The sequence below is a fragment of the Rhodovulum steppense genome (assembly GCF_004339675.1).
GTDB lineage: Bacteria > Pseudomonadota > Alphaproteobacteria > Rhodobacterales > Rhodobacteraceae > Rhodovulum > Rhodovulum steppense.
In genome coordinates, this window is record NZ_SLVM01000002.1 from 55400 (window position 1) to 112164 (window position 56765).

Consider the following 56765-nt stretch of genomic DNA (forward strand, 5'->3'; position numbering starts at 1 on the left):
CCAGGTGCTTTATGCCGTGGTCGAACTGGACCTGCTGGAGGCCACGTTCGACGCGCCGCAAACCGTTGCCGCGCTGGCCGCCCGCAGCCGCATCCCCGAGGACCGGATGGAGGCGCTGTGTCAGGCCGCAACCGCGCTGGGCCTGTTCGACAGGGTGGGGGGCGGCTATCAGCTTTCCGCGCTGGGCGCGGCGCTGGTCGGGGCGCCCGGCGTGATCGGCATGATCCGCCACCACGATGTCTTCTATCGTGACCTCGAGGATCCGGTCGCGCTGCTGCGTGGTGCGCGCGAGACCGAGCTTGCCCGCTTCTGGCCCTATGTCTTCGGCGCGGGTGCGGCCGAAAACCCGGAGGTGGCGCAACGCTACTCGCAACTGATGGCCGACAGCCAGGCGCTGGTGGCCGAGGAGACGCTGCGCACGATCCCGTTCGAGGGCATCACGCATCTTCTGGACGTGGGCGGCGGCACCGGCGCGTTTCTGGCGGCCATCGGTGCGGCCAATCCGGGCCTGAAGATGACGCTGTTCGATCTGCCCGCAGTGGTGCCCGCCGCCGAGGCGCGGTTTCGCGCGGCGGGCATGGCGGATCGCGTCACCGTCACTGGGGGCAGCTTCCGCGACGATCCGCTGCCCGCGGGGGCCGATGCGATTTCGCTGATCCGGGTCTGTTACGACCATTCCGACGACACGGTGCGCGCCCTGATGGCCAAGGTCTTTGCGGCCCTGCCGCCGGGCGGGCGGTTCATCGTCTCCGAGCCGATGGCGGGTGGCGCGCGTCCTGACCGGCCGGGGGACGTTTATTTTGCATTCTATTGCATGGCCATGCAGACCGGCAAGGCGCGGTCCCAGGCGCGGCTGGCCAAGATGATGAAAGAGGCGGGATTTCAAGACATTGAGACCCCCCGCACCCGCCGTCCCTTTGTCACGTCGGTCGTGACCGGGTGTAAACCCGGGGCGACATGATGCCCTGTCGGGGCTGTCTAAAAAAGTTGACACTTGGGGCTGTCTAAATAAACTGACAAGAACCGATCACCGCGATGTGAGTCCCGAGTCTCTCGGGGGATAAAACGGAAGGGAGTTGCCCATGGAAACCACAGCCGTCATCCTTCGGGGTCCCAAGGAGCTTGGGCTCGGCAGGCTGGCGCTGGCGGAGCCGGGGCCGCGCGACCTGGTCGTGCAGATCTCGCATTCCGGAATCTCCACCGGCACCGAAAAGCTGTTCTATACCGGCGAGATGCCGCCCTTCCCCGGCATGGGCTATCCGCTGGTGCCCGGCTACGAGGCCGCGGGCGAGGTGGTCGAGGCTGGGTCCGACACGAATTTCAAGGTGGGCGAGCGGGTCTTCGTGCCCGGTGCCAACTGCTATGACGGCGCGTTCGGCCTGTTCGGCGGCTCGGCCCGGCGGCTGGTGACTGATGCCAGCCGCGTCACCCGCATCGACCCGGGCCTTGGTGCCGAGGGGGCGTTGCTGGCGCTGGCCGCGACGGCGCGGCACGCGCTGGCGGGTGTCGACAAGAAGATGCCGGAACTCATCGTGGGCCACGGCGTTCTGGGCCGCCTTCTGGCGCGGCTGACCATCGCCGCCGGTGCCCCCGCCCCGACCGTGTGGGAGATCAACCCCGCCCGGGCCGGTGGCGCCGAAGGCTACGAAGTGCTGCATCCCGACGAGGACCCGCGCCGCGACTACCGCACGATCTACGACGCCTCGGGCGTCGGCAGCCTGCTTGACAGCCTCATCACCCGCATCGCCAAGGGCGGCGAGGTGGTGCTGGCCGGGTTCTATACCCAACCTCTGTCCTTCGCCTTCCCGCCCGCCTTCATGAAGGAGGCCCGCCTGCGCATCGCTGCCGAGTGGGACCGCGAAGACCTGCTTGCAACGCGCCAGCTTGTGGAAGCTGGCGCGCTGTCGCTGGGGGGGCTGATTACCCACAGCGTTCCCGCGGAAAAGGCCGCAGAAGCCTATGAAACCGCATTCAACGATCCTGCCTGTCTGAAAATGATCCTGAACTGGGGAGCCGAACATGACGCTTGATGTCCCGAATATCAAAGACATCGACCAGCGGTTGAGGGACGAGGCGAACGAGCCTCTGGACGACATCCCCCTGACCGAGCCGACCAAGAAGACCCAGATCATCGCGATCTACGGCAAGGGCGGCATCGGCAAGTCGTTCACGCTGGCCAACCTGTCCAACATGATGGCCGAACAGGGCAAGCGCGTGCTGCTGATCGGCTGCGACCCGAAATCGGACACCACGTCGCTGCTGTTCGGCGGCAAGGCGTGCCCAACGATCATCGAGACATCGACCAAGAAGAAGCTCGCTGGCGAGGAAGTGCAGATCGGCGATGTCTGCTTCAAGCGCAACGGCGTCTTCGCGATGGAACTGGGCGGGCCTGAGGTGGGGCGCGGCTGCGGCGGCCGGGGCATCATCCACGGCTTCGAGCTGTTGGAAAAGCTGGGCTTCCACGACTGGGATTTCGACTACGTGCTGCTCGACTTCCTGGGCGACGTGGTCTGCGGCGGCTTCGGCCTGCCGATCGCCCGCGACATGGCGCAGAAGGTGATCCTGGTCGGTTCGAACGACCTGCAATCGCTGTATGTGGCCAACAATGTCTGCTCGGCGGTGGAATATTTCCGAAAGCTTGGCGGCAATGTCGGCGTCGCGGGGCTGGTCATCAACAAGGATGACGGCACCGGCGAGGCGCAGGCCTTTGCCAAGGCGGTGAACATCCCCGTGCTGGCCGCGATCCCGCAGGACGAGGAACTGCGCCGGAAATCGGCCAATTACCAGATCGTCGGCACCAATGCCGGACCTTGGGGTGCGCTGTTCGGCGCGCTGGCCGAAGCCGTGGCCGAGGCCCCGCCGATCCGGCCCGCGCCGCTGGATCAGGACGGCCTGCTGGGCCTGTTCAGCCCCGAGGAAACCGGCGCCGGGTTCGAACTGATGCCCGCGACCGATGCGGACATGCGCGGCAAGAACGCCAAGCCCAAGAAATCCCTCGAAGTGGTCTACGACGATGTTTGACCTCGACGAACTCTCCCGCTGGGACGCGGCGCTCAAGGCGCTCTCCCATCACGAGAAACCGGAACCTGACGCGCATCGCAAGGCGGCCGACCGCGAACCGGCCCCCATGCGCGAGATGGAGGACGCATGACCGAAGAGGTCACATATGACACCGCCCACAGGGCGCAGGTGATCGAGGGCACGCCAAGGGGGCAGGGAAACGCCCCCATGACGGCCGATCCGGCGCTGGGCGACGGCATGGGCTGCCATGCCGGAGCGGCCGAGATGGAAACGGCGGCCCGCAGCGCTGGCAAGTCCGAGATTCTCGACCAGTATGCCAAGGATTATCCGCAAGGCCCGCATGACAAGCCGCAAAGCATGTGCCCGGCCTTCGGCTCGCTCCGCGTGGGCCTTCGGATGCGCCGCGTGGCGACGGTGCTGTCGGGTTCGGCCTGCTGTGTCTATGGCCTGACCTTCGTCAGCCATTTCTACGGCGCGCGGCGGTCGGTGGGCTATGTTCCGTTCAGTTCCGAAACGCTGGTCACCGGCAAGCTGTTCGAGGATATCCGCGAGGCGGTGCACGAACTGGCCGATCCCGACCGCTATGACGCCATCGTGGTGACGAACCTGTGCGTTCCCACCGCCTCGGGCGTGCCGCTGCGGCTGCTGCCGGACGAGATCAACGGTGTGCGGATCGTCGGTATCGACGTGCCGGGTTTCGGCGTGCCGACCCATGCCGAGGCCAAGGACGTGCTGGCGGGCGCGATGCTGAACTATGCCCGCAAGGAGATCATGGCAGGCCCCGTCGCCGCGCCCGAGGGTGGGCTGTCCGACCGGCCGACCGTGACGCTTCTGGGCGAGATGTTCCCGGCCGATCCCATCGTGATCGGCAAGCTGCTCGACCCGCTCGGGCTGGCCTGCGGACCCGTGGTGCCCTGCCGCGAGTGGCGCGAGCTTTACGCCGCGCTGGACTGCGGCGCCGTGGCGGCGATCCATCCGTTCTACACTGCCGCCATGCGTGAATTCGACGCGGCCGGTCGGCCCATCGTCGGCTCGGCCCCGGTGGGACATGATGGCACAGCCGCCTGGCTTGCCAATATCGGCGATGCCTTCGGTCTGCCTGCCGACAAGGTCGCGGCGGCGCAGAACATGTTCCTGCCCGCCATCAAGGGCGCGCTGGCCGGGGCGCCGATCAACGGCACGATCACGCTGTCGGGCTATGAGGGATCGGAACTGCTGGTGGCCCGTCTGCTGATCGAGTCCGGTGCAAATATTCCTTATGTCGGAACGGCTTGCGCGAAGACGAAGCAATCCGAGGCCGATCGCGACTGGCTGGAATCCAAGGGCGTCAAGGTCAAGTTCCGCGCCTCGCTCGAGGATGATTGCGCCGCGATGGAGGCGATCCGGCCCGATCTTGCCATCGGCACCACGCCGGTCGTGCAGAAGGCCAAGGAACTGGCCATCCCGGGCCTCTACTTCACCAACCTGATTTCGGCCCGTCCGCTGATGGGACCGGCCGGGGCGGGGTCGCTCGCGCAGGTGGTGAACTCGGCGATTGCGAACAAGGGCCGCATGGCGTCGATGCGCGAATTCTTCGAAGGTGTCGGGGAGGGCGATACCGCGGGCGTGTGGGAGGGGGAGCCGAATCTCCACCCCGAGTTCCGGGAGGCCCACCAGAAGAAACTCGACAAGAAGCGTCGCGCCGAAAAGGCGGAGGAAATGATCTGATGCTGGTTCAGGATCACGACAGGGCCGGAGGGTACTGGGGGGCGGTTTATGCCTTCTGTGCCGTCAAGGGCCTGCAGGTGGTCATCGACGGCCCCGTGGGCTGCGAGAACCTGCCGGTCACCTCTGTGCTGCACTACACCGACGCGCTGCCCCCGCACGAGTTGCCCATCGTCGTCACCGGCCTGGGCGAGGAAGAACTGGGCCGCGATGGCACAGAGGGCGCGATGAAGCGCGCCTGGAAGACGCTGGACCCGGCGCTGCCCGCGGTCGTCGTCACCGGCTCGATCGCCGAGATGATCGGCGGCGGCGTGACGCCCATGGGCACCAACATCCAGCGATTCCTGCCGCGCACCATCGACGAGGATCAATGGGAAGCCGCCGACCGGGCGATGAGCTGGATCTTCACCGAATTCGGCATGACCAAGGGCCGGATGCCCCCCGAGAAGAAGCGCGAAGAAGGCGCGAAGCCGCGGGTCAACATCCTTGGGCCGATGTATGGCGTGTTCAACATGCCCTCCGACCTGGCCGAGATCCGGCGCCTGGTCGAAGGCATCGGCGCCGAGGTCAACATGGTGATGCCGCTGGGCGCCCATCTGGCCGAGATGCGCAACCTGGTGAATGCCGACGTGAACATCGTGATGTATCGCGAGTTCGGGCGCGGCCTGGCCGAGGTTCTGGGCAAGCCTTATCTTCAGGCGCCCATCGGCGTCGACTCGACGACGAAATTCCTGCGCAAGCTGGGCGAGATGCTGGGCCTGGACCCCGAGCCGTTCATCCAGCGCGAGAAGCATTCGACGATCAAGCCGGTCTGGGATCTGTGGCGATCGGTGACGCAGGACTTCTTTGCCACGGCCAGCTTTGCCATCGTCGCGAACGAGACCTATGCCCGCGGCGTGCGCCACTTCATGGAAAGCGATCTGGGCTTTCCCTGCGCCTTTGCGGTGGCCCGCCAGCGCGGCGCCAAGACCGACAACGAACAGGTCCGTGCGCTGATGGCGCAGAAGCGGCCGCTGGTCGTGATGGGCTCGATCAACGAGAAGATCTATCTGGCCGAGCTGTCGGCCGGGCATGGGCCGAAGCCGGCCTTCATCCCGGCGGGCTTCCCGGGTGCGGCGATCCGGCGCGCGACGGGGACGCCCTTCATGGGTTATGCCGGTGCGACCTATCTGCTTCAGGAAGTGTGCAACGCTCTGTTCGACGCACTCTTCCACATTCTGCCGCTGGGCGCCGAGATGGACTCGGCCGCAGCGACACCTACCCGGCTTCGCCGCGACTTTCCCTGGGACGAGGACGCTCAGGCGCTTCTCGACAGGATCGTGGCGGAACACCCGGTTCTCACTCGCATCTCCGCAGCGAAATCCCTGCGTGACGCGGCCGAGAAGGCTGCGCTCGAACAGGGTGCCGAGCGGGTGGTGCGGGAAACGGTCGAGGCGCTTGCGCCTGCCGGTTTCGAACGACTTGAAAAGGGAGACAGCAGATGACCGACCAGACTTCCGACGTCCATGTCGCACGCGCGCACAGGCCGCCGAAAGCGGAATTCGCCGTCTACTTCACGATCATCTTCCTTGCAGCCCTGCCGCTGGCCTTCATCGCCACGCTGCTGTCGGTGCTGCGCAACGGTGATCTGAACACAAAGGGCCCGATCGCCCGCGCCTGGAGCCAGGCGCGGATCATCACGCCCATGATCTTTTCCGCCTGAGCGATCAGGCGCAAACCCGAATTCGTCCATCCCCCCCGGGTGGGCGAGTAGCTGGCAGGGCATGACGCTCTGCTGGAACCCGGCCGCCGGGACGCGCGGCATCAGTCTGACGATCCGGAGGAAAGTTTATGGCTGAATCTGACCTGTCGTTCTCGGGTCTGACCGATGAGCAGGCGCAGGAAGTGCATGCTGTCTACATGAGCGGGCTTTGGCTGTTCTCGGCTGTTGCCGTTTTCGCTCACCTGGCAGTGTACATCTGGCGTCCGTGGCTCTGAGAGAGGGACCTGAAAAATGGCCAAGTTCTATAAAGTCTGGATGATTTTCGACCCCCGTCGCGTGCTTGTCGCGCAGGGCGTCTTCCTCTTCCTGGTTGCGGTGATGATTCACCTCTTCGTTCTCAGCAACCCCTACTTCAACTGGCTGAACGTCGCCGCCGAGAAGGCCGCTGGCGCGTAAGCCGCCCGGCCTTCCGGTGGACAGCACTGGAAGTGACATCAGCGCCGCGGGCGGGAGCCCCGATCTCCCGCCCGCGGCGACCTCGAAGAACAAGGACGGCTGAGGCCCCTTACGGACACGGCCGCCATTTGCGGAGACAGACGATGGCACTGCTCAGTTTTGAGAGAAAGTATCGCGTCCGTGGAGGGACGCTCATCGGTGGCGATCTGTTCGACTTTTGGGTGGGGCCTTTCTACGTAGGCTTCTTCGGAGTGACGACCGCCTTTTTCGCCACCCTCGGGACCGCGCTGATCTTCTACAGTGCGTCCCTGCAAGGAACCTTCAACCCGTTCACGATCCACGTTGCGCCGCCTGACCTTTCGCATGGCCTGGGCATCGCGCCGCTGGCCGAGGGCGGGCTTTGGCAATTCATCACCGTATGCGCCATCGGCGCATTCGTCAGCTGGGCGCTCAGGGAAGTCGAAATCTGCCGCAAACTCGGAATGGGCTACCACGTTCCGATCGCGTTCAGCGTTGCGATCCTGGCCTATGTTACCCTCGTTGTGTTCCGCCCGCTGCTTCTGGGCGCTTGGGGCCATGGCTTCCCCTACGGTATCTTCAGCCACCTCGACTGGGTGTCGAATACCGGCTACGCCTACCTGCACTTCCACTACAACCCGTTCCACATGCTCGGTGTGTCGCTGTTCTTCGCCACCTGTCTGGCGCTGGCTTTGCATGGCGGTCTGATCCTGTCGGCCTGCAACCCGGAAAAGGGCGAGGAAGCCAAGACCCCCGACCACGAAGACACCTTCTTCCGTGACCTCATCGGTTACTCGGTCGGGACGCTGGGGATTCACCGGCTTGGCTGGCTGCTGGCCATGAACGCGGTCTTCTTCTCGGCCGTCTGCATCATCATCTCCGGTCCGCTCTGGACCGAGGGCTGGCCCGAGTGGTGGACCTGGTGGAGCAACATGCCGATCTGGCCCGATATCGAGGCCGCCGGCGCAGGCCAAGGAGTTATGTAACCATGGCTGAGTATCAGAACATCTTTACCCAGGTCCAGGTTGCCGGCTCCGGTGACTGGGGCATGGACAACGAGAACAACATGATGGAGGAGCGGGTCGGCGGCGTCGGCAACTTCCCGATCCTCGGCTGGTTCGGCAACGCACAGCTCGGCCCGATCTATCTGGGCTATGCGGGTGTGATCTCGATCTTCGCAGGCTTCACCGCCTTCTTCATCATCGGGTTCAACATGCTGGCGCAGGTCGATTACTCGATCGTCCAGTTCCTGCGCCAGGGCTTCTGGCTGGCGCTGGAACCGCCCAGTCCGGAATATGGCCTGCGCATTCCGCCGCTCAGCGATGGCGGCTGGTACATGATCGCCAGCTTCTTCCTGCTGATCTCGGTCTGGGCCTGGTGGTGGCGCACCTATGCGCTGGCTGCCGAGCACAAGATGGGCAAGCATATTGCTTGGGCTTTCCTGGCCGCGATCTGGCTGTTCATGGTGCTGGGCTTCTTCCGCCCGATCCTGATGGGCAGCTGGTCGGAAATGGTGCCCTATGGCATCTTCCCGCACCTTGACTGGACCACGGCCTTCTCGATCCGCTACGGCAACCTCTACTACAACCCCTTCCACGCGCTTTCGATCGCGTTCCTCTATGGCTCTGCCCTGCTCTTCGCGATGCATGGCGGAACCATTCTCGCCGTGACCCGCTTCGGCGGCGATCGCGAGTTGGAGCAGATCTATGACCGCGGCACCGCCTCCGAGCGTGCGGCGCTGTTCTGGCGCTGGACCATGGGCTTCAACGCCACGATGGAAGGTATCCACCGCTGGGCCTGGTGGTTTGCGGTTCTCACCCCGATCACGGGCGGGATCGGCATCCTGCTGACCGGCACGGTTGTCGACAACTGGTTCATCTGGGCTCAGGAGCACAACTTCGCTCCGGAATACATGGAGCCCTATGGCTACGAAGCCTATACCGGGCGGACAGGAGGCTGACATGTTGAAACTCCCGAAATGGTTCTTCAAGTGGAGTGAAGACAACCCCACCGATCTGATCGGGCCCGGTATCCTTGCAGGGGTCGTGGGCGGGGCGGCGGCGATCACTGCGATCATCGTGGCCTTCGACAACCCCTACAAGACAGTCGACTACCAGACCGGCCCGCGCGGCATCGGCATGGACGTGTCCAAGTTCGTGAAGGACAACCCGCAATACGATCCCTACGAGGAAACGTATGAGGCGTTCGCACGGCCCGAGGCTCAGGAAGGTGAGCCGACGGCAGCCGAGGCGTATGGCGAAACCGTCATCGCCTTTGGCGACCTGCCGCAAAGCAGCTTTGACCGGCTGCAGGAGGCGATGAGCGCTTGGGTGGGCGCGCCTGTGGTTCTGTATGACAATGGCGAGGTCGACGAGACCACGCTGGCGATCACGCAAAGCTGCGTCGAGGCCACCCAGTATCTCAACACCGACTGGGATACCCACAACCTGGCGTCCGACGGCAAGGGGGTGAACTGCTACACCTGCCACCGCGGCCAGCCGACGCCTCCGGGATCGTGGCTCAAGGCCGGCGTGGTCAACTCGGCCGCGTCGGGCTGGGCGGGGATCCAGAACCGGCTGCTGACCTATGAGCGTGCCGGAACGACCGCCTTCGTTCACAAATACACCCAGAGCGAGTTCACCTCGCTTCCGGTGGATGCGGTCGAGAAGTTCCTGCTGGACGGCGAGAACATCAAGGTCCACGACCTTGAAAGCCGCGTCGCCCAGCAGCCGGGCGATCCGACCTGGCAGGACGCCGAGCGCACCTTCACGCTGATGAACCATCAGTCGAACGCGCTCGACGTGAACTGCGTCTTCTGTCACAACACGCGCGCCTTCTACGACGCGACCCAGGTCACCCCGGCCTGGTCGATCACGACGCTGGCGCAACAGATGACGATCGACATCAACCAGAACATCTACGAGCCCCGCTCGGAGATTCTGGGTCGCGAATCCGCCAAGGTGAACTGCATGACCTGCCATATGGAGGTGATCAGCCCGCTGAACGGCCGCGACATGGTTGCCGAGTGGCCGGAACTGGCCAGCCCGGTGCAGTGACGTGAATTCCGGCCGGGCGGCGCGCATCGCATGCCGCCCGGCCGAACGCGATCGGGTCCCTTGCGGGGCCCGGTATTCGGGGCCTCCACACCCCGGTTCCCTTCCTGTCAGACACAGGACACTGGCGCCGTGTGGAGACGTGTCCACACGGCGCTTTTTTATGAAGAGAAACGCGCGGGAGAAGACCAATGACCAAGCCCCCGACCCCGATGCTGGACCGCGTTGCCGGTCCGGCCGACCTGAAGGGCATGAGCCAGGCCGACCTGACCCAATTGGCGCGGGACGTCCGGCAAGAGGTGATTTCCGTGGTCGCGCAGACCGGCGGCCATCTGGGCTCGTCGCTGGGCGTCGTGGAACTGACCGTGGCGCTGCATGCGGTCTTCAACACGCCGTTCGACAAGCTGGTCTGGGATGTCAGCCACCAGTGCTATCCCCACAAGATTCTCACTGGCCGCCGCGACCGGATGCACACGTTGCGTCAGGGCGGCGGGCTGGCAGGGTTCTGCAAGCGGTCGGAAAGCGAATATGACGCCTTCGGTGCGGGGCACAGCTCGACCTCGATCTCGGCCGCGCTTGGCTTTGCGGTGGGTCGCGAGATGGGCCAGCCGACCGGCGACGCCATTGCGGTCATCGGCGACGGCTCGATCTCGGCGGGGATGGCCTATGAGGCGCTGAACCATTCGGGCCATCTGAAAAGCCGACTTTTCGTGATCCTGAACGACAACGAGATGTCCATTGCGCCGCCCGTCGGTGCGATGTCGAAATATCTTTCGGGGCTTTATTCCGACACGCCCCTGGGTAAGCTCAAGGACATGGCCGAGGATTTCGAGGCCGTCCTGCCCGGCCCGATCCGCGAAGGCGCGCGCCGCGCCCGGCAACTGGTCACCGGCTTCCCCGGTGGCGGCACGCTGTTCGAGGAACTGGGCTTCGACTATATCGGCCCGATCGACGGGCATGACATGGGCCAGTTGCTGACCGTCTTGCGCGCCGCGCGGGCGCGGGCCTCGGGGCCGACGCTGATCCATGTGTGCACCGTCAAGGGCAAGGGCTATCATCCGGCCGAAAGCTCGGCCGACCGCGGTCATGGCGTGTCGAAATTCGACGTGGCATCGGGCGCGCAGGCGAAAAGCCAGCCGAACGCGCCAAGCTATACCTCGGTCTTCGGCAAGACCCTGACCGACGAGGCCGCGCGCGATCCCAAGGTGGTCGCGATCACCGCGGCGATGCCCTCGGGCACCGGGCTCGACATCATGCAGGGCCGGTTTCCACAGCGGGTCTTTGACGTGGGCATCGCCGAACAGCATGCGGTGACCTTCGCGGGCGGGATGGCGGCGTCGGGTCTGAAACCCTTCTGCGCGATCTACTCGACCTTCCTGCAACGCGGATACGACCAGATCGTGCATGACGTGGTGCTGCAAAAGTTGCCCGTGCGGTTCTGCATCGACCGGGCCGGGCTTGTTGGCGCGGACGGCTCGACCCATGCGGGGGCGTTCGATGTGGCGTTCCTGTCGAACCTGCCGGGCATGACCGTGATGGCCGCGGGCGACGAGGCGGAACTGGTCCATATGGTCGCGACGGCCGCGGCCTATGACGACGGCCCCATCGCCTTCCGCTATCCGCGGGGCGAGGGGATCGGCGTCGAGATGCCGGAACGCGGCCGGATCCTGGAAATCGGCAAGGGCCGGATCGTCAGGGAAGGCACGAAACTCGCGCTGCTGTCGCTGGGCGCGCCGCTGATCGACTGCCTGAAGGCCGCCGAAGAGTTGGAGGCGCGCGGTATCTCGGTCACCGTGGCCGATGCCCGCTTTGCCAAGCCGTTCGACACCGATCTGGTGGCGCGTCTGGTCAGGGAACACGAGGCGCTGGTGACCGTCGAGCACGGCGCCGAGGGCGGTTTCGGCGCGATGGTGCTGCACTGGCTGGCGCGGACCGGGCGGCTGGACCGCGGTCTGCCGGTGCGGACGATGACCCTGCCCGACGCCTTCATCGAACAGGACAGCCCCGCGCGGATGTATGCCGAGGCCGGGCTGACCGCGCAGGACATCGCCAATACCGGGCTCGAGGTTCTGGGCATCGCGGCGGCGCGGTTCGGCAGCGCGGCGGGCTGAGGTTCAATCGAACGACAGCGGACGGCCCCGTCAAAGGCGGGGCCGTTCTGCGTTTCAGACATGCCGCTCGATGATCGCGCGCAGGTCGACGCGGGCCTTCAGGCGGCTGGCCAGCAGGTAGATGCCGCCGAACTTGCGCTGGATGAACAGCGTGTCCATCGGCGGGATGTGCCAGAAATCGCGGTCGGCCCCCAGTTCCATCCCCGCATCCCGCATCCGCAGCGCCAGATCGGTACTGGCGAAGTCGAACGCGCCGGGACGACGCAGGGGTTCCATCGACATCTCGAACATGGCCAGCATCGTTTCCTGGTGATGCGCCGCCGTATCCTCGGCGAAGAAGCCGATATCGAGAATCGCGCGCCGCATCGCCGCCCGCTCGCCCGAGAGCCCCGCCGCCATCAGCGCGCGGAATTGTTCGGCCATTTCGGGGCCAAAGTCGCGCGAGGCGCCGAAATCCAGAAGCACGATCCGCCCCGTGTCAGGCTGGTAGCGGTAATTGGCGAAATTGGGGTCGGTCTGCATCAGCCGGAACTCGAACAGTTCTCGGAACAACAGCCCGATCAGCAGGCCCATCACCCGGTCGCGTTCCGCCTGCGGGGCCTCGGCCAGCGTCTCGATCGGCATGCCCTCGACGAAATCCATCGCCAGGATGTCGGGCGTGGTCAGGTCCGGCAGAAGCCCGGGCACCACGAAATCGGGGGCTTCCGCCAGCAAGTCGCCGAACCGGCGCATGTAGCGGCCTTCGCGCTCGTAATCGGCTTCTTCGTGAAGCTGGCGCTTGGCCTCGTCCAGCATCGGCGCGATGTCGAGTTCCCGGGGCATCACGCCGGACAGCCGCATCAGCGCGGCCACGTTGTTCACGTCGCTGTCGATCGACCGGCGCACGCCGGGATATTGCACCTTGATCGCCAGATCGCGCCCGTCCTTCGTCTGTGCCCGATGGACCTGCCCGATCGAGGCCGCGGCGATGGGCCGGACCTGGAACTTGTCGAACCGTTTCAGCCAGTCCGCGCCCCAGGCGTCGGTCAGCACCTTCTTCAGCTGCCCGCCCGGCATGTGATGCGCATCCGCCCTGAGCCGGGCCATGATCTCGGCGAGTTCGGGGGGCAGCATGTCGCCCGCATCCATCGAGATCAGTTGCCCCACCTTCATCGCCGCGCCGCGCATCTGCGCAAGCTGGTCGGCCACGCGCCGTGCATTGGCGGGCGTCATCAGCAGATCCGCTGCCCTCGGCCGCTTGCCCTGCGCCACCTGCCGTGCGCCCGCCAGCGCCATGTTGCCCGCGACGGAAGAGGTCAGCGCGCCGAACCGGGCAAGCCGGGTCAGCCGCCCGGAGGGAACGGCAAGGGCGCGTGCATCGGGTTTCGGCAGGGTCATGGTGCGATCCTTCGGGGATGGGCAATTCGGGGGGTGAGGCGCGACCATAGGCAAACCGGTCCACTCCCGCAGTGACATAGGCACAAAACCCGCGCCCGCAACGCGGCGGGCGTGATCCCAGCCCCGACCGCCCTAGGTTGGCGGGAACAGACAGGCAGGACGGGTCAGGCCATGAGTGTGAATGCGATGATCGTTTCGGCCGGCGAGGCGCTTGATGTGCTGCGCGCGGGCTGGCAGGCGCAGGCGGGGGGGCACATGCTGGCCTCCTACATGATGCATGGGCGGCCGGGGGTCGGAAAGACGCAAGTGGTCGAGCAACTGGCGGACGAGATCGGCGCGCGGCTGTTCGATCTGCGCCTGACCACGATCGAGCCGCAGGACCTGCGCGGGCTGCCCTATTACGATCACGAGGCGCAGAAGACCAAGTGGTATCGCCCCGAGGATCTGCCCGACGATCCCGAGCATCCCTCGATCCTGTTTCTGGACGAATTGACCGCCGCCTCGCCCATGCTGCAACCGACGGTCTACGGGCTGTTGCAGGAACGCCGGGTGGGCCGCCACAAGCTGCCGGGCAATGTCTTCATCGTGGCGGCGGGCAACACGGTCGAGGATGGCGCGATTGCCTATCAGATGAACACCGCGCTGTCGGACCGGCTGATCCACCTGCATGTGCAGGCCGCCGCCGCCGACTGGCTGGACAATTACGCCGTGCCGCGCGGGCTGCACCCCACGGTCGTCGCCTTCATCAAGACCCGGCCCGACCTGCTGGACACGACGGAACGCACGGTTGCCGAGGGTCAGTTGATCGCCACGACGCCGCGCAGTTGGGAACGTGTCAGCCAGATCCTGCGCGCCGTGCCCGACCGGCGGATGCGCAACGTGCTGGTCGCGGGCACGGTGGGCGAGGCCGTCGCCGCCGAATTCGCGATGATCGCCGACGACATTTCCGCCACCGTGCAGGTGCAGGAAATGCTGGAGGCCGACCGCAAGGAGCGGATCAGGCTTTATCCCGTCTCGATGCACGGGCTGAACGCGCTGATCTATGGGCTGATCGGGATTCTGGACGGGCGCAACGTCAATGGGGTGATCGACATCATGGCCGATATCCGCCAGCTTGCCCGGCTTCGCGAGGAGGAGGAGTTCAAGCGCATGCCGCTGTCCGAGCTGTGCACCTACGGGTTCGAGGGGCTGATCCGCAAGGGGCTGGATCTGGGGCTGGGCGAACGTTTCCTTGGCCATGACGCCTATCGCGCCTATGCGGCCGAGCGCAAGGAGGCCGGGCTCGCGTGACGCCGCTGCGTCATTCCACCCGGGCGCGGCGGGCGCTGACCAAGCTGGCCGAGCAGGACCCGGCCTTTGCCGCGCTGGCGCTGTGGTGCACGCATGTCGACAGCGATCGGCGCGCGGGGGCGGCCTGGACCGATGGCCGGGCAATCCATTACGGCGCCGATTTCGAGGCGCTGAGCCTGCCCGAGCAGATCGGCCTTGCCGCCCACCACATCCTGCACATCGCCTTTCGCCACGCGCCGCGGTCGCGCGCGATGTATCTGCGCTTCGGCGACCGGTTCGACGAGGACCTGTTCAACCTCGCCACCGATGCCATCGTGAACGAGACGCTGATGCTGACCGGTTTCATCCTGCCGCGGCCCGCGGTGCGGTTGACGGGGCTGTTGCTGGCCACCACGCGGGAAAAGATCTCGGGCCAGGATGCGGTCACGAAATACGATGCCGAACGGCTTTACATCGCGCTGATGCAGGACAATGCGCCGACCCGGACCACAAGGCCCGGCGACAAGGGGGTGGCCAGCGGCGGCGGCGGGCGGACAGGCGGGCAGGGCGGCACCGGCGGCGAGAAGCCGCGCCCCGGCGGTGCGCTGGCGGACGCGGCGCGGGCCTATGCCGACCAGATGGCCTTTGCCCCCGATCTGGACAGCGCGCGGGACGAGCGTGACGACGGCGCGGGCCGCGAGGAGGATGCCGAGTGGCGTCAGCGTGTCGCCCGCGCGATGGAGGCGGGCCGGCTGGCCGGGCACGGCATCGGTGCGCTGGGTCACCGGCTGGCCGATCTGCCCGAGGTCCACACCCCATGGGAGGTGCTGCTGCGCGGGCTGGTCAGCCGCGCGGTCCTGTCCAGCCCCCGGCCGCTGGCCACACGGCCCGCGCGGCGCTGGCTGGCCCGCGATGCCGATGCCCGCGCCCATGGCGGCCCCGATCCGGCCTTCGAGCCGGGCATCCTGCGCGACCGCGACATTCCCCGGATCGTCGTCGGCATCGACAGTTCGGGCTCGGTCGATGGCACGCTTCTGGCGAAATTCGCGGCCGAACTGGGCGCCATCGCCAAGCGCACGGGGGCCGAAACCCATGTGCTGGTCTTCGATACCGAGGTGCGCAGCCGCGCGGTGATGGGGGGGGCGGCCTGGGAAAAGCGGATCACCGACATCCTGTTCAGCCGCGACGGCGGCACCTCCTTCATCCAGGTGATGGACGAGGCGCTGGCGCTTGACCCCTCGGCGGTGGTGATCCTGACCGACCTTGAGGGGCCTTTTGGCCCTGTCCCCCGCCGGCGGCTGCCGATCCTCTGGGCCGTGCCGGGCGATCCGCCGTCCACGGGTGCGCCTTTCGGTCGCGTCCTGAGCCTTGCGCGCTGATGCGGCCGCTCAGGCGGTCGCCAGCGCCTCCAGCCGTGCATGGGCCGACACGCCCTTCGTCTCCAGCGTCACGTCATGCAGGAAGCGGCCCAGCGCAAGGCTGGTGATGTGCATGCGCTGCTCGGTGAACTCGGCATCGAACAGCGTTGTCTCGATCAGCCCGCGCTCTTCCTCGTCCAGATCCAGCACCTGGGGTTCGGGGATGTCGGTCTGAACCGATACGAAGGTCAGCGGCGAAATCCGGGCCAGTGCGGATTGTTCGATCACCAGATGCAACTCGCCCGCCTTCAGCCCCCGTTTCGCGGCGATCCGGGTCAGGATCTCGCGGCCCCGGGCGCGTGCGATGTCGGCGCCGCGCTCGGCCTCTTCCTCGGGCATCAGGCGGCGGCGGCGTTCGGGGTTGTCGACCGAAAGCACGCGGGATTCGACCAGATAGACCACCAGGAACATCAGCGCGGGCGCCTGACCGATCGCCAGCGCATGTTCGGGCAGCATCAGGATCAGGACCGGGAACGGACTGAGCGCCAGCAGATAGCGCAGGAACGAGACCTCGACCACCATCCTTCGGTAAAGCGGACTGCCGAACGAGCCCCGCGGCAGGACCGAGAATCCATGCGCGAAAAGCCCCCGCGGCACCTTGCGGATCTTCATGGTCGAGGGGCTGGACACGGTCGAAGGCGTGATGACGTGAAGCATGGCGCAGCCTCTGCTATGTCGAAGACGAATAACTCTAGCCCCGCCCGGCCCGCCGTCCAGCCCGGTGCCCGGCAGGGATTCGACGCGCCGCCCGGCCCCTGCTAACCTGACGGTCGAGTCCGGGCCCGGCGGCCCGCCCCGCCGGGTGCGGCAAGAGCGGGGCATTGACCAAAGGGGGGCGCCCCCTTAACCCCGAAGACCGACAGCGACCGGAGGACGGCCCATGCGACCCGCCAACGAAGCCCTGATCGTGATCGACGTGCAGAACGATTTCTGCACCGGGGGCGCGCTTGCCGTTCCCGGTGGCGAAGACGTGGTGCCGCGGATCAACACGCTGATGGACGAGTTCCAGACCCGCGTGCTGACCCAGGACTGGCACCCGGCCGACCACGCGTCCTTTGCGGCCAGCCACCCGGGCAAGCAGCCCTACGAGGTGGTCGAGATGCCCTATGGTCCGCAGATCCTGTGGCCTGTCCATTGCGTGCAGGACACGCCGGGCGCGGCCTTCCATGCCGATCTCGACCTCACGCTGGCCGACCATGTCGTGCGCAAGGGCTTTCGCCCCGGGATCGACAGCTATTCGGCCTTCTTCGAGAACGATCACGAGACGCCCACCGGGCTTGACGATTTCCTGACCGCGCGCGGGATCGACCAGTTGACGCTGGTGGGACTTGCCACCGATTTCTGCGTGCTCTACTCGGCGCTCGATGCCGCGCGTCTGGGCTATCGCGTGACGGTGATCGAGGGGGCGTGCCGCGGCATCGACCTGAACGGCTCGCTGGAAGACGCGCGCCAGGCGATGCTGGATGCGCATATCGTGCTGGAGCCCTGAGAATGCTGGACATCGCCAAGCGGGTCTACAACCACCACTGGAAGATCGACCCGATTGTCCGCTCGCTGCTCGATACGGATTTCTACAAGCTGCTGATGTGTCAGTCGGTCTTTCGGAACCGGCCCGACACGCAGGTGACTTTCAGCCTGATCAACCGCACAACCGATATCCGGCTGGCCGAGCTGATCGACGAGGGCGAGTTGCGCGAGCAGCTTGACCATATCCGCACCCTGCGGCTGGCCCGCGGCGAAAGCACTTGGCTGCGCGGCAACACCTTCTACGGCAAGCGGCAGATGTTCCGCCCCGATTTCATGGAATGGTACGAGGGGCTGCAACTGCCGCCCTATCACCTGGAAAAGCGCGATGGGCAGTATGAACTGACCTTCGAGGGGCGCTGGCCCGAGGTGATGATGTGGGAAATCCCTGCGCTGGCCGTGCTGATGGAACTGCGCTCGCGCGCGGTGTTGCAGGCGATGGGCAAGTTCGAGCTTCAGGTGCTTTACGCCCGGGCCATGACCAAGCTTTGGGAAAAGATCGAGCGACTGCGCCCCGTCGAGGGGCTGAAACTGGCCGATTTCGGCACGCGGCGGCGGCATTCCTTCCTGTGGCAGGACTGGTGCGTTCAGGCGATGATCGAGGGGCTGGGACCGAAATTCGTCGGCACCTCAAACTGCCTGATCGCGATGCGACGCGATATCGAGGCGATCGGCACCAATGCCCACGAACTGCCCATGGTCTATGCTGCGCTGGCCGAGACCGACGAGGATCTGCGCCAGGCGCCCTACAGGGTGCTGGCCGACTGGCACGAGGAGCATGACGGCAACCTGCGCATCATCCTGCCCGACACGTTCGGCACCAGGGGCTTTCTGCAGCACGCGCCCGACTGGCTGGCGGGCTGGACCGGGATCCGCGTCGATTCCGGCGATCCCGTCGAAGGTGCCGAGACTGCCATCGCTTGGTGGACCGAACGCGGCGAGGACCCGCGCAAGAAGCTGATCATCTTCTCGGACGGGCTGGATGTGGACGTTATCACCGACCTGCACGCCCGGTTCGCGGGGCGCGCCCGGATCAGCTTTGGCTGGGGTACGTTGCTGACCAATGATTTCCGCGGGCTGGTGCCGGGTGACACGCTGGCGCCCTTCTCGCTGGTCTGCAAGGCCGTCAGCGCGAATGGTCGGCCGACGGTCAAGCTGTCGGACAACCCCAACAAGGCGATGGGGCCAGCAGACGAGGTCGCGCGTTACAAGCGTGTCTTCGATGTGGGAGCGCAGCGCCCGCTCGACGTCGTGGTCTGACCGCCGCCCCGTCCCGGCCGGGCGAGATCGCCTTTTTCGCGTCCGATTGGCCCAGAAATCGCGTCAAGAGGTTTTCAACAATGCCCTGCAACAGTATCTCACACTAGGGTGGCGGTCTGTGCGCCATCACCCGACGCGCCGCGACTCCGGTCCGGGGGAAACCGAAGCAAGAGGCACATGATCTGATGGATATCATTCTCAACTCGGCCTTCGGAGAAGTCGCCTCGCTTCTGGTCATGGCGGCGGTGATCGGCTTTCTGGGGATCATCCTGCGCCAGCCGCTGATCGTCAGCTTCATCGCGGTAGGGTTGATCGCCGGGCCTTCGGCGCTGGACCTCGTGCGTTCGGACGAACAGATCAACCTGTTGTCGCAACTCGGTATCGCGCTGCTGCTGTTCCTTGTCGGCATCAAGCTCGACGTCAAGCTGATCCGCTCGCTTGGGGGGGTGGCGATGCTGACCGGGCTGGGGCAGGTCGCCTTCACCTCGATCTTCGGTTACCTGATCGGGCTGGCGCTGGGGCTGGGCCATATCACCAGCCTTTACGTCGCCGTCGCGCTGACCTTCTCCTCGACCATCATCATCGTCAAGCTGCTCTCGGACAAGCGCGAGATCGACAGCCTTCATGGCCAGATCGCGCTGGGCTTCTTGATCGTGCAGGATCTGGTCGTGGTTCTGGCCATGATCGTGCTGTCGGCCATCGGTATCGGCGCTGCGGCCGACGGCCATGGCGGCGGCTCGGTCGTGGTGGTGCTCTCCTCGGGTGTGGCGATGGTGGCGCTGGTGATCCTGTTCGTGCGCTATGTCGCCAATCCGCTGACCGAGCGGCTGGCGCGCGCGCCCGAATTGCTGGTGATCTTCGCCATCGCTCAGGCCGCGATCTTTGCCGCGATCGGCGATTTCGTGGGTTTGGGCAAGGAGGTGGGCGGGCTTCTGGCGGGTGTGTCGCTGGCCTCGACGCCCTATCGCGAAACCATCGCGGCACGCCTCTCGCCGCTGCGGGATTTCCTGTTGCTTTTCTTCTTCATTGCGCTGGGCTCGTCGCTCGATCTGTCACTTCTGGGCGCGCATGTCGGCGGCGCAATCATCTTTTCGCTGTTCGTGCTGATCGGCAATCCGCTGATCGTGCTCGTCATCATGGGCGCGATGGGGTACCGCAAGCGCACCGGTTTCCTGGCCGGTCTGACCGTCGCGCAGATCAGCGAATTCTCGTTGATCTTCATCGCTATGGGGGTGACGCTTGGTCATCTGGAACAGAATGCGCTGGGTCTTGTGACCATGGTCGGCCTCGTGACCATCGCGGCCTCGACCTACATGATAACCTATTCGCATCAGCTTTACCGTCTGTTCGAGCCGGTGCTCGGCATCTTCGAACGCCGCGAGACCCCGCGCGAGCCGAATGGGGGAAGCGTCCCCGGCCAGGACGGCTATCCGGTGCTGGTGTTCGGACTGGGTCGGTTCGGTGCGGCCATCGCGGTGCGGCTTCAGAAACGCGGCATCAAGGTGCTGGGAGTCGATTTCAATCCTCAAGCGGTGCGCCGTGCCCGCGCGCTGGGGATACGGGCCAAATACGGTGATGCATCGGACCCGGAATTCGTGAGCGAACTGCCGCTGGAGCGGGCCGACTGGATCGTCTCGACCGTTCCGATCCATGTCGGCGGCCTCAGCCACGAGGATACCCGCCGGACCCTGATCCAGCTTGCGCGCACCGCGGGTTTTCGCGGGCGCATCGCGGTCACCTCGCACACGGCCAGGGACACCGAAGAACTGACCGTCGCGGGCGCCGATATCGTGCTGGAACCCTTCCAGGACGCCGCCGACCGGGCCGTGGAACTGCTGACGGGTGCTCCCGAAACGGAGCGCACCGAAATCCCCGAGATCGACGGCGAGGAACTGCAGACCGCCTGATCCGAACGCATTCACCATGTCCGCGCCAAAGGAGACAGGATGCCCGAAATGTCGCAATCCCTCCACGCGCTGTCCGCCCGGCAGGCGCTGTCGGCGGTCGAGTCCAGCCCCGACGGGCTGAGTTCCGGCGAGGCCCGCCGCCGCCTTGACTCCCATGGCGAGAACCGTCTGCCCGAGCCGCCCCGGCGCAGCGCGATCATGCGTTTCCTGTTGCAGTTCAACAACGTGCTGATCTACGTCCTGCTGGTCGCGGCGGTGGTTACGGCCGCCTTGAACCATTGGATCGACACCGGCGTCATCATCGCGGTCGTCGTCGTCAACGCGATCATCGGCTTCATCCAGGAGGGCCGCGCCGAACAGGCGATGGAGGCGATCCGCGGCATGCTCGCGCCGCGCTCGGCGGTGCTGCGCGACGGCAGGCGCATCGGCGTCGATGCCGCGGAGCTGGTCCCCGGTGACATCGTGCTGATCGAGGCGGGCGACCGGGTGCCTGCGGATATCCGGCTGATCGAGGCACGCGGGCTGAAGGCCGAAGAGGCGATCCTGACCGGCGAATCCATGCCGGTCGACAAGGGCCCCGAGCCCGTAGCCGCCGGGGCCGCGCTGGGCGACCGCACGCCGATGCTGTTCTCGGGCACGCTGATCGCTACCGGCGCGGGCCGCGGGGTCGTCGTCGAGACCGGCGCGCGCACCGAGATCGGCCAGATCAGCGGCATGCTGGCCGATGTCCAGACGCTGACCACCCCGTTGGTGCACCAGATGGACATCTTCGCGAAATGGCTGACGGTGTTCATCCTGCTCGTGGCGGCGAGCCTGCTGGGCTATGGCTATTTTGTCAGCCACATGGAGTTTTCCGAACTGTTCATGGCGGTTGTCGGCCTGTCCGTCGCGGCAATCCCCGAGGGGCTGCCTGCGGTACTGACGATCACGCTGGCGGTGGGGGTGCAGGCCATGGCGCGGCGCAACGCCATCGTCCGGCGGCTTCCGGCGATCGAGACGCTGGGCTCGGTCTCGGTGATCTGTTCGGACAAGACCGGCACGCTGACCCGCAACGAGATGATGGCCGCAAGCCTTGCCACCGCCGCCCATGTCCTTGCGGTCGAGGGCGAGGGCTATGCCCCCGAGGGGCGGGTGCGTCTTGACGGCGACGATCCCGATGCCGAGGCGCAGGCAATCCTGTCGGAATTCGCCCATGCCGCGGGGCTGTGCAACGATGCGGTGCTGCATGACACCGAAGCGGGCTGGCGGGTCGAGGGCGATCCGATGGAAGGGGCGCTGATGGCGCTGGCCGGCAAGATCACGGGCTATGGTCCCGACCCCTTCCGCAGCTGGACCCGTACCGACGCGATCCCCTTCGATGCGGCGCATCGCTACATGGCCACGCTGCATCACGACCACGAGGGCCACGCCGCGATCCATGTCAAGGGCGCCCCCGAGGCGGTGCTGGCCATGTGCGCCGACCAGCGGGCCGAGGACGGCGGCACCGCGCCGCTGGCCCCCGGGCACTGGCATCACATGGTCGAGCAACTGGCCGCGCAGGGTCAGCGCGTGATCGCCATTGCCGCGCGCAGCGTGCCGCAGGAGCACACGATCCTGAACACCGCCGATCTGGACGGGCATCTGACGCTGATCGGGCTGATCGGGCTGATCGACCCGCCCCGGCCCGAGGCGATTGCCGCAGTGGCCGAGTGTCACGAGGCCGGGATAAGGGTCAAGATGATCACCGGCGACCATGCCGCCACCGCGCAGGCCATCGCCGCGCAGATCGGGCTGAAGAACACCGCCACCGTCCTGACCGGCGCCGATATAGAGGCGATGGACGATGCCGAACTGGCCGAGATCGCGGTCGGGACCGACATCTTCGCCCGCACCTCGCCCGCCCACAAGCTGCGGCTGGTGACGGCGCTGCAATCGCGCGGGCTGACCGTGGCGATGACGGGCGACGGGGTGAACGACGCGCCTGCGCTGAAACGGGCCGATGCCGGCATCGCGATGGGCAGGAAGGGCAGCGAGGCGGCCAAGGAAGCCTCGGAACTGGTGCTGGCCGACGACAATTTCGCCTCGATCGCGGCGGCGGTGCGCGAGGGGCGCACCGTCTATGACAACATCAAGAAGGTCATAAGCTGGACGCTGCCCACCAATGGCGGCGAGTCGATGACCATCGTTCTGGCGCTGGCGCTGGGCATGGCGCTGCCGATCACCCCGGTCCAGATCCTGTGGACCAACATGATCACCGCGGTCACGCTGGGCATCGCGCTGGCCTTCGAGCCGACCGAGGCGAATACCATGCGCCGCCCGCCCCGGCCGCGCGACGAACCGTTGCTGACCGGCGAACTGGTCTGGCATATCGTGCTGGTCTCGGTGCTGTTCCTGGCGGGGATCTACGGCGTCTACGCCTATGCGCTGGACCGCGGCTACGATCAGGACGTGGCCCGCAGCATGGCGCTGAACACGCTGGTCGTGCTCAAGATCTTCCACCTGTTCTTCATCCGCAACATCCACGGCACCTCGCTGACCTGGGCTGCCGCCAGGGGGACGCGGGTGGTGTGGATCTGCGTCCTCACCGTGACGGCGGCGCAGTTCGCGATCACCTATCTGCCGCCCTTGCAGATGCTGTTCGGCACCGCGGCGATCCCGTTCTGGGACGGTGTGCTGATCGTCGCGGTGGGGGTGCTGTTCTTTGCGCTGATCGAGACCGAAAAGCAGATGCGGCTGGCCTTCCGCCGCCCGGCCAGACCCTCGGCCAGCGGCAGAGCGGGCCGCGTCTAGCTGCGGCCGCGCCAGTAGGAATAGACGACGCCGGACGAAATCAGCATGATCAGCACGCCCAGCATGCTGAACACCTTGCCCAGCCAGGACAGCAAGGGCCAGTCCGGCAGGGCAAGGCCGGTCAGCAGCAGCGCCGCGCCCGCAAGGCCGATCAGCAGGAAATCCCGCGCCATGGCGGCCGGGCTGCGCCAGCCGCGGCCCAGAAGCGCCCGCAGCAAGGGCGAGCCCGAGGTCAGCCCGCGCCGGTCGGCCATGTCCGGGCTGCGCGCGGGCGCCGTCGCGATCAGGCCCTGGCGCAGCGGCGCGCTGCGCGGGGCAGGCGCCGGGCGGGGCGGGGCGGGCTGGCGCCGGGGACGCGCCTGCCACGCGGCCCGAAGGCGGGCCAGCAAGCGGTGGAAACGGTCGGGATTTTTCAGATAGGCTAGGATCAGCACGACCGTCGCCGCTGCCAGCAGAACCAGAAGCGGCACCGCCGTACCAAGCAGCACGCCCGACAGCGCCAGCAGATAGACCACCAGCACCACAAGCGCGGCCAGCCCCCCGCGTCCGAAGAAATCCCGTCCCGAAGTCATCCTGCCCGCGCCTCTCTGGTTGTTTCGATGCCCGCCGCATATGGGTCACCGCTGCGGTCGATGCACGAGCGACGTTGTGTCGCATCCGCAGCTTCGGCCCTGCCCGAACCCCAAGTCGATTCGCAGCACCCCGGGGCCCGGTCGCCCCGTTTCCGCCCTGTTCCCGCATTGACGGCCGTCAAGATCACTCTCCCGCACGCATGCTAGCTTGACCGGGCGCAGGAACGGCCTGACACTTCCCCCGGAGGGGGAAGACGGGCTGTGCGCCGCATGCGGCCCGCGCGGTCGCGTCTAGCAGAGGAGGAATACCCATGTTCCGTTACAAGACGGTTACCCCGCTCGTGGCAGCGGCGGGTCTGGCGTTTTCCGGCGCCGCCCAGGCCGGGGGCACGGTCGAGGTGTTGCACTGGTGGACTTCGGGCGGCGAGGCCCGCGCGGTGGGCGAACTCAAGAACAGCTTCGAGGCCGAGGGCGGCACCTGGATCGATTCGCCCATCGCGGGCGGCGGCGGCGATGCCGCGATGACCGCGCTGCGCGCCCGCGTGGTGGCCGGAAACCCGCCGGCCGCGGTACAACTGAAAGGCCCCGGCATCCAGGAATGGGCCGAGCAGGGCGCATTGGCCGATGTCGAGGATGTCGCCACGGCCGAGGGCTGGGATGCAGTCCTGCCCTCCGTTCTGGCGGGCATCATGAAATATCAGGGCGAGTATGTCGCCGCGCCGGTCAATATCCACCGCGTCGACTGGATGTGGGCCAATCCCGAGGTTCTGGCCAGGGCAGGCATCGAGACCATGCCCGCCACCTGGGAGGAGTTCAACGCCGCGGCCGATGCGCTCTTGGCCGCGGGCATCACGCCCTTGGCCCATGGCGGCCAGCCCTGGCAGGATGCTACGATCTTCGAGAACGTGGTTCTGGGGGTGGGCGGGGCCGATTTCTTCCGCGCAGCGCTGGTCGAGCTCGATCAGGACGCGCTGAACTCGCCCACCATGGTCGCGGCCTTCGACCAGTTGCGCAGGATGCGCGGCTATGTCGATCCGAACTTCTCGGGCCGGGACTGGAACCTTGCCACCGCCATGGTGATGAATGGCGAGGCCGCGTTCCAGATCATGGGCGACTGGGCCAAGGGCGAGTTTCTTGCCGCGGGCAAGGTGCCGGGCGAGGATTTCCTGTGCGCACCGACGCCGGGCAACGGTTTCGTGCTGAACTCGGACAGCTTCACCTTCTTCAAGGTGTCGGGCGAGGACAACATCGCCGGGCAGAAACTGCTGGCGAGCCTGATCATGTCGCCCGGGTTCCAGGCGACCTTCAACCTGGCCAAGGGGTCCATCCCGGCGCGGACCGATGTGCCGCTGGACGCCTTCGACGCCTGTGCGCAACGCTCGCATGACGATCTGCTCAAGGCGACCGAGGCGAACGCGCTGGTGCCCTCGATGGCGCATGAAATGGCGATCTCGCGCTCGGTCCGGGGCGAGTTCCTGGATCTGGTGACCGAGTTCTTCAACTCGAACATGAGTTCCGAGGATGCCGCAGAGCGGCTGGCCGCCGCCGTCAAGCGCGCGATGTAGGGGACAATCCCGGCCGGGGGCAATCCCCGGCCGGTGCCGGGGGCAGGGGGCTGACATGCTGAGGGCCATGTCACGGGCGATCGAGCGGCGCCTGCCGCTCATCGTGGTCTCGCCGCTTTTCGCGGTCAGCCTGTTTTTCGTCTATGGCTTCATCGCTTGGACGATCTGGATTTCCTTTACCAAGTCCGGCGTGATGCCGGTCTACGACTTTCACGGTCTGGCCCAGTATGAACGGCTCTGGGCCACGCCGCGCTGGTATGTGGCGCTGAAGAACCTGTTCGTCTTTTCGGGCCTGTTCATTGCGATCAGCATGGGCCTTGGCATCCTTCTGGCGATCCTGCTGGACCAGCGCATCCGGATCGAGGGGGCGATCCGCACGATCTACCTTTACCCCATGGCGCTGTCCTTCATCGTTACCGGCACCGTCTGGAAATGGATCCTGAATCCCGGGCTGGGCATCGAGAAGGTGATGCGCGACTGGGGGTTCGAGGGCTTTACCTTCGACTGGCTGGTGAATCCCGATTTCGCGATCTACACGATTGTCATCGCGGGCGTCTGGCAAAGCTCTGGCTATGCCATGGCGCTGTTCCTGGCCGGGCTGAGATCCGTCGATGACGAGGTGCTCAAGGCCGCCGCCATCGACGGCGCGGGGCCGTGGCGGGTCTATACCGGGATCGTGCTGCCGTCGCTGCGCCCGGTCTTCCTGTCGGTGGTCATCATCCTGGCGCATCTGGCGATCAAGAGTTTCGATCTGGTCGTGGCGCTGACCGGCGGCGGTCCCGGCTTTGCCACCGACATGCCCGCGACCTTCATGTATGCCTTTGCCTTCCAGCGGTCCGAACTGGGGGTGGCCGCGGCCAGCGCGGTGATGATGCTGGCGACCGTCTGCGCGATCATCGTGCCCTATCTTTATTCCGAGCTTCGGGGGGCGCGGCGATGAGGGCGCGCAGGACCGACGGCATCGTGCGCGCCTCGGGGCCGGGGGCCAGGCTCTTGCGCGTGCTGCTGTTCGTCGTGCTGGGGCTGTTCTGCCTTTACTACCTGTTCCCGCTTTTCGTGATGGTCTCGACCTCGGTCAAGTCGCTGGCCGAGATCCGCGAGGGCAGCTTTCTGGCCTTGCCCCGGGCGATCAGCTTCGAGGCATGGGCCAAGGCCTGGGGGTCGGCCTGCGTGGGCGTGCGCTGCGACGGGTTGCAGCCCTATTTCATGAACTCGGTGATGATGGCGGTGCCCGCGGTGCTGCTGTCGACCCTGCTGGGCGCGCTGAACGGCTATGCGCTGACCAAGTGGCGTTTCCCCGGGGCCGACATCATCTTTGCGCTGATGCTGTTCGGCGCCTTCATCCCGTTTCAGGTGGTGCTGCTGCCGATGGCGCGCACGCTGGGGCAATTGGGGCTGGCGGGCACCGTGCCGGGGCTGATCCTTGTGCATACGGTCTATGGGCTGGCCTTCACCACGCTGTTCTTCCGCAACTTCTTCATCGGCGTGTCCGATGGCATCGTGAATGCGGCCAAGGTGGACGGGGCGGGTTTCTTCGGTATCTTCTTTCGGATCGTTCTGCCGATGTCGCTGCCCGCCATCGTGGTGACCGTGATCTGGCAGTTCACCCAGATCTGGAACGACTTCCTGTTCGGCGTGTCCTTCACGGTGGGCGATTCAAACCCGGTGACGGTGGCCTTGAACAATGTCGTGAACACCTCGACAGGGGTCAAGGAATACAACGTGGACATGGCCGCGGCGATCATCGCGGGGCTGCCGACGCTGTTGGTCTATGTCGTGGCGGGGGCGTATTTCGTGCGCGGGCTGTCGGCCGGTGCGGTCAAGGGGTAGGGCATGGCATCGGGCATCCGGCTGGAAAACCTGCGCAAGAGTTTCGGTGGAACAGAGGTCATCAAGGGCGTCGACCTGGAAATCGAGCCGGGCGAGTTCGTGGTTCTTGTCGGCCCTTCGGGATGCGGGAAATCCACGCTGCTGAACCTGATCGCGGGGCTGGAAACCGTCAGTTCGGGCGACATCCTGATCGGCGGGCAGAACGTCAACCGCGTACCGCCGCGCGATCGCGACATCGCCATGGTGTTCCAGTCCTACGCGCTTTACCCCACAAGGACGGTGCGGGCGAACATCACCTTCGGCATGGAAACCCGCCGCGTGCCCAAGGACGCGCAAGAGGCCGCGCTGGAAGAATTCTCGCGGCTCTTGCAGATCGACCACCTGCTGGACCGCAAGCCCGGCCAGTTGTCGGGGGGCCAGCGCCAGCGCGTCGCGATGGGGCGCGCGCTGGTCCGGCAACCGGCGGTGTTCCTGTTCGACGAGCCGCTTTCCAACCTCGACGCCAAGCTTCGGATCGAGATGCGCACCGAGATCAAGAAGCTGCACCAGCGGCTGGGCAAGACCGTGGTCTATGTCACCCATGACCAGATCGAGGCGATGACGCTGGCCACCCGCATCGCGGTGATGGATAACGGCCATATCCGGCAATTCGCCGATCCGGCCACGATCTATGAAAGCCCCGTTGATCTGTTCGTCGCGGGCTTCATGGGCTCGCCGCCGATGAACATGATCCCCGGGCGGCTGTTCCACGAGAACGGGCAGGTCTTTGTCCTGCCCCGCGGCGCGCGTGAACGTATCCGCTTTCCCCTCGACGGGCCGGCCGGGCAGGGCGAGGGGCTGACCGATGGCCGCGAGGTGGTGCTGGGCCTGCGCCCGGAAACGATCTTTGCGGCCGGGGCCAAGCTGCCGGGGCCGAACCGCTACCTGTTCGAGGCGCCGGTCGAGGTTGTCGAACCCACCGGCCCCGACACGATGCTGGTCTTCCAGATCGGCGATCAGGATATGGTCGCCCGCGTCCGCCCCGAGGATGTCGCCACCCCCGGCGCGGCCTTTCGGTTCGAGGTGGACATGGGCAAGGCCAAGCTGTTCGACGCCGGGACGGGCAAGGCGCTGTGACCGGGGCCGCGCCCTTGCCCGAGTGAAAGACTCGGATTGACAAAGCCGACAGGATCGCTCAGGAATAGGGGGTGCCGCCGCCGGAGCCATCCGCGATGATCGTCTGTCACTGCCGCGCCATCACCGACCGGGATATCCATGCAGCGATAGACTGGATGCGCGCATCCGATCCGCAAACGCTCATCACGCCGGGTAAAATTTTCCACGCTTTGGGGAAAACCTCCGATTGCGGCGGCTGTTTGTCACTGTTCCTCGACACAATGCGCCTGAATGATAACCTTGAGGTGCCGTTGGAATTCGGCGCCCTCAAGGAACTTCCGCGCAGAAAGGAACATGCGACATGCAAGGCGACCCAAAGGTCATCGACTACCTCAACCGCGCCCTCCGCAGCGAGTTGACCGCAATCAACCAGTACTGGCTGCATTACCGGCTTCAGGATGACTGGGGGCTTGGTGCCATGGCCCGGAAAAGCCGCGAGGAAAGCATCGAGGAGATGAACCACGCCGACAAGCTGGTCGCGCGCATCCTGTTCCTCGAAGGCCACCCGAACCTGCAGAAGCTCGACTCCTTGAGGATCGGCCAGACCCCGAAGGAAACGCTGGAATGCGATCTTGCCGCTGAGCACGAGGCGCATGCGCTGTACAAGGAGGCGCGTGAGTACTGTGCCGGCGTCGGCGATCATGTCACCAAGGAACTGTTCGACGAACTGCTGGCCGACGAGGAGGGGCATATCGACTTCCTCGAAACCCAGCTTGACCTGCTCGCGCGGATCGGCCCCGAGAACTACGCGCATCTGAACGCGACCCGGATGGACGAGGCCGAGTAAGGCCCGTCCAACCGCCCGGACCGGTGGCCATCCCGGCCGCCGGGCCTTGGCATGGACGGCGTCCCCTAGAGGCAACGAAAGGGCAGTCGACCCCTGGCCGTCACGAAATGCCCCTCGCTTGACAGTCGCCCAGCGTCACGAAGGAGCCTTGCAGGAAGACAATCCCCAAGGCCCTTGGCCATTGGTGCGAAAATACCAGAGTTCCTGCCCCATTCATGGTTTTTTTACGGGTTTCTCTGGGCACCGAGTCGTGCTGGTGCCATATTCGCGCCGTGAAGATAGGGGTAGATCGGCATGTCTGAACGAGTGGTCTTGGTAACCGGAGGCGCGGGGTTTCTGGGGTCTCATCTGTGTGATCGCCTGATGGCCCTGGGGGCCCGCGTGATCTGTCTCGACAACCTGATGACGGGCTCGATCGCGAACATCTCGCACCTGATCGGCAGGTCCGGCTTTCGCTTCGTCCAGCATGACGTGATCGCGCCCTTCGATCCGAATGAGCCTGTCGACGAGATCTTCAACCTCGCCTGCCCGGCCTCGCCGCCGCAATACGCGCGCGACCCCATCCACACCTTCCAGACATGCGTTCTGGGGGCGATGAACATGCTTGAACTGGCGCGTGCAAACGGCGCGAGGATCGTCCAGGCCTCGACCTCCGAGGTCTATGGCGATCCTACCGTCAGCCCGCAGCCCGAAACCTATCGCGGCAGCGTCAACCCGGTTGGTCCGCGCGCCTGCTACGATGAGGGCAAGCGCGGTGCCGAGACGCTGTTCTACCATTACCGTCAAAGCCACGCGCTGGATGCGAGGATCGCGCGGATCTTCAACACCTACGGCCCGAGGATGAGCCCCGATGACGGCCGCGTGGTGTCGAACTTCATCGTCCAGGCGCTGACCGGTGCGCCGCTGACGGTGTATGGCACCGGCCAGCAGACCCGGTCCTTCTGCTATGTCGACGATATGGTCGAGGGGCTGATGCGGCTCATGGCCGCGCCGGGGCGTGGATTGGGTCCGGTCAATCTGGGCAATCCGGGCGAGTTCACGATGCTGGAACTGGCCGAACTGGTGCTTTCCAAGACGGGCTCGGGCTCGTCCCTGACCTTTGCGCCGCTGCCCCAGGACGATCCGCGCCAGCGCCGCCCCGATATCGCACTGGCCGACCAGCTGTTGGACTGGGCGCCCGGCGTGCCGTTGAGCGAGGGGCTGGACCGCACCATCGCCTATTTTGCCGAGAGCATCCACCAGGGCAAGACCGGCGAATAGGAGCGGACCGTGACCCAGGCGAAAGCGGTTCTGGTCACCGGCGGCGCCGGTTACATTGGCTCTCATACCTGCAAGCGGCTGGCCGAGGCGGGCTATCTGCCGGTGACCTATGATAACCTGTCGACCGGCCATGCCGATGCGGTGCGCTGGGGGCCGCTGGTGCGGGGTGATACCCGCGACGCTGCGGCCATTGCGGATGCGATCCGCGCCCATGCGCCGCTGGCCGTGATCCATTTCGCCGCCGCAGCCTATGTCGGGGACTCGGTGCGCGATCCGGCCTTCTACTACGACAACAACGTGAACGGCATGCAGGGGCTGCTGACCGCGTGCCGCGAGACCGGGCTTTCGCGGGTGATCTTCAGTTCATCCTGCGCCACCTATGGCGTGCCCGAGCGGCTGCCGATCACCGAGGACACCCCCCAGAACCCGATCAACCCCTATGGCCGGACCAAGCTGATCGGGGAATGGATGCTGGCCGATTTCGCCCGCGCCCATGGCATCCGCTACGCCGCGCTGCGCTATTTCAATGCCTGCGGCGCGGATCCGGACGGCACGCTTTGCGAACGCCACGACCCCGAGACGCATCTGCTGCCGCTGGCGCTGTTCGCGGCAGACGGGCGGCGTCCGGCACTCGATCTTTACGGCACCGATTACCCCACGCCCGACGGCACCTGCATCCGCGACTACATCCATGTCGGCGATCTGGCCGAGGGGCATCTGGCCGCGCTGCGCCATCTGGAAGCGGGGGGCGACAGCGTTGCAGTGAACTTGGGCACTGGCACCGGCCATTCCAACCGCGAGGTGCTGGCCGCGGTCGGTCGCGTGCTGGGCCGCCCGGTGCCCGTGAACGAGGTCGCGCGCCGCGAGGGCGATCCGCCCGCGCTGGTCGCCGACCCGACCCGTGCCCGTGATCTGTTGGGCTTTGCGGCCCGCCACTGCGACCTTGACGCGACCGTTGCCGATGCGGCGCGGGCCTTCGGCATGAAGCCCGGCGATGACGCCACGCCCTGACGCAAGGACCGCGCGCCCGCGTCCGCGCCATCTTGTTTCGGTCTACACGCCGCGCATGAAGCTGCGTTACTGGCTGTCGGTCCTGCTATGGGCTGCGACGGCCCTGTGGTTCTGGGCCTGGTGGTTCCAGCCGCACCACAATATCGGCACCTTCCGCTATGTGGTCATCACGCTGGCCGTGGCCTGGGTGATGTTCCTGCAGGTCTATTTCCTGACCGTGATGCTGCGCGCGGTGCGTCCCTCGGGCGATCTGGCGGCGCTGAACGGCGCGCGGGTGGCCATGGTCGTGACCAAGAGCCCCTCCGAGCCCTTCGAGGTGGTGCGCCGCACGCTGGAGGGGATGCTGGCGCAGGACTGGCCGCATGACACTTGGCTGGCCGACGAAGACCCCGCGCCCGAGACGCTGGCCTGGTGCGCGGCCCATGGCGTCAAGGTCTCGACCCGCAAGGACAGGCCCGACTATCACCGCGCCGAATGGCCGCGCCGGACCCGCTGCAAGGAAGGCAACCTTGCCTTCTTCTACGACAGCTATGGCTACGAGAACTACGACTTCGTCTCGCAGCTCGACGCCGATCACGTCCCCCAGCCCGGTTATCTGCGCGAGTTATTGCGCGGTTTCGTCGATCCGGAGGTGGGCTATGTCAGCGCGCCCTCGATCTGCGCCAGCAATGCGCGCGAAAGCTGGGCGGCGCGGATGCGGCTGGATCACGAGGGGATGTTCCACGGCATCCTTCAGGCGGGCTATTCCAATGGCTGGGCGCCCATGTGCATCGGCTCGCATTACGCGGTGCGCACCGTCGCGCTGCGCGAGATCGGCGGGCTGGGCCCGGAACTGGCCGAGGACCATTCGACCACGATGATGATGAACGCCTTCGGCTGGCGCGGTGTGCATGCCTTCGACGCGATCGCGGTGGGCGACGGGCCGGTGACCTTTGCCGACATGCTGACGCAGGAATTCCAGTGGTCGCGCAGCCTGGTGACGCTGTTCCTGCGCTATACGCCGGGCTATTTCTCGGGGCTCCGGCCGATCCTCAAGTTCCAGTTCCTGTTCTCGCAGCTCTGGTATCCGGGCTTCGCCTTCTTCATGGCGGCCACGCTGCTTGTGCCGATAACGGCGGTCCTATTCGACATGCGCTTCGCCAATGTCACTTACCCGGCCTTTGTCGGCCATAGCGCGCCGGTGGTGCTGGCCTTCATCCTGATCGCCTATCAGCTCAAGGCCGACGGGCTGTTCCGCCCGACCGATGCCAAGGTCATCAGCTGGGAAAAGGGGCTGTTCCAATGCGCGCAATGGCCCTGGGTCCTGTGGGGCTGCCTGATGGCGGTGCGCGACAGCGTCACGGGCCGCTTCGTCGATTTCCGGATCACGCCCAAGGGAACCTCGGCGGCCACGCGGATGCCGTTCCGGGTGCTTTTGCCCTACATGGTGATCGCGGCGGCGGCGATCCTGCCGGTCCTGGCCGTCGATCACCTCGAGAATTCGGCCGGTTTCTACCTGCTGTGTCTATTGAACGCAGCCCTCTATATCGCCGTTCTCGTCGTGGCGCTCACCCATCATATCCGCCAGACTGGCCTCGGCTGGATGGGCAATGCGCTGCGGCTGGGTCCGCAGGTGGCGATCACCCTGGCGCTGGCGGCCACGTTGTTGTTTTCGGGCTGGCTAAGGGGCATGCAAAGCCTGCATTATCTGTCCACCGGACTGGGGCCCTACCAGTTCACCAAGGTGGAATTCCTGGTCTCCGGGGCCGGGCAAGGGGGCAAGAGGTCGATGCGCTATTCGTTCGACATTCCCTTTGCGCGGCAGGACCGCAGACCGTTCATCGAGTGAGGAACGCATCATGGCCTACGCTCTGAAACCCGCGATGACCGCATTGGCCGCCAGCCTGGCGCTGTCCGGCGCCGCGCTTGCGGAATCCGCGCCTCCGGGTGAGTTGCCCTTTGGCGTCTACGATCCCGACGGGCTGTTCGCGGACGATCCCGGGGTCACCATCGAACATCTGTTCCTGCCCTGGGAGGACGTGTTCCTGCCCAGCCTGATCGAGGCGGATGCCTATGCGCTGGCGCGCGGACGGTCGATCCTGGCCACGATCGAGCCCTGGACCTGGAACCGCAGCGAGCGCAATACCCCCGAGATCCTGCAACAGGGCATCGCCTCGGGCGAGTATGATCGCTACATGGCCTCGATCTGCGCGGTGCTGAACCTGTTCGAAAGCCCCGTCACCGTGCGCTGGGCGCAGGAGATGGAGGACGAAAGCGGCCAGTTCATCTGGGCCGACTGGGAGCCGGAGACCTATATCGCCGCCTATCGCCGCATGGTCGATGTCTGCCGCGTCCAGGCGCCCGACGTGAACTACATGTGGTCGCCGCTCGGCTTCGAGGAGCTTGCCGAATATTATCCCGGCGATGACTATGTCGACATCGTCGGGCTGTCGGTCTTCGGCCTGCAACCCTGGGAGCGCGAGATCCTCGGCGAGGGGCAGTCCTTCGAGTCGATCCTCGCGCCGCGCTACGCCCGCGCCGAGCCTTTCGGCAAGCCAGTGGTGGTGGCCGAACTGGGCTATTCGGGCAGCGCTGACTATGTCGCGAAATGGGACAGCGAGATCCGGCTGATCTATCCTGAGTTCCCCAGCCTGGTCGCCGTGGTCTATTTCAACCAGAAAGAGGTCTATCCTTGGCCCGACGGCTATGGTCTGCCGAACTGGCGCTTTGACTCGCGCGTGATCGACGAATAAGCGCAGTATTACATCCTTGACGCGAAGACCGGCCGAGGGCCGCCCGGAAATCGGGCGGCCCTCGGCAGTTTCTTGCCTGTGACGGCTGGTATGCCCTGTGATGTCTCGCCTTTGCCATCGTGATGCCACAAAAAGGCCCCACCACTCGACGACGCTCAATTTGATCTGGGGGCCTTCGGCCTGTTTCGGCAACGCCGTGCGCATGCCGGGAAGCGGATCTTGTGTCGGGCACCCGTGGACAGTCAACGCAGGAACCACTCGTCATGCGACTGAAAAGACGCCCATTCCGCGCCGCATTTCCGCTGCTCGCCGCGCTGGCGGCGGCTGGAACGATGGTCAGTGCTGCCCCGGCTGCGGCCGAGGGAAAGATCGTCCAGCGCCCGGCCATCGTCGGCGCCTCGGTCATGCGCTGGTTGAACCCTGCGCCCCGGACGGACAGGTCGCTGTCCACGCGCGAACGCAAGGCCATGGCCAGCCGGTTCGATTCCCGGCATGGCAGCGGCACTTATATCTGCACCGCCTCGGGCTTCGGCAAGCGGCCCAGCTGCTTCACCCGCTAAGGCCCCACGCCCCTTTCCCCACGCCCCCGTTCCGGGCTATGCCCGGCATGCAGGCGGCCGTGTCCGGGTTCCGGCCGGGCCTGCGGCAGCGGCAGGGACCAGAGGCATGAGACCCCCAGACCCCCGAGACACCAGCGCGCCACCGGCGATCGTCTGGCTGGCCGAATGGACCCGCCGCAAGGACGCGATCTTCGCCGCGATTGCCAGCCAATCGGGCGGCGGGCGGCGCCTGCCGCTGATCGGGCTGTCGTTCCGCAACTTTCCCGAAACGCAAGAACGCGCCGCCGCCGCGCTGGCCGTGGCCAAGCGCCAGCCCAGGGGGCGGCTTGGCCGGGCGCTGAAACGCGCGCTGATCGCTGCGCAATACAATTGGTCGCGCCGCTTCTTCACCCGCCAGCCCGGCGCGGTTGCCGTCTGCTGGAACGGGCTGACCGGCTCGCGCCGCGCCTTCATGGAAGGGGCGCGGGATGCGGGTGCAGGGCGGCTATATGCGGAACTCGCCCCCTTTCCGGGGCGGATCACCCTCGACCCGCTGGGCGTGAACGCGCAGAACGCCCTGCCGCGCGACCCCGGTTTCTACCGCGACTGGGCCGCCGCCGACCCGGCCCGGCAGGGCGAGGGCTGGCGCGCGCTGGGCGCGAACCTCACCGCGCGCGCCTCGCGCCGGGCCGATGTGGGGCAGGGGGATGGGGATGCGCTGGCGGGGGCGGGGCCGTTCCTGTTCTGCCCGCTCCAGGTGCCGAATGACAGCCAGATCACCCTGTTCGCGGGCTGGGTCGGCAGCGTCGAGGGGATGATCGCGGCCCTTGCCCGCACCGCCCGCACCCTGCCCGAAGGCTGGCATGTCCGACTCAAGGAACACCCCTCGGCGCGCAGTTCGCTGGCCGATCCGCTGGCCCGTGCCGTGGCCGAGGCGGGCGGGCGGCTGGTGATCGACAACGCCACCGACAGCTTTGCCCAGCTTGCCGCCTCGCGGGGCGTTCTGACCATCAACTCCTCGATGGGGTTGCAGGCGTTCTTTCACGACAAGCCGGTGATCGTGCTGGGGCAGGCCTTCTTTGCCATCCCCGGCCTTGTGACCCCGGTCCATTCCGAGGCCGCACTGGCCGAGACGCTGGCCCATCCGCAGGCGCTGAGCTTCGATCCCGCGCTGCGCGCGGCCTTCATGTCCTGTCTCGACCTTGTCTATTACCCGCGCGTGACCGAAGCCCCCGATGGCCGCGTCACCATCGACCCTGCCGCGCTGGCCCGGATGCTGGACGCCGCGCGGTCCGGAACGGCCCTTTCGCCCGGCGGCGCTTTCCTGTAAGGCTCCGCCCCGGGAATCCACCCGACGCTGAAGGAAAAACCCGATGGGCTACAAGGTCGCCGTCGTCGGCGCCACGGGCAACGTGGGCCGCGAAATGCTGAACATCCTCGCCGAGCGCGAGTTTCCGGTGGACGAGATCGCCGCGCTTGCCTCGCGCCGCTCGCTCGGCACCGAATGCAGCTTTGGCGACCGGACCCTCAAGACCCAGGACCTGGAACAGTTCGACTTCACCGGCTGGGATATCGCGCTGTTCGCCATCGGCTCGGATGCGACCAAGGAATACGCCCCCAGGGCCGCCCGCGCGGGCTGCGTGGTGATCGACAACTCGTCGCTCTACCGCTACGACCCCGACGTGCCGCTGATCGTTCCGGAAGTGAATGCCGACGCGGTCATGGGCTATGCGAAGAAGAACATCATCGCCAATCCCAACTGTTCCACCGCGCAGATGGTGGTGGCGCTCAAGCCGCTGCATGACCGTGCGCGGATCAAGCGGGTGGTGGTCTCGACCTATCAATCCGTCTCCGGCTCGGGCAAGGAGGCGATGGACGAGCTGTGGGACCAGACCAAGGGGATGTATGTGCCCGGGCAAGAGGTCGCGCCCAGCGTCTATCCCAAGCAGATCGCCTTCAACGTGATCCCGCAGATCGACGTCTTCCTCGATTCCGGCGAGACCAAGGAAGAATGGAAGATGGTCGCCGAGACCAAGAAGATCATGGACCCCGCGATCAAGGTCACGGCGACCTGCGTGCGTGTGCCGGTCTTTGTCGGCCATTCCGAGGCGATCAATATCGAGTTCGAGGATTTCCTGGACGAGGACGAGGCGCGCGACATCCTGCGCGAGGCGCCCGGGGTCATGGTGATCGACAAGCGCGAGCCCGGCGGCTACATCACGCCGGTCGAATGCGTGGGCGATTATGCCACCTTCGTCAGCCGCATCCGTCAGGATTCCACCATCGAGAACGGCCTGAACCTGTGGTGCGTGTCCGACAACCTGCGCAAGGGCGCGGCGCTGAACGCGGTGCAGATCGCCGAGGTTCTGGGCCAGCGCGCGTTGAAGAAGGGGTGAGAGGCGGTCCGGGGCGCACGCCCCGGCAAACGCTCCGGTGGCGAGTTTGAGCCTCGAACGGGCGGAGCCCCGGCCAGCCCTTGACGGCAGAACACGGCGCGGCGGCCCGGCCCCGCGCCGTTTGTCGTTCCGGCGCCTTTGTCCTTGCCAAGCCCCGGCCCCCTGCCGCACCCTGCAGGCCGCAGCCCCCCGCCGGAGCGATCCCCATGCGCCGCCTTGCCCTTGCCTTGCCCTTCGTCCTGATCCCTGCCCCGCTTGTGGCCGAGGATTTTCCCCTGACCAGCGCGGTCAGCGCCGTCACGCTCTATCCGCAGGGCGCGACCGTCACCCGCGCGGTTCCCTATGACATCCCCGCCGGGCGTCACCGGTTGATCCTGACCGATCTGCCCGCCTCGACGCCGCTGCATGCGGTGCGCGTGGGCGTGACCGGCGCCACGCTGGGCGGCGTCACCACGCGCGCCGATTTCGTGCCGCCCCGCAGCGCCGAGAAGGGCGCCGCGCTTGCCGCCGCCGAGGCCGAGGTCACGCGGCTGGAGGATGCGCTGCGCAGCGCCGAGGCCGACATCGCGGCGATCCGGCTTGAGGCCGAGGCGGCGCATGCCCGCATCGCCTTTTTCGAGCGGCTGGGGGCCACCGAATTGCCCCCCGGCACCGACATCGCCGCCCTTGCTGGCACTATCGGCGCGGGGACGCTGGAGGCGCTGCGCGCGGCCCATGCGGCCGAGCAACGCGCCGATACGGCCGACCGGGGGTTGAAGGACCTGCGCGAGGCGCTGACCCGGGCGCGGCAGGCGTTGGCGGCGCTTGTTCCCGAGGATGAGGTTCGGGCGTTTCTGGCGGTGGACTTGTGGTCCGATGTGCCGGCCAGCGGCGATCTGAGCGTCAGCTATACCATCGCCGAGGCGGGCTGGATGCCGGTCTATGACCTGCGGCTGGACCGCGCCGCCGGGCGGCTGGAGATCGAGCGCGGGGCCTTCGTGACGCAGGACACGGGCGAGAACTGGGCCGGTGTGGCGGTGACGCTGTCGAGCGTGCGCCCCTCGGAACGGACCGCGCCGGGCGAGGTCTGGCCGGACCTGCGCAGGATCGTCGATCCGGGCCAGGTGATGCCGCGATCTGGTGCTGCGCCGATGGCCGAGGCCGACATGGCGCGGGGGGGATTCGAACTGGCCGCGGCGCCCGCGCCGAAGGTCGAGGCGGTGGCGCAGGCCGATGCGCTGGCGGTCAATTATGCCTATCCGGACCCGGTCGATATCGCCGCGGGCGCGGACCGGGTGCGGCTGGCGCTGGGCGCGCTGACGGCCCCGGCCGAGATCTTTGTCCGCGCCGTTCCCTTGTGGGATTCCAATGGCTTCGTGGCTGCCAGCTTTACCAATGAAAGCGGCGAGGTGATCCTGCCGACGGGCGAGGCGATGTTCCATCTGGACGGGCGTTTCGTGGGTCGGCAGGACCTGGCGCTGATCCCGGCAGGGGGCGAGGCGGAGCTGGCCTTTGGTCCTGTCGAGGGGCTGCGCCTGAGCCGTGTCGTGACGCGCAGCGAGGGCGATCGGGGCGTGATCCGCAAGGCGAACGAATGGGCCGAGACCGTGCGGATCAGGGCCGAGAACCTGACCGCCGAGCCGTGGTCCGTGCGGCTGACGGACCGGGTGCCCTATTCCGAACAGGAGGATCTGAAGATCACCTGGACCGCCGATCCGCCGCCCGCCGGGACCGATCTGGACGACCGGCGGGGCGTGCTGGAATGGCACTTCGATCTGGCCCCCGGTGCGGTGCAGGAGGTCGGGGTGACCCAGCGGATGACCTGGCCCGAGGGCAAGGTCCTGCAGTAGGATTCCCGTATCTGAATTCCATATGAATTCCATATGAAACCCATCGGACCTTTTTCGAACCCGTGCCGCGCCCGGTTCCCGCCCGGAGGGGGGGCGCGGGTCAGAACCGTTCGGCGCGCAGCACCTGGCAATCGGTGACCGAGACGACGCCGATATGTCGCTCGACCACGGCGAAGGCGGCGTCCAGCAGCGCGTCCAGCCGTTCGGGCCGGATCAGGCAGACGACGGCGACCATGCCGCCCGCGCGCCCCACCTGGCCTTCGCGGCTCCACTCGCCCGACCGGCCGGTGCCGCCGAGGACCGGCAGCACCGTGTAGCCGGTGACGCCCGCCTCGCGCAGCGCGGCGGTCAGGCGGCGCTCCATCGGCGCCTCGATGATGATTTCCACCCGTTTTGCGGCATGGGTCTGCATGCGGTTATCCTCCGGTCACAAGCCGGGCCGCGGCAAGGTAAAGCGGGATGCCCAGCGTCAGGTTGAACGGGAAGGTGATCCCCAGCGACAGCGTCAGGTAGATCGAGGGCTTCGCCTCTGGCAGCGCCACCCGCATCGCCGCCGGCACCGCGATATAGGAGGCCGAGGCCGCCAGCGTCATCATCAGCACCACGCCGCCCAGGCTGAGCCCCAGCGCGAGCCCCGCGGCCAGCCCGAAGGCGGCGCCGATGGGCGGCATGACCACCCCGAAGGCCAGGAGCCCCGGCGTGATGACCCCCCGGCTTTCGCGCAGGTTCCGCCCCGCCACCAGACCCATGTCCAGCAGGAACAGGCAGAGCACGCCCTTGAAGGGTGCGATGATGAAGCTTTCGATCTCGGCCAGCCCGGCGGGTCCGGTGATCCAGCCGATGGCGAAGGCGCCGATCAGCAGCACGATCGAGCCGTTGAGCAGGATCTCGCGCCAGAGGCCCGACTCCATGTCGGTCTGGCCGCCCTTGCGCATCACCAGCCACAGCGCGGCGAGGATCGCGGGCGCCTCCATGATCGCGGCGACGGCGACCATGAAGCCCTCGGACGCGATGCCCTGGCTGGTCAGCACCGATGTCGCGGCCACGAAGGTCACGATCGAGATCGAGCCGTAATGCGCCGCGACCGCGCCCGCATCCACCGTGCCCAGCCGCGTCATTGTCCGCAGCAGCGCAAAGGCCACAAAGGGGATGCCCGCCGACAGCACCAGCCCGGCGATCAGCGCCAGAAGAAGCGTGCCGTCCAGCCCGTGCGCGGCAACGCCCGCGCCGCCCTTGAAGCCGATGGCGAACAGAAGGTAGATCGACAGCGCCTTGGCTGCGGCCTCGGGCACGGAAAGATCGGATCGCGCCAGCGACGCCGCGACTCCGAGCGCGAAGCTGAGGATGATCGGCGACAGCAGGTTGCCTGCCGCGAGTTCGACGATGCCGGTCAGGTGCGGCCCCCGTTCATGCTGTTGGACCCCGATGGATCATGCGCCAAGGACAGGCTCAGATCGCCACGAACCGCCCGGCCTCGGAATCGTAGCATTCCACCACGCCCTCGGCGATATCCTTCCAAAGCCCGTGCAGGGCCAGTTCCTCGGCCTCGACCGCGGCGCGCACATAGGGAAAGGTCATCAGGTTTTCCAGCGAGACCAGCACCGCGTCCTTTTCCATCGCCTCCAGCCGGTCCGCCTCGGTCGCGGCCCCTTCGGTCCGGTCGTAGCTGGGGCGCAGGATGTCCATCCAGCGGCCGATGAAGCTGGTCTTTTCCTCAAGCTCCGGCGCGAGGCCCGCGCACATGTCATGGCAGCCCTTGATGCCGCCGCAGCGGGAATGGCCCACCACCAGCAGGTTCGCCACCTTCAGCACGGTGACCGCATACTCGATTGCCGCGGAGGTGCCGTGATTGCCGCCATCGGGCGCATAGGGCGGCACCAGCGCCGCAATGTTGCGATGGATGAAGAACTCGCCCCCGTCCGCGCGGAACATCGCGCTGACATGCACGCGCGAGTCGCAGCAGGAGATGACCATCGTGCGCGGGCGCTGTCCTTCCTCGGCGAGGCGGCGAAACCAGGCCTTGTTCTCGGCATGGGCGGTGGCCTTCCAGCCCTGGTAACGCTGGACGAGGTATTGCGGCAGAGGGCGGGCGTCTTTCATCACGTTCTCCGTTTTCTCTGCCGCTGCATAAAGCGCATTTGCCGGTAATTCGAGAGATTTCGGCGTCGCGGTGAAACGCTTTCTTGACGCTGAGGGGGCAGTTTCCCCGCAGGTGTGGTGCGATAAATCGGAGGGGTTCCGTGTCCCGAGTTGTGGTCTTGCGTCAGGATGAACCGTTGAGTGTGGATTCGGATCGTCTGGCGGACATGTTCGTCGATCTGGGCGAGGCGAGGGCCGCGCATCTGATCTCGGTCTCGGTCGAGCGGCTGGAGGAGCTGATGGTCTGCCTCGATCTGGCGGTGGTGCAGGTGCGCCCGGGAGATTGCGTCGATCTGGTGGGCCAGATCCGTGCTCTGGGCGATTCGCTGGGGCTGATCGGCCTGTCGATCGCCGCGCGGGGCGTGTCGCGTGCGGTGCAGACCGGCGATGCGGTGGCGGTGGCCGCCACGATGGAGCGGCTGCGGCGGATCGCGCAGCGGTCGTTCCGGATCGCGGCGGAGTTGCAGCACCGCTCGGGCTGAACCCGCTTGCGGGCGCGGGCGAAGCGGCTAGGCTCGGGGTCCATCCCGATCCACGACCGAAGGACGCCCCGCCCATGCCGCCTCGTTTCGCCGCGCCCGATGCGCCCTCGCTGCCGCTTCATGTCGTCGAGGAGGCAGCCCTTGCCGCATGGCGCGCCGCCCGTCCCCCGGCCGAGGCCGAATGGCTGAATGCCACGGGCTTTGCCGCCGGTCTGGGCGAGGTCGCGCTGTTGCCCGGGCCCGATGGCCGGGTCGCGGGGGCGGTTGCGGGCTACGGAACGGCGGACAAGCGCGCGCGCGGGCGGTTTCACCTTGCGGGCGCGGCGGCGCGCCTGCCCGAAGGCCCGTGGCATCTGGAGACCGCGCTTGCGGGGGCAGAACTGGCCGCCGAGGCGCTGGGCCTGCTGCTGGCCGCCTACCGCTTTGACCGCTACCGCGCGCAGCCGCCGCTGAAGGCGCAGGTCAAGGCGCCGCCCGGCATCGACGCGCCCCGGATCGGGGCGCTGGCCGCGGCCGAATGGCTGACCCGCGATCTGATCAACACGCCCGCCTGCGACATGGGCCCCGAGGCGCTGGAGGATGCGCTGGTCGCGCTGGCCGCGCGCCACGGCGCAAGCGTCACCGCGATCCGGGGCGACGATCTGATCGCCCAGAATTTCCCCCTGATCCATGCCGTCGGCCGCGCCGGGCCGCAGGCGCCGCGGCTGCTGGACCTGCGCTGGGGCGATGCGGGGCCGCGTCTGACGCTGGTCGGCAAGGGGGTCTGTTTCGACACCGGCGGGCTGAACCTGAAACCGGGCGAGTCGATGGGCCTGATGAAGAAGGACATGGGCGGGGCCGCGACCGCGATGGGGCTGGCGCAGGCGATCATGGCGCTGGGCCTGCCCGTGCGACTGCGGCTGCTGGTCCCGGCGGTGGAAAACAGCGTCTCGGCCAACGCCTTTCGCCCGCAGGATATCCTGAGGGCGCGCAACGGGTTGAGCGTCGAGATCAACAATACCGATGCCGAGGGGCGGCTGGTGCTGGCCGACGCGCTGGCGCTGGCCTGCGAGGACCAGACCGACCTGCTGATCTCGATGGCCACGCTGACCGGGGCGGCGCGCGTTGCCGTCGGCCCCGATATCGCGCCCTTCTATACCGGCGACGAGGCGCTGGCCGCAGCGCTGGCCGCCGCGGGGGCAGAGGGCGCCGATCCAGTCTGGCGCATGCCCTTCCACGCGCCTTACGAGGCGATGATCGAGCCCGGCATCGCCGATCTCGACAATGCGCCCCGGGGCGGTTTTGCCGGGTCGATCACCGCCGCGCTGTTCCTGCGCCGCTTTGCCGGGGACGCGCGCTATGCCCATTTCGACATCTATGGCTGGCAACCCGCCGATGCGCCCGCCCGGCCCAAGGGCGGGCTGGGACAGGGCGCGCGCGCGATCCTGGGCGCGCTGCCGCAGGTGCTGGGGCTGTGAGCGACCGGCGCGAGACACCGGCGAATGCCCGCGTCGCGGCGCTGCATCTGCGGGGCAAGGTCGCGGCCGAGCGGTTCGTTGCGCCCATCCGCCACCGGGTCATCCCGCCGCTGACGGACCTGCTGCGCGCCCCCGGCGGCCCGCGCGAGCGCCAGCTTGTCCATGGCGAGGCGTTCGAGGTGCTGGACACGCATGAGGGCCATGCCTTCGGCTGGGCCGCGCGCGACGGTTATGTGGGCTACATCGGCGCTGCGGCGCTGTCGGACGGGCTGCCCGAACCCAGCCATGCCGTCGCCGCGCCTGCCACCCATGCCTATCCCGCGCCCGACCTGAAATGCCCCGAGATCTGCGCCCTGTCCTTCGGCACGCAGATCCGCGTCACCGCCGAGAGCGGCGATTTCTGCGAGACCGCCGAAGGCTGGTTCCTGCCCAGGCCGCATCTGCGCGCGCTGGATGCGCCCTTTGCCGATCCGGTCGCGGTGGCAGAGCTGTTCCTCGGGGTGCCCTATCTGTGGGGCGGCAACTCGATCCGGGGGATCGACTGTTCGGGGCTGGTCCAGGCGGCCTTTCTGGCCTGCGGCCGGGCCTGTCCCGGCGACAGCGACCAGCAGGCCCGCGCGCTGGGCGCGCCGCTTCCCCCGGACAGCCCGCCCCGGCGCGGCGACCTGATCTTCTGGACCGGCCATGTCGCGCTGGTCGCCGACCCCCTTACGCTGATCCATGCCACGGCGCATGCGATGTCGGTGGTCCGCGAACCCATCATAGGTGCGCTTTCCCGGATCGCGGCCATGGGCGGCGGCGCGCCCAGCGCGCATCGCCGCCCCTAGCCGACCGCCCCTAGCCGACCGGGCGGATCAGCGCCTTGTCCAGCACGCGCAGCACCTGTTTCAGGTCAGGACCGCGCTTCAGGATGCGCCCGTCCATCCCGATCACCGCATAGATCCCCTGGCGGGCGCGCAGGCGCGGGCGCTTCTCGATGCGGTAAAGCGGGTGCTCGGCGGTGCGGCGAAAGACGGAAAAGACCGCCGCCTCGCGCAGCGACGAGATGGCATAATCGCGCCACTCCCCCGCGGCGACCATCCGTCCGTAAAGCGCAAGGATCACCCCAAGCTCAGCGCGGTCGAAGCTGATCTGCTCGGGCGGGCCGGCGTGGACGAACGGGGGCGGTGTCACGACGTTCATCCGCCCAGCGTGCCGCCGCCGCGTCGTCAAATCAAGTCCTGCCCGGATCGCGCCCCGAAATTACCTTGCGATGGTCGCGCGCGGTCCGCGATGCCGCCCGGATTCGCGGGAATATTGCCTTCATAGCGAAGACGCTACCCCGGTGCTGCGGATTAACAGCCCCCACCCAGCCTGCGGCATCGGGGACTTTCGCTTCCTGTCCCCTCAGAATGCTGGACGGTTGTCGCGATGCGGGCAGTTCAGTTGGCCTGTCGTGGGATGGTCAGGCGAGTCATCCTATCTGTGGCGGTCGGCCGGGCCGATATAGGGCCTGGCGCAGCGATACGCTGGCGCTGGCTGTTCGGACGATTCTGCTGATGCCCTTCTGTTCTGCCAAATTCGGTCGGGGGCTCGACGGCAGTTCTCCGATCAGGATACGGGGGCGTTCATCCGTGATGTGAATGCGCTTATGCAGGCGTCGACCGAGGCGGTTTGCTCGATCCGGCCCGGCGCCATGATGGCCAGGCGGTCGGCGTGTTCCATCGCCTCGTCTTGGTCATGGGTGACGAAGAGGATGGTCAGGCCGGTGCGCGCGCGCAATTCGTGCAGCAACTGCCAGAGTTTGGCGCGCACCGGGGCATCGAGCGCGCTGAAGGCTTCGTCGCAAAGCAGCAAATCCGGCGCGACCGCCAGCGCACGGGCCAGCGCCACCCGCTGACGCATGCCGCCCGAAAGCTGGCGGGGGTATTTCCCTGCATCGCCGGGGCCCAGCCCGACCGCATCCAGCATCGCCCGGGCACGCGCGCGCCGCTCTGCCCGGCCAAGGCCCAAGCCGCGCAGCGCGAAGCCGACATTGCCCAGCGCCGTCTTCCAGGGCAGCAGCGCGGGGTCCTGGAACACGATCCCCAGCCGGGCACAGCGCCGCGCGACCCGGCCCGCATCGGGGGTCAGCAGCCCCGCGGCCAGCGCGATCAGCGTGCTCTTGCCGCAGCCCGACGGCCCCATCAGCGCGGTGATCGTGCCCGCGGGCAGCGACAGGTCAAGCCCGCGCAGCACCGGCCTGCCGTCATGGGCGAAATCGACGCCGTCAAGGCGCAGCGGTTCGGTCATGTCCCGACGCCCCGCCCGTCATCGCGCCAATGGACCATGCGGCGCTGAAGCGGCTGCAACAGCGCCAGATCGACCGCGACCAGCACCGCCACCACGACCAGCACCCAGGCCATCATCGCGGCCGTATCGACATGGGCGCGCGCGGTGGCCAGTCCGTCGCCGATACCGCCCGCACCGGCCAGCAACTCGGCCATGACCGACACCTTCCACGACATCGCCAGCGTGGTGGCCAGCGCGGGAAACACATGGCCCAGCATATGCGGCAGGTGCATGTGGGCAAGCCGTGCACCAAGCGGCACGCGGAACGCCCGCGCCATGCGGACCAGCCCGCCATCGAGGCTGTGAACCCCGGCCACGGCCGCGGCAAAGACCAGCGGGCCGGTTGCCACGGCCACGGTGAACACGACCGCCCAGCGCCCGCCGAACCACAGAAGCGCCAGCACCACCCAGGCAATCGCGGGGATCCCCAGCAGCACCACCGCGACCGGCTGCAACGCCCGCTGTGCCTCGGGGCGCAGGCCGGCCAGTGTTCCGGCGATCATGGCCGTCGCCGCGCCCAGCACCCAGCCCATCCCGGCATTTCCAGCGGTCTGGGCCAGCGCCGGGGCAACGCGGCCCTCGGCGATCATGTGCCAGAGCGTGACGCCCGTCTCGGCCAGACCGGGCAGCACCAGCGGCCCCCAGATGCGATGCCCGGCCTCCCAAAGGACCAGCAACAGGGCAAGGCCCGCAAGGCTCCAGAGCCGGGAGGGAGGGCGTTTTCGCGCCATGGCCCTAGCCCCAGTAGAAATCGGCATCGGGCAGGCGGTGCGCGACGATGCCCGGGGCCAGCGTCATGAGGTGCTGGAAATAGGTCTCGATATCCTGCTGCGCCTGCCGCGCGCTGGCCACGCCCAGCCGCACGAAGGGCAGCGAGCGGGCCACGATCTCGGGCGCAAGACCGAGATGCGGCGCGGCCAGCGCGCCCGCCGCCATGGGGTCGGCCTGCGCCCAATCGGCGGCCTCGATACAGGCGGCATGGGCGGCGGCGACGACTTCGGGCGCGCGGTCCAGAAATTCGGCGCTGACCGCCAGCCCCACCTGCGGAATCCGCGGGCCGCGCCCGGTGTGCTGGCCATAGATCTCGGCGATGTCGAGCGCGCGGATCATGGGCAATCCTTCGCGTTCGGCGCGGATCTGCGCGGCCGTGGCGGCGGGTTCATGCAGCAGCGCCACATCGCCCCGCCCGGACAGGAACAGCGGCACCGCCTCGCCGGGCGAGCCGACATAGTCGAGCCGCAGATCGCGGTCGGGGTCCAGCCCGGCCCAGCCCAGCACCATGCGAAACAACAGATCCGGCGCCTCGTTCTTGTTCGACAGCAGCACCCGGCGGCCCGCCAGATCCGCGATCGAGCGGATGCGGTCATCGCGCGCCATGACGTAGAGCACGCCCCAGGTCACGACATTCACCATGCGCGTGCCCGCGCCGCGATTGAAGAAATTGGCCGCGGCATAGGTGGAACTGGCAAACAGCCGGAACGCGCCCGAGGCGATGCCTGCGCGCAACTGGTCGGTGCTTTTCCAGATCTCGAACCGCGCGCCGGGGGCTGCGGCCTGAAATCGGTCAGAGGCCACCGCCCCGGCAAAGACCGCCGAAGGCGTGCCCGGAATACCCCAGAGAGTCAGCGGCTCCGCCCCTCGCGCCGGGGCCGCAAGGGGCAGCGCGGCCAGCCCGGCCAGCACCGCGCGGCGGTCGAGGGACGGCATCGGGGTCAATAGACCATCGTGCTCATGGTGATGTCGTCCCAGATTTCCTTGACGGTGTGCTTCAGCTCGCGTCGGCGATCCTCGTAGCTCGTGTGCAGCAATTGGTGCGCAAGTTCCGAGTTCGGCGCGCCCAGGAAATCGCGGTACAACGCCTGCACCTGCGGGTTGTTGTGCGACTGGCGCACGCGGGCCGCGCGGTCGACCGCATAGATCGTTTCGCGCCGTTTCTGGGCCAGCGGCAGATACGCCTTTTTCGAACGCAGCGACCCGCCCCCATCGACGCAGCCGCCGGGGCAGGCCATCACCTCGATGAAATCGTAATCGGCCCTGCCTGCCAGCACCGAGTCCACCAGCGCGCGCGTGTCGCCAAGCCCGTGGACCATGGCCACCCTGACCTCGCCCACCTGCCCGCCCAGATCGACGCGGGCCTCGCGGATGCCTTCGAAACCGCGCAACTGGGTCAGTTCGATCTGCTCCAGTTCGCGGCCGTTGACGATGGCGTAGACGGTGCGCAGCGCGGCCTCCATCACGCCGCCGGTGGTGCCGAAGATGGCACCCGCGCCGGAATATTCGCGCAAGAAGGGGCTGTCGAAGCCCGAGGGTTCCAGCGTCTTCAGGTCGATCCCCTCGCGGCGCAGCAGGCGGGCGAATTCGCGGGTGGTCAGCACCAGATCGGTATCGGGCCGCCCGTCCCGCGCCAGTTGCGGGCGCGTCGCCTCCTCTTTCTTGGCGACGCAGGGCATGACCGAGATCACGCGGATCCGATCCGGCGCGACGCCCAGTTTTCCGGGCAGCCAGGTCTTGGCAATGGCCGACAGCACCTGTTGCGGCGACCGGGTCGAGGACAGAAGCGGCAGGATCTCGGGATAATGGATCTCGGCAAAGTCGATCCAGGCCGGGCAGCACGAGGTAAAGGTGGGCCGCCGCCCCGCCTTGAGCCGGCCCAGCAACTCGGCGCCTTCCTCCATGATGACGACGTCGGCGGCGAAATTGGTGTCCAGCACCACGTCGAAGCCGAGCTTGCGGCAGGCGGTGGCGATATGGCCCTCGACATTGGTGCCGGGGGGCATGCCGAATTCCTCGCCAAAGGCGACGCGCACGGCGGGGGCGAATTGCACCACCGTCACAAGGTCGGGGTCGCAGATATAGTCGATGGCCCGGTCGGTCTCGTCGCGTTCGCCCAAGGCGCCGGTGGGGCAGACCAGCACGCATTGCCCGCAGGACACGCAGGCCGACGAGGGGTAATCCTCGGCGCCCCGCAGCGCCACCAGCCGGTCAAGCCCGGTGCCCTCCATCGCCAGCGCGTCGACCTGCTGGTGATGGCGGCAGATCGCGACGCAGCGCTGGCAGCGCACGCAGCGGCGCATGTCGCGCACCATCGCGGGCGAGGTCAGGTCGATGGGCCGCGCCTCGGTCCGGGCACGGTCGAAGAAACGGTTTTCCTTGAGACCCACGAACTGCGCCAGATCCTGCAATTCGCAATCGCCATGCCGGATGCAGGTCGCGCAATCCTGCAAATGGTCGGCCATCAGCAGTTCCACCTGCAAGCGCTGCATGTCGCGCGCGCGCTTGCTGCGGGTCCGCACCTCCATCCCGTCGCGGATGGGCGTGTTGCAGGCGGTCACGATCTGCGGCGCGTCATGGCCGGCCTGCACGATCTCGACCACGCAGACGCGGCAGGTGCCGGGGGTGTGGTCGATGTCGTCCAGTTCGCACAGCGTCGGGATATAGATGTCATGCCGCCGCGCACAGGACAGGATGGTTTCGTTCGCCCGGCCGGTGCAGGGCGTCCCGTTGAGGATCAGCGCCACGGTCTCGGGCGCGTCGGGGCCGGGTGTGTCGGGGCCGGAGGTGCACATGGCTCAGACCGCTCCTTCGGGGATGGGATGGCCGGTAAGGACCGTGTAGACGCGATAGCAGCGCATGCAGCGCTGCGCCTCGGCATAGGCGGCCCTGGCGCTGATCGTCTGCTCGACCTCCTCGAACATGCGCTTGCGCAATTCGGGGTCGAGTTCGGGATTGTGCACGCGATAGGCGTTGCGCACCGGCGTCTCGACCACGTCATTGGCCAGGAAATCGTTGTCGGCGATCAGCTTGCGCATCCGCGCACGCTTGTAGAACCTGACCGAACCGCGCTGGATCCAGTCGTCGATATTGCGCGCGGCCTTCAGCCCGTCGGCCATCGCCCAGATCAGCGTCGAGGGGCCGGTGACGCAATCGCCCCCCGCAAAGACACCCGGCCGCGAGGTGGTGAGCGCATCATCCGCGGCCACGCAGCGCCAGCGGTCCAGCGCGATGCCGTCCGCCTCGATCCGGCTGCCATCCTCGACCTGCTGGCCGATGGCCGCGATCAGCGTGTCGCAGGGCAATGTCACCTCGCTGCCGGGGATCGGGCGGACCTTGCGCCGGCCGCTGTCGTCGGGCTCGCTCTGTTCCATCTGCGCGACCACCACGCCGGTGACGCGGCCCGCCTGGGTCAGCACGCGGACCGGGTTGCAAAGCGTGTGAAAGGTCACGCCCTCGGCCTCGGCATCCGCGATCTCGCCGGGATCGGCGGGCATGTCCGCGCGGGTGCGACGGTAAAGGACATGCACGCGCCCCGCCCCCAGCCGGATCGCCGAGCGCACGCAATCCATCGCGACATTGCCCCCGCCGACCACCAGCACCTCGCCCGACAAGGACAGCGGCACCTTGCCCGCGACATGGTCATGGACCCGCAGAAGGAAGTCGATGCCGCTGAAATAGCCGGCGCGCGCCTCGTCCTCGCCCGCGACCCCCAACCGCGAGCCCGCCTGGCAACCGAGCCCCAGGAACACCGCCCGGTAGCCGCGCGCGAACAGATCGTTGATGCTGAAATCGCGGCCGAGCTGCTGGCCGAACAGGAAGCGCCCGCCCAGATCGGCGATGATTTCGGTTTCCAGCGCCAGCGTGTCCTTGGGCAGCCGGTAGGCGGGAATGCCGATCTGCGCCATGCCGCCCGCCTGGCTTGCCTTGTCGAACACATCGACGTGATAGCCGCGCAGCAGCAGATGATAGGCGCAGGAAATCCCCGCCGGACCCGCACCGACCACCGCCACCCGCATGGCCGGATCCAGCGGTTTGCGGATCATGTCGCGGGTGAATTCCAGCGCGTTCGGGCCGCTTTGCTGGTCGGCGACAAAGCGTTTCAGGGTCTTGATCCCCACCGCCTCGTCCACGAACTTGCGTCGGCAGGCCTGTTCGCAATAGCGCACGCAGACCCGCCCGCAGGTCGCCGCCATCGGGTATTTCTGCAACAGAACCCCCAGCGAGTTCTCGGGCTTGCCGTCGCGGATATAGTCGATATAGCGCGGCACGTTGACCTTGGAGGGGCAGGCCTCGATGCAGGGGGCGGTCATGTAGGCCATGCCATGCTGGGCGCGGATCGGGCGTTTCGGGGCCAGTTCGGCCTCGATCCGGCCGCGGAAATGGCCCAGCGCATCCAACAGCGCCACCGCACAGGTCTGGCCCAGACCGCAAAGCGAGGTTTCGCGCATCTGCTCGCCCAGCATCGCGATCTGATCCAGATCCAGCGGTGCATCCAGCCCGCGCCGCATCGCGTCCAGCGCGTCGCGCACCAGCACCGTGCCCATCCGGCAGGGCGTGCAGACGCCACAGGATTGTTCGGCCGCCTTGCGCATGTAGTGGTAAAGCGCGTCCACAAGGCTGACGCTTTCATCGAACACGAAGAATCCGCGGTCGCCGAAAAAGGCGCGGATCGGGTTGCCCTCGTCGAACTCGTCGAAATTGCGGGGCTCAAGGGTGGCTTGCCCTGCCTGCCGGTCATGGACGACCCCGTCCCAGACCCCATAGGCCACCTGTGTCATGGCGCACTCCTTTCCGGGGACGGCCAGCGCCACCGCCCCTGTCGCCCCGAACCTCGCGCGGCGGGACCGGCCCCACCATGATCCAGCGCAAGGACAGGGGTCAGAGCGGCCAGGCCACCAGCAGAAGCGGCAGGCTGACCACGACCACCAGAATCTCCAGCGGCAGGCCAAGCCGCCAGTAATCGCCAAAGCGAAAGCCGCCGGGGCCCAGGATCAGCGTGTTGTTCTGATGCCCGATGGGGGTCAGGAACGCGCAGGAGGCCCCGATCGCCACCGCCATCAGAAAGCTGTCGGGATTGACACCGAGCGCCGCGGCGATGCCCAGCGCGACCGGGCACAGCACGGCGGCGGTGGCGGCGTTGTTCATCACGTCCGACAGGAACATCGTCGTCACCAGCACCACCGCCAGCGCCGCGACGGCATTGCCCTGCGCGATGGTCTCGACCAGCACGCGCGCCAGCAGATCGGCCGCACCCGTTGCCTGCATCGCACCCGCCACCGGGATCAGCGCGCCCAGCAGCACGATCACCGGCCAGTCGATCGCGGAATAGACCTGCCGGGGCGGCACCGTGCGCAGCAGCATCGAGGCCAGGACCCCGAGCGCAAAGGCCGGGGCCGCGGGCAGAAGACCCAGCGTGACAAGGGCAACGGCGCCCAGCATGATCGCGCCCGCGATGATCGCCATGCGCTTGTCGGGGATGCGCAGTTCCCGCTCGCGCAGGGGCACGCAGCCGGTATCGTTGACGAAATCGGCCATCACCTCGGCCGGCCCCTGCATCAGCAACAGATCGCCCGAGCGGATCCGCAGCGACCGCAGCCGGGTCGGCGGCGGCCGCCCCTCGCGCGAGACGGCCAGCAGGTTCAGCCCGAACCGCGTGCGCAGCCGAAGATCGGTAGCCGATCGTCCCACGATGCTGGACCCCGGCAGAACGGCCAGTTCCCGCAGCACGATATCCTCGTCTCGGTCCGGCTTGTCCTCGGCGCTCTTCTCGTCATGCTTGCCTGCGCCATCTTCCGCGACGTCCTGCGGTCGCGACCCGGGCGCCGTGTCGCCTGCCTCTTCCGAGGATGGACCCTGCTCCTCCAGTTCGATGCCGAACAGCGCCAGCGCCTCGGCCAGTCCCTCGACATCGGCATCCAGAACCAGGATGTCGCCCGCGCGGATGCGTCGGCCGCCATGGGGCGCGGTGATGCGGACCTCGTTGCGCACGAGACCGACCACCTGCGCGCCGCTCTCCTCGATCTCGCGTTCGAAGCCGCGCAGGGTCAGGTGAACGGCCTTGCTCTTTTCGGGCACGCGCACCTCGGTCAGATAGGTGCCGGTGTCGAACGCCTTTCCTGTGGCCGATTTGCGCGCGGGCACCAGCCGCCAGCCGACCAGCACCACGAACAGCACGCCCGCCAAAGCCACCGCGACGCCCACGGGCGCGAAATCGAACATGCCGAAATGCCCCGGCCCCGCCTCGGCGCGAAAGCCCGAGACGATCAGGTTCGGCGGCGTGCCCACCAGCGTCGTCATCCCGCCCAGGATCGTCCCGAAAGCCAGCGGCATCAGCACCTGTCCCGGCATCAGGTCCAGCCGCCCGGCAAGCTGCACCGCGACCGGCATCAACAGCGCCATGGCGCCGACATTGTTCATGAACCCCGACAGCGCCGCACCCAGCCCCATCAGCGCGGCCATGCTGGCCAGTCGCCCGGCCTCGCGCGGCAGAACGCTGCGCGCCAGCCAGTCCACCGCGCCGGTGGTCTGCAGCCCGTGGCTCAGCACCAGCACGCAGGCCACCGTGATCACCGCCGGGTGGCCGAATCCCGCAAAGGCGTCCGCGGCCGGAACGACGCCCGCGACGACGCAGGCCAGAAGTGCCGCCAGCGCCACCACGTCATGGCGATAGCGCCCCCACAGGAACGCCGCCAGCGTGGCGCCAAGGATTGCGAAGATCAGGAACTGGTCCGCGCTCACGGCCCCCTCCGTCCGGTCCTTGCCCGAGGGGACCAGATCGGCGGTCCGGCTGCAATCGTCCTTTCGCCGCGCGCCTCAGATGATCGCGTGCCGCACCCGGGCCGAGACCCATTCGCTGACCACGACGGTCGCCAGGATCACCAGGATAATCAGCGTGACCTGCGGCCAGGCCAGCACGTTCAGGCTGGCCTGAAGCTGCGCCCCGATGCCGCCCGCGCCCACCAGCCCGAGGATCGCGCTTTCGCGGATGTTGATATCCCAGCGGAACACAGAGATGCCGTAGAAGCTGGGCAGCACCTGCGGCACGATCCCGTAATTCAGGATCTGCGCCTTGGTCGCCCCGGTGGCGGTGATCGCCTCGATCTGGGCGATATCCGTCTCCTCGATCGCCTCGTAAAGCAGCTTGCCGATGAAGCCGACCGAGCGGAAGCCGATGGCAAGGATCCCCGCAAGGATCCCGGGGCCCAGGATCGACACCAGCAGCAGCGCCCAGATCAGCGAGTTGATCGAGCGGCTGGCCACGATGCAGAACAGCGCGACGGGCCGCAGGATCATCCGCGAGGGCGTGGTGTTCGAGGCCGCCAGGAAGGCCAGCGGAACCGCCAGCACGATGCCCAGCAGCGTGCCCAGCGTGGCGATGTTGATCGTGTCCCACAACGGCTGCCAAAGCCTGTCCATATACGACCAGCGCGGCGGCCAGGCGCGGCTGGCCAGGTCGGCCGCGGCATGGGGCGCGTCATAGACGAAGACCCACATCGTGCGTTCCGTCATGATGTTCCAGCACCAGACGAACAGCGCGACCAGCCCCAGCCATCCGGCATAGATCGCCAGTCGGCCAAGAAGGGTGCGGTGGTGCCAGACGGGACGTTCGGCGGCGGGAATGTCGGTCACGCTCATTGCACCCACCTGCGCAGATAGCCCGAGGAATATTCCGAGATCATCACGATGGCGATGATGATGAGCAGCACCGCCCCCGCGCTGTCGTATTCATAGCGGTTCAGCGCGGTGTTCAGCGTCGCCCCGATCCCGCCCGCGCCGACGATGCCGATCACGGCGGATTCGCGGAAATTGATGTCGAGCCGGTAGAGCGACAGCCCGATCAGTCGCGGCATGACCTGCGGCTGGATCGCGTAGTTGATCAACTGGAACCACGAGGCGCCGGTCGCCCGGATCGCCTCGGCCTGGGATTCGTCGATATCCTCGATATCCTCGGCCAGCAGCTTGCCGATGAAGCCGATGGTGGCAAAGGTCAGCGTCAGGAACCCCGCAAAGGCGCCAAAGCCGAACAGCGCCACGAAGAAGATCGCGACGATGATTTCCTGCAACGCGCGGGACACGGCGATGATCCCGCGGCAGATCGCGTAGATCCAGCGTGGCGCCACATTCCGCGCCGCGCCGATGCCGATGGGGATCGAGATCAGGACGCCGACCACGGTCGAGGTCAGCGTCATCGTCAGGCTCTCGATCAGCCCGGTAGAGATGTCGCGCCAGCGGGTGGTGAAATCGGGCTGAAGGAACCCCGCGATGAAGCGCTGGCCGCGCTCCATCCCGACCATGACGCGCTGCCAGTTCACCTCGATGGTACCAAGGGCCAGCACCAGCCAGACCAGCGCCCCGATGGCAAGCGCATAGCGCCAGAAGCGCGACTTGATCATCTGCGGCGGGCGCTTCCACCGCGTCGGATAGGTGCCCGGGGACATGCCCGGGGACACGGGGGCGGCGGTGTCGGTCACAGCGCCCTCATCATCTTCTTGGCCTCGTCGCGCTGTTCGGCCTCGGCGGCCTCGTCCTCGGCGGCGGCCTGGCGCATCGCGGTCCAGTCCTCCTCGCCATAGATCTGGGTCAGGACCGCTTCGGTCAGCCCCGTTGCCGGACCGTCGAAGACCACCCGGCCCGCCTGCAACCCGATGATCCGGTCGGCGAATTGCTGGGCCAGGACCACGTCATGGATGTTGATGATCGCAGGCAGGCCGCTTTCGCGGCAGATCTCGACGATCAGCCGCATGATCTGGCGGCTGGTCTTGGGGTCGAGGCTGGCGGTGGGTTCATCCACCAGCAGCAGCTCGGGATCCTGTTCCAGCGCCCGGGCGATGCCCACCCGCTGGCGCTGCCCGCCCGACAGCGCATCGGCGCGCTTGTCGGCATGGGCCGACAGGCCGACGCGATCGAGCAGGCGAAACGCCTTGGCAATGTCCTCGCCGGGAAAGCGGCGGGTGAAGCTGCGCCAGAACGGCACATAGCCCAGCCGCCCGGACAGAACGTTCTCCATGACCGTCAACCGCTCGACGAGGGCGTATTCCTGAAAGATCATCCCGATCCGCCGCCGTGCCCGGCGCAGCTCGCCCGCGCGCAGGCGGGTGATGTCCAGATCGTTCAGCCGCACCGTCCCCTCGGTCGGCTCCACCAGCCGGTTGACACAGCGGATCAGCGTGGACTTGCCCGCGCCCGACGGCCCGATCAGCCCCACGACCTGCCCCTTGGGCACGGTAAAGCTGACATCGGTCAGCGCCTTGTCGCCGGTCTTGTAGACCTTGGTCAGCTTGTCGACGCTCAGCATGGGGCCTCCGCTCGGGACAGGGAAAACGGCAGGCGAGGGGCGCCTGCCGTGTGCATGTTCATATCGAGTCAGTTGCAGGTATAACTGACGCCGGTCGCGGCATCGATCTCGCGCACCACCGACCAGTGTTCCTGGAAGGTGATGGGCATGAACTCGTCCATGTCGAAGGGCGAGAACTCCTGCTGCAGCCGCGTGCCCTCCCAGTCGAAGGAGAAGAAGGCTTCGCGGATCCTGTCCTGCAATTCGGGGGTCAGGTTGTGGACCACGCCGTAGCCGGTGGTCGGGAACGGATCGGATTCATAGACTGTCCGGATATCTGCAAGGTCGATCACGTCGCGCGCTGCCATGCGGATCATCACCTCGTCGGCGATGGCGGCCGCGTCGTAATCCCGGTTCACGACGCCCAGCACCGAATTGTCATGCGCACCGGAAAAGGCCGGGGTATAGTTGGTGCCCGGCTCCCAGCCGAACATCTCGCGCAAGAGCGCCGAAGGTGCCTTGTAGCCGGAATTCGAGGTTTCCGAGGTAAAGGCCAGCGTCAGGCCCTCGATATCGGCCAGGTCCGCGATGTCGCTGTCGACATGGGTGATGAAGGCCATCCGATAGCCATAGCTGCCATCCTTCGCCGCCATGATCGCGAAGGGACGAAAGCCCGCGCAGGCCACGGCCAGCGGGTTCGCGCCGGTGTTGAAACCCGCGACATGCAGACGACCCGCACGCATCGCCTCGATCTGGGCGGCGTTGGACTGGACCGGGAAGAACTGAACCGGTTTGCCGGTCGCTTCCGACAGGTGGTCGATGAACTCGGCCCAGACCTCGGCATAGACGGCCGGATCCTCCACAGGCGTGTAGGCGAAGATCAGAACCGAAGGATCGACCAGTTGCGCCGGGTCGGTGGGAATGTCGGCGATCAGGTCGCCATCGGCATCCGTGAAGCGCGGATCGAGCGTGAAATCGGCCGCAACAGCCGCACCGGCAAGCATGGCCGACAGGGCCACCGAGGTGACGAGGGTCTTCATGTGGTCGTTCTCCCTGACTGGGCC

Annotated in this window: 53 protein-coding genes (1 of these 53 cut by a window edge); 36 read left to right on the top strand and 17 right to left on the bottom strand. The window is 67.1% G+C overall.

Features of this window, described 5'->3' with window-relative positions; genetic code table 11:
• The 13 genes from EV216_RS01450 to dxs all read left to right on the top strand — a co-directional run.
• A protein-coding gene (locus tag EV216_RS01450; protein ID WP_132693277.1) for a methyltransferase crosses the window boundary here: on the top strand, nucleotides 1-961 show its 3' portion. 161 nt of this gene lie to the left of the window's left edge; only the last 961 of its 1122 coding nucleotides appear in the window; its start codon lies off the left edge, out of view; it ends in the stop codon at nucleotides 959-961.
• 121 nt (nucleotides 962-1082) lie between these two features.
• A complete protein-coding gene (gene bchC, locus EV216_RS01455) occupies nucleotides 1083-2030 on the top strand; it encodes a chlorophyll synthesis pathway protein BchC (protein WP_132693278.1) in 948 nt (315 codons plus the stop codon).
• Nucleotides 2020-3021, top strand: coding sequence for a chlorophyllide a reductase iron protein subunit X (locus EV216_RS01460; RefSeq protein ID WP_132693279.1), 1002 nt, complete (start codon nucleotides 2020-2022; stop codon nucleotides 3019-3021). The genes bchC and EV216_RS01460 overlap by 11 nt, the downstream gene beginning before the upstream one ends.
• Nucleotides 3014-3151, top strand: a complete 138-nt coding sequence (locus EV216_RS18120) for a hypothetical protein (RefSeq protein ID WP_165899110.1) — start codon at nucleotides 3014-3016, stop codon at nucleotides 3149-3151. Before EV216_RS01460 ends, EV216_RS18120 begins: the two co-directional genes overlap by 8 nt.
• The gene (gene bchY, locus EV216_RS01465; RefSeq protein ID WP_132693280.1) at nucleotides 3148-4728 is read left to right on the top strand and encodes a chlorophyllide a reductase subunit Y; all 1581 of its coding nucleotides are present in this window, start codon (nucleotides 3148-3150) and stop codon (nucleotides 4726-4728) included. The genes EV216_RS18120 and bchY overlap by 4 nt, the downstream gene beginning before the upstream one ends.
• Nucleotides 4728-6209, top strand: a complete 1482-nt coding sequence (gene bchZ, locus EV216_RS01470) for a chlorophyllide a reductase subunit Z (RefSeq protein WP_132693281.1) — start codon at nucleotides 4728-4730, stop codon at nucleotides 6207-6209. The genes bchY and bchZ overlap by 1 nt, the downstream gene beginning before the upstream one ends.
• Complete coding sequence (gene pufQ, locus EV216_RS01475; protein WP_132693282.1) at nucleotides 6206-6427, top strand: cytochrome PufQ; 222 nt, start codon at nucleotides 6206-6208, stop codon at nucleotides 6425-6427. The genes bchZ and pufQ overlap by 4 nt, the downstream gene beginning before the upstream one ends.
• 128 nt (nucleotides 6428-6555) lie before the next feature.
• A complete protein-coding gene (gene pufB / locus EV216_RS01480) occupies nucleotides 6556-6702 on the top strand; it encodes a light-harvesting antenna LH1, beta subunit (RefSeq protein ID WP_132693283.1) in 147 nt (48 codons plus the stop codon).
• Nucleotides 6703-6718: 16 nt separating this feature from the next.
• Nucleotides 6719-6883, top strand: coding sequence for a light-harvesting antenna LH1, alpha subunit (gene pufA, locus EV216_RS01485; RefSeq protein WP_132693284.1), 165 nt, complete (start codon nucleotides 6719-6721; stop codon nucleotides 6881-6883).
• A 143-nt stretch (nucleotides 6884-7026) separates the two neighbouring features.
• Nucleotides 7027-7887 carry a photosynthetic reaction center subunit L gene (gene pufL / locus EV216_RS01490; RefSeq protein ID WP_132693285.1) on the top strand — a complete coding sequence of 287 codons (861 nt, stop codon included), beginning with the start codon at nucleotides 7027-7029 and terminating at the stop codon, nucleotides 7885-7887.
• 2 nt (nucleotides 7888-7889) lie between these two features.
• Nucleotides 7890-8861 (top strand): photosynthetic reaction center subunit M, encoded by a 972-nt coding sequence (gene pufM / locus EV216_RS01495; RefSeq protein WP_132693286.1) that lies wholly within the window; start codon nucleotides 7890-7892, stop codon nucleotides 8859-8861.
• Between the two features lies 1 nt (nucleotide 8862).
• The gene (gene pufC / locus EV216_RS01500; RefSeq protein ID WP_165899111.1) at nucleotides 8863-9957 is read left to right on the top strand and encodes a photosynthetic reaction center cytochrome PufC; all 1095 of its coding nucleotides are present in this window, start codon (nucleotides 8863-8865) and stop codon (nucleotides 9955-9957) included.
• 188 nt (nucleotides 9958-10145) lie between these two features.
• A complete protein-coding gene (dxs, locus tag EV216_RS01505; protein ID WP_132693288.1) occupies nucleotides 10146-12065 on the top strand; it encodes a 1-deoxy-D-xylulose-5-phosphate synthase in 1920 nt (639 codons plus the stop codon).
• Nucleotides 12066-12119: 54 nt separating this feature from the next.
• Here dxs and EV216_RS01510 read toward each other — a convergent pair whose 3' ends face one another.
• On the bottom strand, nucleotides 12120-13442 hold the full coding sequence (locus EV216_RS01510) for an ABC1 kinase family protein (protein WP_132693289.1): 1323 nt from the start codon (nucleotides 13440-13442) through the stop codon (nucleotides 12120-12122).
• Between the two features lie 171 nt (nucleotides 13443-13613).
• On the opposite strand from EV216_RS01510, the gene EV216_RS01515 reads away from it, so the two are divergent.
• Both EV216_RS01515 and EV216_RS01520 read left to right on the top strand, forming a co-directional pair.
• On the top strand, nucleotides 13614-14732 hold the full coding sequence (locus EV216_RS01515; protein ID WP_132693290.1) for an AAA family ATPase: 1119 nt from the start codon (nucleotides 13614-13616) through the stop codon (nucleotides 14730-14732).
• Nucleotides 14729-16090 (top strand): vWA domain-containing protein, encoded by a 1362-nt coding sequence (locus EV216_RS01520; protein ID WP_132693291.1) that lies wholly within the window; start codon nucleotides 14729-14731, stop codon nucleotides 16088-16090. The genes EV216_RS01515 and EV216_RS01520 overlap by 4 nt, the downstream gene beginning before the upstream one ends.
• A 9-nt stretch (nucleotides 16091-16099) precedes the next feature.
• Here EV216_RS01520 and EV216_RS01525 read toward each other — a convergent pair whose 3' ends face one another.
• The gene (locus EV216_RS01525; RefSeq protein ID WP_132693292.1) at nucleotides 16100-16786 is read right to left on the bottom strand and encodes a hypothetical protein; all 687 of its coding nucleotides are present in this window, start codon (nucleotides 16784-16786) and stop codon (nucleotides 16100-16102) included.
• A gap of 223 nt (nucleotides 16787-17009) precedes the next feature.
• Between EV216_RS01525 and pncA the strand changes: the two genes are divergently transcribed.
• From pncA to EV216_RS01545, 4 genes are all read left to right on the top strand, one after another.
• The gene (gene pncA / locus EV216_RS01530; RefSeq protein ID WP_132693293.1) at nucleotides 17010-17618 is read left to right on the top strand and encodes a bifunctional nicotinamidase/pyrazinamidase; all 609 of its coding nucleotides are present in this window, start codon (nucleotides 17010-17012) and stop codon (nucleotides 17616-17618) included.
• 2 nt (nucleotides 17619-17620) lie between these two features.
• Entirely contained in the window at nucleotides 17621-18913 is a 1293-nt protein-coding gene (gene pncB / locus EV216_RS01535) for a nicotinate phosphoribosyltransferase (protein ID WP_132693294.1), read from the top strand.
• Nucleotides 18914-19098: 185 nt separating this feature from the next.
• Nucleotides 19099-20820, top strand: a complete 1722-nt coding sequence (locus EV216_RS01540; RefSeq protein WP_207893960.1) for a cation:proton antiporter — start codon at nucleotides 19099-19101, stop codon at nucleotides 20818-20820.
• 48 nt (nucleotides 20821-20868) lie between these two features.
• Nucleotides 20869-23589: a cation-transporting P-type ATPase gene (locus EV216_RS01545; protein ID WP_207893961.1), complete on the top strand. Its 2721-nt coding sequence runs from the start codon at nucleotides 20869-20871 to the stop codon at nucleotides 23587-23589.
• On the opposite strand, the gene EV216_RS01550 is transcribed toward EV216_RS01545, so the two are convergent.
• Nucleotides 23586-24161: a hypothetical protein gene (locus tag EV216_RS01550; protein ID WP_132693296.1), complete on the bottom strand. Its 576-nt coding sequence runs from the start codon at nucleotides 24159-24161 to the stop codon at nucleotides 23586-23588. The two genes, EV216_RS01545 and EV216_RS01550, sit on opposite strands and share 4 nt — an antisense overlap.
• A gap of 311 nt (nucleotides 24162-24472) precedes the next feature.
• Here EV216_RS01550 and EV216_RS01555 point away from each other — a divergent pair, with 311 nt between their 5' ends.
• The 14 genes from EV216_RS01555 to EV216_RS01620 all read left to right on the top strand — a co-directional run bounded on the left by EV216_RS01555 (nucleotide 24473) and on the right by EV216_RS01620 (nucleotide 39265).
• Nucleotides 24473-25726: an ABC transporter substrate-binding protein gene (locus EV216_RS01555; RefSeq protein WP_132693297.1), complete on the top strand. Its 1254-nt coding sequence runs from the start codon at nucleotides 24473-24475 to the stop codon at nucleotides 25724-25726.
• A gap of 67 nt (nucleotides 25727-25793) precedes the next feature.
• Nucleotides 25794-26666, top strand: coding sequence for a carbohydrate ABC transporter permease (locus EV216_RS01560; protein ID WP_132693429.1), 873 nt, complete (start codon nucleotides 25794-25796; stop codon nucleotides 26664-26666).
• Nucleotides 26663-27556 carry a carbohydrate ABC transporter permease gene (locus EV216_RS01565; RefSeq protein WP_132693298.1) on the top strand — a complete coding sequence of 298 codons (894 nt, stop codon included), beginning with the start codon at nucleotides 26663-26665 and terminating at the stop codon, nucleotides 27554-27556. Before EV216_RS01560 ends, EV216_RS01565 begins: the two co-directional genes overlap by 4 nt.
• 3 nt (nucleotides 27557-27559) lie before the next feature.
• Entirely contained in the window at nucleotides 27560-28672 is a 1113-nt protein-coding gene (locus EV216_RS01570) for an ABC transporter ATP-binding protein (protein WP_132693299.1), read from the top strand.
• 95 nt (nucleotides 28673-28767) lie between these two features.
• Nucleotides 28768-29070, top strand: coding sequence for a (2Fe-2S)-binding protein (locus EV216_RS01575; RefSeq protein ID WP_132693430.1), 303 nt, complete (start codon nucleotides 28768-28770; stop codon nucleotides 29068-29070).
• Complete coding sequence (gene bfr, locus EV216_RS01580; RefSeq protein WP_132693300.1) at nucleotides 29013-29498, top strand: bacterioferritin; 486 nt, start codon at nucleotides 29013-29015, stop codon at nucleotides 29496-29498. The genes EV216_RS01575 and bfr overlap by 58 nt, the downstream gene beginning before the upstream one ends.
• Before the next feature lie 294 nt (nucleotides 29499-29792).
• Entirely contained in the window at nucleotides 29793-30758 is a 966-nt protein-coding gene (locus EV216_RS01585; protein WP_132693301.1) for a UDP-glucuronic acid decarboxylase family protein, read from the top strand.
• A gap of 9 nt (nucleotides 30759-30767) precedes the next feature.
• The gene (galE, locus tag EV216_RS01590) at nucleotides 30768-31769 is read left to right on the top strand and encodes a UDP-glucose 4-epimerase GalE (RefSeq protein WP_132693302.1); all 1002 of its coding nucleotides are present in this window, start codon (nucleotides 30768-30770) and stop codon (nucleotides 31767-31769) included.
• Nucleotides 31753-33597: a glycosyltransferase family 2 protein gene (locus EV216_RS01595; RefSeq protein WP_132693303.1), complete on the top strand. Its 1845-nt coding sequence runs from the start codon at nucleotides 31753-31755 to the stop codon at nucleotides 33595-33597. The genes galE and EV216_RS01595 overlap by 17 nt, the downstream gene beginning before the upstream one ends.
• A 10-nt stretch (nucleotides 33598-33607) precedes the next feature.
• A complete protein-coding gene (locus EV216_RS01600) occupies nucleotides 33608-34501 on the top strand; it encodes a glycoside hydrolase family 26 protein (RefSeq protein WP_132693304.1) in 894 nt (297 codons plus the stop codon).
• A gap of 263 nt (nucleotides 34502-34764) precedes the next feature.
• Entirely contained in the window at nucleotides 34765-35061 is a 297-nt protein-coding gene (locus EV216_RS01605) for a hypothetical protein (RefSeq protein ID WP_132693305.1), read from the top strand.
• A gap of 106 nt (nucleotides 35062-35167) precedes the next feature.
• Nucleotides 35168-36370 (top strand): capsular polysaccharide export protein, LipB/KpsS family, encoded by a 1203-nt coding sequence (locus EV216_RS01610; RefSeq protein ID WP_132693306.1) that lies wholly within the window; start codon nucleotides 35168-35170, stop codon nucleotides 36368-36370.
• Between the two features lie 43 nt (nucleotides 36371-36413).
• Nucleotides 36414-37436 (top strand): aspartate-semialdehyde dehydrogenase, encoded by a 1023-nt coding sequence (locus EV216_RS01615; protein WP_132693307.1) that lies wholly within the window; start codon nucleotides 36414-36416, stop codon nucleotides 37434-37436.
• Between the two features lie 206 nt (nucleotides 37437-37642).
• Nucleotides 37643-39265, top strand: a complete 1623-nt coding sequence (locus tag EV216_RS01620; protein WP_132693308.1) for a DUF4139 domain-containing protein — start codon at nucleotides 37643-37645, stop codon at nucleotides 39263-39265.
• A gap of 100 nt (nucleotides 39266-39365) precedes the next feature.
• On the opposite strand, the gene EV216_RS01625 is transcribed toward EV216_RS01620, so the two are convergent.
• Genes EV216_RS01625 through EV216_RS01635 form a run of 3 tightly spaced genes read right to left on the bottom strand, consistent with a single transcriptional unit; the run spans nucleotide 39366 to nucleotide 41365 of the window.
• Nucleotides 39366-39677, bottom strand: a complete 312-nt coding sequence (locus tag EV216_RS01625; RefSeq protein WP_132693309.1) for a P-II family nitrogen regulator — start codon at nucleotides 39675-39677, stop codon at nucleotides 39366-39368.
• Between the two features lie 4 nt (nucleotides 39678-39681).
• Nucleotides 39682-40659, bottom strand: coding sequence for a sodium-dependent bicarbonate transport family permease (locus EV216_RS01630; RefSeq protein ID WP_132693310.1), 978 nt, complete (start codon nucleotides 40657-40659; stop codon nucleotides 39682-39684).
• A gap of 55 nt (nucleotides 40660-40714) precedes the next feature.
• Complete coding sequence (locus tag EV216_RS01635) at nucleotides 40715-41365, bottom strand: carbonic anhydrase (protein ID WP_132693311.1); 651 nt, start codon at nucleotides 41363-41365, stop codon at nucleotides 40715-40717.
• Nucleotides 41366-41541: 176 nt separating this feature from the next.
• On the opposite strand from EV216_RS01635, the gene EV216_RS01640 reads away from it, so the two are divergent.
• The 3 genes from EV216_RS01640 (at nucleotide 41542) to EV216_RS01650 (ending at nucleotide 44170) form a co-directional block, all read left to right on the top strand.
• Nucleotides 41542-41886, top strand: a complete 345-nt coding sequence (locus EV216_RS01640; protein ID WP_132693312.1) for a hypothetical protein — start codon at nucleotides 41542-41544, stop codon at nucleotides 41884-41886.
• A gap of 74 nt (nucleotides 41887-41960) precedes the next feature.
• The gene (locus tag EV216_RS01645) at nucleotides 41961-43343 is read left to right on the top strand and encodes a leucyl aminopeptidase family protein (protein WP_132693313.1); all 1383 of its coding nucleotides are present in this window, start codon (nucleotides 41961-41963) and stop codon (nucleotides 43341-43343) included.
• Entirely contained in the window at nucleotides 43340-44170 is an 831-nt protein-coding gene (locus EV216_RS01650) for a C40 family peptidase (protein WP_132693314.1), read from the top strand. The genes EV216_RS01645 and EV216_RS01650 overlap by 4 nt, the downstream gene beginning before the upstream one ends.
• A 10-nt stretch (nucleotides 44171-44180) precedes the next feature.
• On the opposite strand, the gene EV216_RS01655 is transcribed toward EV216_RS01650, so the two are convergent.
• From EV216_RS01655 to phnD, 11 genes are all read right to left on the bottom strand, one after another.
• Nucleotides 44181-44525 (bottom strand): DUF2794 domain-containing protein, encoded by a 345-nt coding sequence (locus tag EV216_RS01655; protein ID WP_132693315.1) that lies wholly within the window; start codon nucleotides 44523-44525, stop codon nucleotides 44181-44183.
• 408 nt (nucleotides 44526-44933) lie between these two features.
• A complete protein-coding gene (locus EV216_RS01660) occupies nucleotides 44934-45614 on the bottom strand; it encodes an ABC transporter ATP-binding protein (RefSeq protein ID WP_132693316.1) in 681 nt (226 codons plus the stop codon).
• On the bottom strand, nucleotides 45611-46384 hold the full coding sequence (locus tag EV216_RS01665) for an ABC transporter permease (RefSeq protein ID WP_132693317.1): 774 nt from the start codon (nucleotides 46382-46384) through the stop codon (nucleotides 45611-45613). Before EV216_RS01665 ends, EV216_RS01660 begins: the two co-directional genes overlap by 4 nt.
• 4 nt (nucleotides 46385-46388) lie before the next feature.
• Complete coding sequence (locus EV216_RS01670) at nucleotides 46389-47360, bottom strand: ABC transporter substrate-binding protein (protein ID WP_132693318.1); 972 nt, start codon at nucleotides 47358-47360, stop codon at nucleotides 46389-46391.
• Between the two features lie 5 nt (nucleotides 47361-47365).
• Nucleotides 47366-49219 (bottom strand): [FeFe] hydrogenase, group A, encoded by a 1854-nt coding sequence (locus EV216_RS01675; protein WP_132693319.1) that lies wholly within the window; start codon nucleotides 49217-49219, stop codon nucleotides 47366-47368.
• 3 nt (nucleotides 49220-49222) lie between these two features.
• Nucleotides 49223-51205 carry an FAD-dependent oxidoreductase gene (locus EV216_RS01680; RefSeq protein WP_132693320.1) on the bottom strand — a complete coding sequence of 661 codons (1983 nt, stop codon included), beginning with the start codon at nucleotides 51203-51205 and terminating at the stop codon, nucleotides 49223-49225.
• A gap of 100 nt (nucleotides 51206-51305) precedes the next feature.
• Nucleotides 51306-53165, bottom strand: coding sequence for an SLC13 family permease (locus EV216_RS01685; RefSeq protein ID WP_132693321.1), 1860 nt, complete (start codon nucleotides 53163-53165; stop codon nucleotides 51306-51308).
• 75 nt (nucleotides 53166-53240) lie between these two features.
• Complete coding sequence (gene phnE, locus EV216_RS01690; protein WP_132693322.1) at nucleotides 53241-54062, bottom strand: phosphonate ABC transporter, permease protein PhnE; 822 nt, start codon at nucleotides 54060-54062, stop codon at nucleotides 53241-53243.
• A complete protein-coding gene (gene phnE, locus EV216_RS01695) occupies nucleotides 54059-54820 on the bottom strand; it encodes a phosphonate ABC transporter, permease protein PhnE (RefSeq protein WP_243641932.1) in 762 nt (253 codons plus the stop codon). Before phnE (EV216_RS01695) ends, phnE (EV216_RS01690) begins: the two co-directional genes overlap by 4 nt.
• A 74-nt stretch (nucleotides 54821-54894) precedes the next feature.
• Nucleotides 54895-55722: a phosphonate ABC transporter ATP-binding protein gene (gene phnC, locus EV216_RS01700; RefSeq protein ID WP_132693323.1), complete on the bottom strand. Its 828-nt coding sequence runs from the start codon at nucleotides 55720-55722 to the stop codon at nucleotides 54895-54897.
• 68 nt (nucleotides 55723-55790) lie between these two features.
• Nucleotides 55791-56741, bottom strand: a complete 951-nt coding sequence (phnD, locus tag EV216_RS01705) for a phosphate/phosphite/phosphonate ABC transporter substrate-binding protein (RefSeq protein ID WP_132693324.1) — start codon at nucleotides 56739-56741, stop codon at nucleotides 55791-55793.
• Between the last annotated feature and the right edge of the window lie 24 nt (nucleotides 56742-56765).

What these genes read in the sequence shown, in the direction of transcription:
- pufL (WP_132693285.1), top strand. Translation starts at nt 7,027, where the DNA reads ATGGCACTGCTCAGTTTTGAGAGAAAGTATCGCGTCCGTGGAGGGACG.
- pufA (WP_132693284.1), top strand. Translation starts at nt 6,719, where the DNA reads ATGGCCAAGTTCTATAAAGTCTGGATGATTTTCGACCCCCGTCGCGTG.
- bchY (WP_132693280.1), top strand. Translation starts at nt 3,148, where the DNA reads ATGACCGAAGAGGTCACATATGACACCGCCCACAGGGCGCAGGTGATC.
- phnD (WP_132693324.1), bottom strand. Translation starts at nt 56,741, where the DNA reads ATGAAGACCCTCGTCACCTCGGTGGCCCTGTCGGCCATGCTTGCCGGT.
- dxs (WP_132693288.1), top strand. Translation starts at nt 10,146, where the DNA reads ATGACCAAGCCCCCGACCCCGATGCTGGACCGCGTTGCCGGTCCGGCC.
- pufB (WP_132693283.1), top strand. Translation starts at nt 6,556, where the DNA reads ATGGCTGAATCTGACCTGTCGTTCTCGGGTCTGACCGATGAGCAGGCG.
- EV216_RS01570 (WP_132693299.1), top strand. Translation starts at nt 27,560, where the DNA reads ATGGCATCGGGCATCCGGCTGGAAAACCTGCGCAAGAGTTTCGGTGGA.
- EV216_RS01575 (WP_132693430.1), top strand. Translation starts at nt 28,768, where the DNA reads ATGATCGTCTGTCACTGCCGCGCCATCACCGACCGGGATATCCATGCA.
- phnE (WP_132693322.1), bottom strand. Translation starts at nt 54,062, where the DNA reads ATGAGCGTGACCGACATTCCCGCCGCCGAACGTCCCGTCTGGCACCAC.
- EV216_RS01595 (WP_132693303.1), top strand. Translation starts at nt 31,753, where the DNA reads ATGACGCCACGCCCTGACGCAAGGACCGCGCGCCCGCGTCCGCGCCAT.
- EV216_RS01665 (WP_132693317.1), bottom strand. Translation starts at nt 46,384, where the DNA reads ATGGCGCGAAAACGCCCTCCCTCCCGGCTCTGGAGCCTTGCGGGCCTT.
- EV216_RS01625 (WP_132693309.1), bottom strand. Translation starts at nt 39,677, where the DNA reads ATGCAGACCCATGCCGCAAAACGGGTGGAAATCATCATCGAGGCGCCG.
- EV216_RS01675 (WP_132693319.1), bottom strand. Translation starts at nt 49,219, where the DNA reads ATGTGCACCTCCGGCCCCGACACACCCGGCCCCGACGCGCCCGAGACC.
- phnC (WP_132693323.1), bottom strand. Translation starts at nt 55,722, where the DNA reads ATGCTGAGCGTCGACAAGCTGACCAAGGTCTACAAGACCGGCGACAAG.
- EV216_RS01565 (WP_132693298.1), top strand. Translation starts at nt 26,663, where the DNA reads ATGAGGGCGCGCAGGACCGACGGCATCGTGCGCGCCTCGGGGCCGGGG.
- pncB (WP_132693294.1), top strand. Translation starts at nt 17,621, where the DNA reads ATGCTGGACATCGCCAAGCGGGTCTACAACCACCACTGGAAGATCGAC.
- EV216_RS01635 (WP_132693311.1), bottom strand. Translation starts at nt 41,365, where the DNA reads ATGAAAGACGCCCGCCCTCTGCCGCAATACCTCGTCCAGCGTTACCAG.
- EV216_RS01540 (WP_207893960.1), top strand. Translation starts at nt 19,099, where the DNA reads ATGGATATCATTCTCAACTCGGCCTTCGGAGAAGTCGCCTCGCTTCTG.
- EV216_RS01510 (WP_132693289.1), bottom strand. Translation starts at nt 13,442, where the DNA reads ATGACCCTGCCGAAACCCGATGCACGCGCCCTTGCCGTTCCCTCCGGG.
- EV216_RS01610 (WP_132693306.1), top strand. Translation starts at nt 35,168, where the DNA reads ATGAGACCCCCAGACCCCCGAGACACCAGCGCGCCACCGGCGATCGTC.
- EV216_RS01525 (WP_132693292.1), bottom strand. Translation starts at nt 16,786, where the DNA reads ATGCTTCACGTCATCACGCCTTCGACCGTGTCCAGCCCCTCGACCATG.
- EV216_RS01645 (WP_132693313.1), top strand. Translation starts at nt 41,961, where the DNA reads ATGCCGCCTCGTTTCGCCGCGCCCGATGCGCCCTCGCTGCCGCTTCAT.
- pufQ (WP_132693282.1), top strand. Translation starts at nt 6,206, where the DNA reads ATGACCGACCAGACTTCCGACGTCCATGTCGCACGCGCGCACAGGCCG.
- EV216_RS01585 (WP_132693301.1), top strand. Translation starts at nt 29,793, where the DNA reads ATGTCTGAACGAGTGGTCTTGGTAACCGGAGGCGCGGGGTTTCTGGGG.
- pufC (WP_165899111.1), top strand. Translation starts at nt 8,863, where the DNA reads ATGTTGAAACTCCCGAAATGGTTCTTCAAGTGGAGTGAAGACAACCCC.
- EV216_RS01460 (WP_132693279.1), top strand. Translation starts at nt 2,020, where the DNA reads ATGACGCTTGATGTCCCGAATATCAAAGACATCGACCAGCGGTTGAGG.
- EV216_RS01600 (WP_132693304.1), top strand. Translation starts at nt 33,608, where the DNA reads ATGGCCTACGCTCTGAAACCCGCGATGACCGCATTGGCCGCCAGCCTG.
- phnE (WP_243641932.1), bottom strand. Translation starts at nt 54,820, where the DNA reads ATGATCAAGTCGCGCTTCTGGCGCTATGCGCTTGCCATCGGGGCGCTG.
- EV216_RS01560 (WP_132693429.1), top strand. Translation starts at nt 25,794, where the DNA reads ATGTCACGGGCGATCGAGCGGCGCCTGCCGCTCATCGTGGTCTCGCCG.
- bchZ (WP_132693281.1), top strand. Translation starts at nt 4,728, where the DNA reads ATGCTGGTTCAGGATCACGACAGGGCCGGAGGGTACTGGGGGGCGGTT.
- EV216_RS18120 (WP_165899110.1), top strand. Translation starts at nt 3,014, where the DNA reads ATGTTTGACCTCGACGAACTCTCCCGCTGGGACGCGGCGCTCAAGGCG.
- EV216_RS01615 (WP_132693307.1), top strand. Translation starts at nt 36,414, where the DNA reads ATGGGCTACAAGGTCGCCGTCGTCGGCGCCACGGGCAACGTGGGCCGC.
- EV216_RS01545 (WP_207893961.1), top strand. Translation starts at nt 20,869, where the DNA reads ATGTCGCAATCCCTCCACGCGCTGTCCGCCCGGCAGGCGCTGTCGGCG.
- EV216_RS01660 (WP_132693316.1), bottom strand. Translation starts at nt 45,614, where the DNA reads ATGACCGAACCGCTGCGCCTTGACGGCGTCGATTTCGCCCATGACGGC.
- EV216_RS01620 (WP_132693308.1), top strand. Translation starts at nt 37,643, where the DNA reads ATGCGCCGCCTTGCCCTTGCCTTGCCCTTCGTCCTGATCCCTGCCCCG.
- EV216_RS01655 (WP_132693315.1), bottom strand. Translation starts at nt 44,525, where the DNA reads ATGAACGTCGTGACACCGCCCCCGTTCGTCCACGCCGGCCCGCCCGAG.
- EV216_RS01515 (WP_132693290.1), top strand. Translation starts at nt 13,614, where the DNA reads ATGAGTGTGAATGCGATGATCGTTTCGGCCGGCGAGGCGCTTGATGTG.
- pncA (WP_132693293.1), top strand. Translation starts at nt 17,010, where the DNA reads ATGCGACCCGCCAACGAAGCCCTGATCGTGATCGACGTGCAGAACGAT.
- pufM (WP_132693286.1), top strand. Translation starts at nt 7,890, where the DNA reads ATGGCTGAGTATCAGAACATCTTTACCCAGGTCCAGGTTGCCGGCTCC.
- EV216_RS01555 (WP_132693297.1), top strand. Translation starts at nt 24,473, where the DNA reads ATGTTCCGTTACAAGACGGTTACCCCGCTCGTGGCAGCGGCGGGTCTG.
- EV216_RS01670 (WP_132693318.1), bottom strand. Translation starts at nt 47,360, where the DNA reads ATGCCGTCCCTCGACCGCCGCGCGGTGCTGGCCGGGCTGGCCGCGCTG.
- EV216_RS01605 (WP_132693305.1), top strand. Translation starts at nt 34,765, where the DNA reads ATGCGACTGAAAAGACGCCCATTCCGCGCCGCATTTCCGCTGCTCGCC.
- EV216_RS01680 (WP_132693320.1), bottom strand. Translation starts at nt 51,205, where the DNA reads ATGACACAGGTGGCCTATGGGGTCTGGGACGGGGTCGTCCATGACCGG.
- EV216_RS01550 (WP_132693296.1), bottom strand. Translation starts at nt 24,161, where the DNA reads ATGACTTCGGGACGGGATTTCTTCGGACGCGGGGGGCTGGCCGCGCTT.
- bfr (WP_132693300.1), top strand. Translation starts at nt 29,013, where the DNA reads ATGCAAGGCGACCCAAAGGTCATCGACTACCTCAACCGCGCCCTCCGC.
- bchC (WP_132693278.1), top strand. Translation starts at nt 1,083, where the DNA reads ATGGAAACCACAGCCGTCATCCTTCGGGGTCCCAAGGAGCTTGGGCTC.